The organism is Caballeronia sp. LZ033 (genome assembly GCF_031451265.1).
Classification (GTDB): domain Bacteria; phylum Pseudomonadota; class Gammaproteobacteria; order Burkholderiales; family Burkholderiaceae; genus Caballeronia.
Genome location: NZ_JARUXQ010000004.1, coordinates 687369 through 743493, shown reverse-complemented (window position 1 = coordinate 743493; position 56125 = coordinate 687369). Strand labels below are relative to the sequence as shown.

General features: G+C 62.8%; 56 protein-coding genes, 1 tRNA gene and 1 pseudogene (2 of these 58 only partly in view). 14 read left to right on the top strand and 44 right to left on the bottom strand.

The window, feature by feature from the left end:
* The 5 genes from QCE62_RS30630 to QCE62_RS30610 all read right to left on the bottom strand — a co-directional run.
* Nucleotides 1-1224 carry the 5' portion of an arylsulfatase gene (locus tag QCE62_RS30630; protein ID WP_309926355.1) on the bottom strand. The gene continues 462 nt to the left of window position 1, outside the view, so only the first 1224 of its 1686 coding nucleotides appear in the window; it begins with the start codon at nucleotides 1222-1224; its stop codon lies off the left edge, out of view.
* Between the two features lie 45 nt (nucleotides 1225-1269).
* Entirely contained in the window at nucleotides 1270-1644 is a 375-nt protein-coding gene (locus tag QCE62_RS30625) for a response regulator (RefSeq protein ID WP_309926353.1), read from the bottom strand.
* Between the two features lie 406 nt (nucleotides 1645-2050).
* Nucleotides 2051-4171, bottom strand: a complete 2121-nt coding sequence (locus tag QCE62_RS30620) for an ATP-binding protein (protein WP_309926351.1) — start codon at nucleotides 4169-4171, stop codon at nucleotides 2051-2053.
* A 10-nt stretch (nucleotides 4172-4181) separates the two neighbouring features.
* Nucleotides 4182-4775 carry a response regulator gene (locus tag QCE62_RS30615; protein WP_309926349.1) on the bottom strand — a complete coding sequence of 198 codons (594 nt, stop codon included), beginning with the start codon at nucleotides 4773-4775 and terminating at the stop codon, nucleotides 4182-4184.
* 540 nt (nucleotides 4776-5315) lie between these two features.
* Nucleotides 5316-6221, bottom strand: a complete 906-nt coding sequence (locus QCE62_RS30610; RefSeq protein WP_309927512.1) for a LysR family transcriptional regulator — start codon at nucleotides 6219-6221, stop codon at nucleotides 5316-5318.
* A 138-nt stretch (nucleotides 6222-6359) separates the two neighbouring features.
* Between QCE62_RS30610 and QCE62_RS30605 the strand changes: the two are divergent.
* A pseudogene (locus tag QCE62_RS30605) lies at nucleotides 6360-6512 on the top strand (shikimate dehydrogenase); the annotation flags it as partial.
* A gap of 16 nt (nucleotides 6513-6528) precedes the next feature.
* Here QCE62_RS30605 and QCE62_RS30600 read toward each other — a convergent pair.
* Nucleotides 6529-6675, bottom strand: coding sequence for a hypothetical protein (locus QCE62_RS30600; RefSeq protein WP_309926347.1), 147 nt, complete (start codon nucleotides 6673-6675; stop codon nucleotides 6529-6531).
* A gap of 53 nt (nucleotides 6676-6728) precedes the next feature.
* On the opposite strand from QCE62_RS30600, the gene QCE62_RS30595 reads away from it, so the two are divergent.
* Nucleotides 6729-7010, top strand: a complete 282-nt coding sequence (locus QCE62_RS30595; protein ID WP_309926345.1) for a TIM barrel protein — start codon at nucleotides 6729-6731, stop codon at nucleotides 7008-7010.
* Nucleotides 7011-7036: 26 nt separating this feature from the next.
* On the opposite strand, the gene aroQ is transcribed toward QCE62_RS30595, so the two are convergent.
* Genes aroQ through QCE62_RS30555 form a run of 8 tightly spaced genes read right to left on the bottom strand, consistent with a single transcriptional unit; the run spans nucleotide 7037 to nucleotide 13557 of the window.
* Nucleotides 7037-7474, bottom strand: a complete 438-nt coding sequence (gene aroQ, locus QCE62_RS30590; RefSeq protein ID WP_309926342.1) for a type II 3-dehydroquinate dehydratase — start codon at nucleotides 7472-7474, stop codon at nucleotides 7037-7039.
* Between the two features lie 38 nt (nucleotides 7475-7512).
* Nucleotides 7513-8838 (bottom strand): MFS transporter, encoded by a 1326-nt coding sequence (locus QCE62_RS30585; RefSeq protein ID WP_309926339.1) that lies wholly within the window; start codon nucleotides 8836-8838, stop codon nucleotides 7513-7515.
* A gap of 56 nt (nucleotides 8839-8894) precedes the next feature.
* Nucleotides 8895-9683: an enoyl-CoA hydratase-related protein gene (locus QCE62_RS30580; RefSeq protein ID WP_309926336.1), complete on the bottom strand. Its 789-nt coding sequence runs from the start codon at nucleotides 9681-9683 to the stop codon at nucleotides 8895-8897.
* Nucleotides 9684-9703: 20 nt separating this feature from the next.
* Entirely contained in the window at nucleotides 9704-10537 is an 834-nt protein-coding gene (gene aroE, locus QCE62_RS30575) for a shikimate dehydrogenase (protein WP_309926334.1), read from the bottom strand.
* Nucleotides 10534-11757: a CoA transferase gene (locus tag QCE62_RS30570; protein WP_309926333.1), complete on the bottom strand. Its 1224-nt coding sequence runs from the start codon at nucleotides 11755-11757 to the stop codon at nucleotides 10534-10536. The genes aroE and QCE62_RS30570 overlap by 4 nt, the downstream gene beginning before the upstream one ends.
* Nucleotides 11757-12215, bottom strand: a complete 459-nt coding sequence (locus QCE62_RS30565) for a MaoC family dehydratase (RefSeq protein WP_309926331.1) — start codon at nucleotides 12213-12215, stop codon at nucleotides 11757-11759. The genes QCE62_RS30570 and QCE62_RS30565 overlap by 1 nt, the downstream gene beginning before the upstream one ends.
* Before the next feature lie 2 nt (nucleotides 12216-12217).
* Entirely contained in the window at nucleotides 12218-12610 is a 393-nt protein-coding gene (locus QCE62_RS30560) for a VOC family protein (protein WP_309926329.1), read from the bottom strand.
* Nucleotides 12607-13557: a ketopantoate reductase family protein gene (locus QCE62_RS30555; protein WP_309926328.1), complete on the bottom strand. Its 951-nt coding sequence runs from the start codon at nucleotides 13555-13557 to the stop codon at nucleotides 12607-12609. Before QCE62_RS30555 ends, QCE62_RS30560 begins: the two co-directional genes overlap by 4 nt.
* A 245-nt stretch (nucleotides 13558-13802) precedes the next feature.
* Between QCE62_RS30555 and QCE62_RS30550 the strand changes: the two genes are divergently transcribed.
* Nucleotides 13803-13879, top strand: a tRNA-Val gene (locus QCE62_RS30550).
* Between the two features lie 106 nt (nucleotides 13880-13985).
* Here QCE62_RS30550 and QCE62_RS30545 read toward each other — a convergent pair.
* The 4 genes from QCE62_RS30545 to QCE62_RS30530 form a co-directional block, all read right to left on the bottom strand.
* A complete protein-coding gene (locus tag QCE62_RS30545) occupies nucleotides 13986-14201 on the bottom strand; it encodes a hypothetical protein (RefSeq protein WP_309926327.1) in 216 nt (71 codons plus the stop codon).
* A 90-nt stretch (nucleotides 14202-14291) separates the two neighbouring features.
* Complete coding sequence (locus tag QCE62_RS30540; RefSeq protein WP_309926326.1) at nucleotides 14292-15632, bottom strand: DUF3100 domain-containing protein; 1341 nt, start codon at nucleotides 15630-15632, stop codon at nucleotides 14292-14294.
* Nucleotides 15633-15698: 66 nt separating this feature from the next.
* Nucleotides 15699-17210, bottom strand: coding sequence for an aldehyde dehydrogenase family protein (locus QCE62_RS30535; protein ID WP_309926324.1), 1512 nt, complete (start codon nucleotides 17208-17210; stop codon nucleotides 15699-15701).
* Nucleotides 17211-17225: 15 nt separating this feature from the next.
* A complete protein-coding gene (locus QCE62_RS30530) occupies nucleotides 17226-18203 on the bottom strand; it encodes an NAD(P)-dependent oxidoreductase (protein ID WP_309926323.1) in 978 nt (325 codons plus the stop codon).
* A 75-nt stretch (nucleotides 18204-18278) separates the two neighbouring features.
* On the opposite strand from QCE62_RS30530, the gene QCE62_RS30525 reads away from it, so the two are divergent.
* Both QCE62_RS30525 and QCE62_RS30520 read left to right on the top strand, forming a co-directional pair.
* Nucleotides 18279-19187, top strand: coding sequence for a LysR family transcriptional regulator (locus tag QCE62_RS30525; protein WP_309926321.1), 909 nt, complete (start codon nucleotides 18279-18281; stop codon nucleotides 19185-19187).
* A gap of 32 nt (nucleotides 19188-19219) precedes the next feature.
* The gene (locus QCE62_RS30520; protein ID WP_309926319.1) at nucleotides 19220-19711 is read left to right on the top strand and encodes a nucleoside deaminase; all 492 of its coding nucleotides are present in this window, start codon (nucleotides 19220-19222) and stop codon (nucleotides 19709-19711) included.
* Here QCE62_RS30520 and QCE62_RS30515 read toward each other — a convergent pair.
* The gene (locus QCE62_RS30515; protein ID WP_309926317.1) at nucleotides 19702-20424 is read right to left on the bottom strand and encodes a DUF429 domain-containing protein; all 723 of its coding nucleotides are present in this window, start codon (nucleotides 20422-20424) and stop codon (nucleotides 19702-19704) included. The genes QCE62_RS30520 and QCE62_RS30515 overlap by 10 nt on opposite strands.
* Nucleotides 20425-20537: 113 nt before the next feature.
* On the opposite strand from QCE62_RS30515, the gene hpaC reads away from it, so the two are divergent.
* Nucleotides 20538-21077, top strand: coding sequence for a 4-hydroxyphenylacetate 3-monooxygenase, reductase component (hpaC, locus tag QCE62_RS30510; RefSeq protein WP_309926316.1), 540 nt, complete (start codon nucleotides 20538-20540; stop codon nucleotides 21075-21077).
* A gap of 622 nt (nucleotides 21078-21699) precedes the next feature.
* Nucleotides 21700-22206, top strand: coding sequence for an H-NS family nucleoid-associated regulatory protein (locus QCE62_RS30505; RefSeq protein WP_309926315.1), 507 nt, complete (start codon nucleotides 21700-21702; stop codon nucleotides 22204-22206).
* A 143-nt stretch (nucleotides 22207-22349) separates the two neighbouring features.
* Here the strand turns inward: QCE62_RS30505 and QCE62_RS30500 are convergent, their stop codons facing one another.
* The 6 genes from QCE62_RS30500 to QCE62_RS30475 all read right to left on the bottom strand — a co-directional run bounded on the left by QCE62_RS30500 (nucleotide 22350) and on the right by QCE62_RS30475 (nucleotide 29443).
* Nucleotides 22350-22760 carry a VOC family protein gene (locus QCE62_RS30500; RefSeq protein ID WP_309926313.1) on the bottom strand — a complete coding sequence of 137 codons (411 nt, stop codon included), beginning with the start codon at nucleotides 22758-22760 and terminating at the stop codon, nucleotides 22350-22352.
* 86 nt (nucleotides 22761-22846) lie between these two features.
* On the bottom strand, nucleotides 22847-23272 hold the full coding sequence (locus QCE62_RS30495; protein ID WP_309927511.1) for an organic hydroperoxide resistance protein: 426 nt from the start codon (nucleotides 23270-23272) through the stop codon (nucleotides 22847-22849).
* A 201-nt stretch (nucleotides 23273-23473) separates the two neighbouring features.
* Entirely contained in the window at nucleotides 23474-25330 is a 1857-nt protein-coding gene (locus tag QCE62_RS30490) for an alpha/beta fold hydrolase (RefSeq protein ID WP_309926311.1), read from the bottom strand.
* 607 nt (nucleotides 25331-25937) lie between these two features.
* A complete protein-coding gene (locus QCE62_RS30485) occupies nucleotides 25938-26270 on the bottom strand; it encodes a hypothetical protein (protein ID WP_309926310.1) in 333 nt (110 codons plus the stop codon).
* A gap of 927 nt (nucleotides 26271-27197) precedes the next feature.
* Entirely contained in the window at nucleotides 27198-28715 is a 1518-nt protein-coding gene (locus QCE62_RS30480) for a HAMP domain-containing sensor histidine kinase (protein WP_309926309.1), read from the bottom strand.
* On the bottom strand, nucleotides 28712-29443 hold the full coding sequence (locus QCE62_RS30475; RefSeq protein WP_309926308.1) for a response regulator transcription factor: 732 nt from the start codon (nucleotides 29441-29443) through the stop codon (nucleotides 28712-28714). Before QCE62_RS30475 ends, QCE62_RS30480 begins: the two co-directional genes overlap by 4 nt.
* Before the next feature lie 174 nt (nucleotides 29444-29617).
* Here QCE62_RS30475 and msrB point away from each other — a divergent pair, with 174 nt between their 5' ends.
* The 3 genes from msrB to msrA are packed head-to-tail and all read left to right on the top strand — an operon-like array spanning nucleotide 29618 to nucleotide 32771.
* Nucleotides 29618-30142: a peptide-methionine (R)-S-oxide reductase MsrB gene (msrB, locus tag QCE62_RS30470; RefSeq protein ID WP_309926306.1), complete on the top strand. Its 525-nt coding sequence runs from the start codon at nucleotides 29618-29620 to the stop codon at nucleotides 30140-30142.
* 39 nt (nucleotides 30143-30181) lie between these two features.
* Nucleotides 30182-32017 (top strand): cytochrome c biogenesis protein DipZ, encoded by a 1836-nt coding sequence (locus QCE62_RS30465; protein ID WP_309926304.1) that lies wholly within the window; start codon nucleotides 30182-30184, stop codon nucleotides 32015-32017.
* A gap of 43 nt (nucleotides 32018-32060) precedes the next feature.
* On the top strand, nucleotides 32061-32771 hold the full coding sequence (gene msrA / locus QCE62_RS30460) for a peptide-methionine (S)-S-oxide reductase MsrA (RefSeq protein WP_309926302.1): 711 nt from the start codon (nucleotides 32061-32063) through the stop codon (nucleotides 32769-32771).
* On the opposite strand, the gene QCE62_RS30455 is transcribed toward msrA, so the two are convergent.
* Complete coding sequence (locus tag QCE62_RS30455; protein ID WP_309926299.1) at nucleotides 32735-33862, bottom strand: aminotransferase class I/II-fold pyridoxal phosphate-dependent enzyme; 1128 nt, start codon at nucleotides 33860-33862, stop codon at nucleotides 32735-32737. The genes msrA and QCE62_RS30455 overlap by 37 nt on opposite strands.
* Before the next feature lie 96 nt (nucleotides 33863-33958).
* Here QCE62_RS30455 and QCE62_RS30450 point away from each other — a divergent pair, with 96 nt between their 5' ends.
* The gene (locus tag QCE62_RS30450) at nucleotides 33959-34852 is read left to right on the top strand and encodes a LysR family transcriptional regulator ArgP (protein WP_309926297.1); all 894 of its coding nucleotides are present in this window, start codon (nucleotides 33959-33961) and stop codon (nucleotides 34850-34852) included.
* Nucleotides 34853-34870: 18 nt separating this feature from the next.
* On the opposite strand, the gene QCE62_RS30445 is transcribed toward QCE62_RS30450, so the two are convergent.
* The 3 genes from QCE62_RS30445 to QCE62_RS30435 all read right to left on the bottom strand — a co-directional run bounded on the left by QCE62_RS30445 (nucleotide 34871) and on the right by QCE62_RS30435 (nucleotide 36716).
* Nucleotides 34871-35248 (bottom strand): DUF427 domain-containing protein, encoded by a 378-nt coding sequence (locus tag QCE62_RS30445; protein ID WP_309926296.1) that lies wholly within the window; start codon nucleotides 35246-35248, stop codon nucleotides 34871-34873.
* Between the two features lie 147 nt (nucleotides 35249-35395).
* On the bottom strand, nucleotides 35396-35731 hold the full coding sequence (locus QCE62_RS30440) for a DUF4148 domain-containing protein (protein ID WP_309926294.1): 336 nt from the start codon (nucleotides 35729-35731) through the stop codon (nucleotides 35396-35398).
* 91 nt (nucleotides 35732-35822) lie between these two features.
* Complete coding sequence (locus tag QCE62_RS30435; protein WP_309926291.1) at nucleotides 35823-36716, bottom strand: ketopantoate reductase family protein; 894 nt, start codon at nucleotides 36714-36716, stop codon at nucleotides 35823-35825.
* Nucleotides 36717-37193: 477 nt separating this feature from the next.
* On the opposite strand from QCE62_RS30435, the gene QCE62_RS30430 reads away from it, so the two are divergent.
* Nucleotides 37194-37904, top strand: a complete 711-nt coding sequence (locus QCE62_RS30430; RefSeq protein WP_309926289.1) for an FCD domain-containing protein — start codon at nucleotides 37194-37196, stop codon at nucleotides 37902-37904.
* Nucleotides 37905-38149: 245 nt separating this feature from the next.
* Entirely contained in the window at nucleotides 38150-38623 is a 474-nt protein-coding gene (locus QCE62_RS30425; protein ID WP_309926287.1) for a ferritin-like domain-containing protein, read from the top strand.
* Between the two features lie 90 nt (nucleotides 38624-38713).
* Here the strand turns inward: QCE62_RS30425 and QCE62_RS30420 are convergent, their stop codons facing one another.
* Nucleotides 38714-39370 (bottom strand): peroxiredoxin, encoded by a 657-nt coding sequence (locus tag QCE62_RS30420; RefSeq protein ID WP_309838052.1) that lies wholly within the window; start codon nucleotides 39368-39370, stop codon nucleotides 38714-38716.
* A 424-nt stretch (nucleotides 39371-39794) separates the two neighbouring features.
* Between QCE62_RS30420 and QCE62_RS30415 the strand changes: the two genes are divergently transcribed.
* Nucleotides 39795-41294, top strand: a complete 1500-nt coding sequence (locus tag QCE62_RS30415; protein ID WP_309927509.1) for an amino acid permease — start codon at nucleotides 39795-39797, stop codon at nucleotides 41292-41294.
* Between the two features lie 55 nt (nucleotides 41295-41349).
* Here QCE62_RS30415 and QCE62_RS30410 read toward each other — a convergent pair whose 3' ends face one another.
* The 14 genes from QCE62_RS30410 to QCE62_RS30345 form a co-directional block, all read right to left on the bottom strand.
* Nucleotides 41350-41652 carry a hypothetical protein gene (locus QCE62_RS30410; RefSeq protein ID WP_309926285.1) on the bottom strand — a complete coding sequence of 101 codons (303 nt, stop codon included), beginning with the start codon at nucleotides 41650-41652 and terminating at the stop codon, nucleotides 41350-41352.
* Nucleotides 41645-43477: a carbamoyltransferase gene (locus QCE62_RS30405; protein ID WP_309926283.1), complete on the bottom strand. Its 1833-nt coding sequence runs from the start codon at nucleotides 43475-43477 to the stop codon at nucleotides 41645-41647. The genes QCE62_RS30410 and QCE62_RS30405 overlap by 8 nt, the downstream gene beginning before the upstream one ends.
* A gap of 5 nt (nucleotides 43478-43482) precedes the next feature.
* Entirely contained in the window at nucleotides 43483-44481 is a 999-nt protein-coding gene (locus QCE62_RS30400) for an SGNH/GDSL hydrolase family protein (protein ID WP_309926281.1), read from the bottom strand.
* Between the two features lie 33 nt (nucleotides 44482-44514).
* On the bottom strand, nucleotides 44515-45633 hold the full coding sequence (locus QCE62_RS30395) for a hypothetical protein (protein WP_309926279.1): 1119 nt from the start codon (nucleotides 45631-45633) through the stop codon (nucleotides 44515-44517).
* 441 nt (nucleotides 45634-46074) lie between these two features.
* The gene (locus QCE62_RS30390) at nucleotides 46075-48075 is read right to left on the bottom strand and encodes an acyl CoA:acetate/3-ketoacid CoA transferase (RefSeq protein ID WP_309926277.1); all 2001 of its coding nucleotides are present in this window, start codon (nucleotides 48073-48075) and stop codon (nucleotides 46075-46077) included.
* A 95-nt stretch (nucleotides 48076-48170) separates the two neighbouring features.
* Complete coding sequence (locus QCE62_RS30385; protein WP_309926275.1) at nucleotides 48171-50096, bottom strand: potassium transporter Kup; 1926 nt, start codon at nucleotides 50094-50096, stop codon at nucleotides 48171-48173.
* 148 nt (nucleotides 50097-50244) lie between these two features.
* Complete coding sequence (locus QCE62_RS30380; protein WP_309926272.1) at nucleotides 50245-51081, bottom strand: ThiF family adenylyltransferase; 837 nt, start codon at nucleotides 51079-51081, stop codon at nucleotides 50245-50247.
* Nucleotides 51082-51153: 72 nt separating this feature from the next.
* Nucleotides 51154-51888, bottom strand: a complete 735-nt coding sequence (locus QCE62_RS30375) for an ABC transporter ATP-binding protein (protein ID WP_309838060.1) — start codon at nucleotides 51886-51888, stop codon at nucleotides 51154-51156.
* Nucleotides 51889-52030: 142 nt separating this feature from the next.
* On the bottom strand, nucleotides 52031-52405 hold the full coding sequence (locus QCE62_RS30370; protein WP_309926271.1) for a DUF1493 family protein: 375 nt from the start codon (nucleotides 52403-52405) through the stop codon (nucleotides 52031-52033).
* 10 nt (nucleotides 52406-52415) lie between these two features.
* Nucleotides 52416-52790 (bottom strand): DUF1493 family protein, encoded by a 375-nt coding sequence (locus QCE62_RS30365; RefSeq protein WP_309926270.1) that lies wholly within the window; start codon nucleotides 52788-52790, stop codon nucleotides 52416-52418.
* Nucleotides 52762-53244, bottom strand: a complete 483-nt coding sequence (locus QCE62_RS30360) for an STM2901 family protein (RefSeq protein WP_309926268.1) — start codon at nucleotides 53242-53244, stop codon at nucleotides 52762-52764. Before QCE62_RS30360 ends, QCE62_RS30365 begins: the two co-directional genes overlap by 29 nt.
* A gap of 12 nt (nucleotides 53245-53256) precedes the next feature.
* Entirely contained in the window at nucleotides 53257-53727 is a 471-nt protein-coding gene (locus tag QCE62_RS30355) for a type VI secretion system tube protein Hcp (protein ID WP_309926266.1), read from the bottom strand.
* A 149-nt stretch (nucleotides 53728-53876) separates the two neighbouring features.
* Nucleotides 53877-55820 carry a branched-chain amino acid ABC transporter ATP-binding protein/permease gene (locus QCE62_RS30350; protein ID WP_309926264.1) on the bottom strand — a complete coding sequence of 648 codons (1944 nt, stop codon included), beginning with the start codon at nucleotides 55818-55820 and terminating at the stop codon, nucleotides 53877-53879.
* A 10-nt stretch (nucleotides 55821-55830) separates the two neighbouring features.
* On the bottom strand, nucleotides 55831-56125 hold the 3' portion of the coding sequence (locus QCE62_RS30345) for a branched-chain amino acid ABC transporter permease (RefSeq protein WP_309820144.1). The gene runs 578 nt beyond the window's last position; only the last 295 of its 873 coding nucleotides appear in the window; its start codon lies off the right edge, out of view; it ends in the stop codon at nucleotides 55831-55833.

Below are 56125 nucleotides of genomic sequence, written 5' to 3'. Positions count from 1 at the left end.
GGGCGACATGTCATAGCTATCGAAGATGATCGGCTTGCCATCGCGATCGTTTTTCGGTAGCTCGACGCCCGCAATGGCGGCGAAGGTCGCCATGCAATCGAGGCCTCCCAGGATGTCGTAATTTCGCGAGTGCGGCTTGATCTTGCCCGGCCACCAGGCAATAGCGGGCACGCGAGTCCCGCCTTCACGATCCGTGCCCTTCGTCCCGCGGAACGGCGTGTAGCCCGCATCGGGATAAACGTCCTGCCACGCACCGTTGTCGGTGGTGAAGAAAACGAGCGTGTTCTTGTCCAGCCCCTTCTCGCGGAGTTTGTCCAGGATGTGGCCGACTCGCGCATCGAGTTCGACGAGTGAATCCGCATACTTGGATTTCGAGAGGGATTTGCCGATGTAGTCCGGGTCCGGAAGGTTGGGCTGATGGACCTTCATGAAATTCACGTTGATGAAGAACGGCTGCCCCTTTTGAGCGGCCTCGTCGATATCGTCGAGCGCGGCCTTCTCGATGTACCGATCCACAAACGGGATGCCGACGATCCGTTTGTCAGGTTCATTCTGATATTGGCCGTTGAGCTTGAAATCTTCGTGCGCCTTCTCTCCGGCCTTGGCTGACAGCATCCCGGTTGTCACCTTGGTAAACATGTCGCGGGTAGGCTGGTCCATTTCAGGGAACCACTTCGGATCCGCGTAGGTGTACGCGTTGAGGTGGTAAAGCCCCACGTACTTCATGTCGTCATAGCCTTGTGCGTTGGGGAGCGCGTAATCGGCTTCGCCCAAATGCCACTTGCCGGTGAAATACGTATTGTAGTGAGCGAGCTTCAGCACTGAAGCAAGCGTCCACTCCGCATGCGGCAAGCCGCCGCCCTGTCCCTGGAACGCGACAGTGGTCATGCCGCTGCGGTTGGGGTTGCGCCCCGTCTGAAGGGCTGCACGGCCCGGCGTGCAGCTCGGCTGTCCGTAGAAGTCGAAAAAGGTGATGCCTTCATCAGCCATTCTGTCGAGGTTGGGCGTGGGAATTCCACGCCCTTCCCCGCTGCCATATACCCCCAGATCACCCCATCCCACATCGTCGCCAACAATCAAGACGATGTTCGGACGGGACGACTGTTGGGTATCGGACTGCGCCTGCGCATTGACCGCAAGGCCGAGAAGGCCTGCCGTGGCGAGAACGAATGGGGCTCGCACGACCGGCTTGGCGAGACTCGTGAGTCTTGTGGAAAATCGCATGAAAGATCCCCCAGCGATCATTCGATGGCTAGTCGATATTCAATGTCACGGCCGCTGGCGCATAGCCGTATTGAGCGCCGCCAGCAGGTCCTGTCCTAGAAACGGCTTGATGATCAACGCGTATTGCCCGACTGCAGAGAGCTCCCGCTGCGTGGCGGGTCCGTCAAAAGCCGTGATGAAAATCACGGGCGGTCGTGGTTCCGCAAGCGCCAGATAGAACGAAGGTCCGGACAGTCGTGGCAGTTGTATGTCAAGGATGAGGCATTTGGCGGCCATTGCATGCCGTCGAACGTCTGCATCGTCCGCACACTCGAACGGCTTCGGATCGAAGCTTTTGGACAGCCTCAGCAACCGTTCGATCGCGCGCCGAAGTCCAGCGTCGTCCTCAATGATCACGATAAGCGGTAAGGTCTCATCCATGCGTCGGACACGGTCGTGTGCTGCACATTGTTGTGCAGACCAAGGAACGTGACCATTGGGGTTCGGGGCAAAAATCATTGCCCCTTGGGGCAATGCACGCCGCGCCGGCATTGGGCGGGACCGACGAGGCTCAAGCACCAGGCGAAGCCGCTTGTTCACGATGGGAGTCGTTGTTCAAACGTAGTCCGAGCACTCCTCATCCATGCCGTGACGGGCCGGGCCAACCAGAAATCGGGTGAGACAATGAGCTCGATAAATTCGGCGTTCGCCAGAATCAGGAAGGAGTTCGCCAAGGCTCCGTCGGCGACAATCTCGCTCTTGTCATTCAACCTTGATGAATGCGCTGGTCGCACTCGTCATTCGCTATCTGTAGCGGCTGTACTTCGTGCGCTCGGTCGCGGCAATCTCAAGACGATGATTTTCGGCTGCCATCAGCGGTCCCGCTCGTCATGACTGGACGAATCTGCAATGTCCTGCTCCCGGACGATGCCGTGGAGGCAAAGCGTGGCCGCACCGGGGTTATGCGAGGAAGCCAGATGGAGAAGACCGAGCCACCCCGCCCTCCCGGTGCCGCTGACACGCGTCCCTGATGCGCTTCGACGATGGATCGCACAATCGATAGTCCAAGCCCCATCCCATGCGGCTTGGTGGTATAGAACGGCTCGAAAAGCGTGTCGCTCAAGACGTGACCGAATCCAGAACCTCGATCGGTCACGGTGAACTCCACTCCCTCAGGAAGGAGGACCGTGCTGATGGACAAGATTCGGTGTGCGGACTCCGTGTCGGCCATGGCATCCATGCCGTTCAGACTCAGGTTCAGAAGGACCTGTTGAAGCTGGACTTCATCGGCCAGGACCTCGCCACCGAACGCCTTCAGATCGACGTCGAGGACGATTCCTCGGCGCGTTGCCTCGGGTTTGATCAACGACAAGGTACTCTCGATGACCTCGTCCAAGGTGATCGTATGGAACGACACAGTCTGCTTTTGCAAGAGCATGCGTAACCGTTGAACCACTTCATTGGCACGCAGCGCATCACGCTTCATATCGGACAGGATCTCCTGGAGCTCATTGTGATCCAGGTGAGCCGCCCCGACCAGCAACTCTGCCGCCTCAGCGTTACTCAGAATAGCGCTCAAGGGTTGCCCGACTTCGTGTGCAATGGATGCACTCAGCTCGCCCACGGTCGCGAATCGCGCGGCGCGAGCGAGTTCACCGCGCCGCGCAGTTGCGTCCGCTTCAGCGAGACGTCGGCTGCGACGTTGCGCGAGCAACGCGAGGATCGTGATCGCCTGGATCACCAGAACACTCGACAGGCTCAGGATGGCCGCACGATATTCGCGAAACATCGACCGGGGCGCATTCACCAGAATACAATCGGGCGGCAACGCGGACGTTGACAGCCCGTAGCGTTCGATCTGGCTGACATCCGCGGTGCATCTCGCCGGCAATGGCTGGAACAAGAGCCCGCTCAAATTCCCTCCGTTATGCAGAATCGCGCGTGCCGCATCACCCGTCAGGCGGCCGTTTTCCTCGAGATCGTACATCGCACCCGCCGTGATTCCGGCATTGACGTACGTCGAATACCAGGCGTAGATGGGTGCGCGCGATGCGTGAGCCATGGGCGCAACAAGTTGTACCGGAAAGTAGCGATGCCCAAGACGGTCGCGGTACGTGGTCGTGTAGACGACGGCGGTGTGGCGATCGAGCGCGGAAAGACGGGCTTGCAACTCGCTTGGCGGCAGCCCGATCCAGGCGGCTACGTCGGTCCAGTGTGGACGTGTCGCGGCCGCCTTGACCACTCTGTCGACCATGCTGGTATCGACCTCCGTCACTCCGCCCACCACGATGAGTCGATGCGCATCGGGCTGGAGTCGCTCCGCCACGGCGAGGGTCTGTGCGGCGTCGATGCGAAAAGGCAGATAGGCAAAATCTGTCGGAAGGAGTCGACCCGTGAACCACTCTTGGGGAACACTCGACAGCAAAACGGGTACGCCTGGCCATATGCGGGCATGGTTGGCTAACGCGAAATCTGCCGCGGGTTTTCCCAGAACGATGACGAGATCGATGCGCTGAGCCCGGTATTTCTTTTGCAAAAGCGCAAGAAATTCGGGTGCGATGTTCTCCGCGCCAAAGCGAAATCCATCGATGGCATCGAGGAACACTTCGGCGCCCCGCGGAGAAGACGCTTCCAGCACGGATCGGATCGCCCGGATCTGCACGAGTGCCGCAGGCTGGATCGGATCGGCGCCGGTCAGCAAGACGACGCGCGCGGGCTCGGCACCGGGAGCGGCAATCGGCGCCAGCGCGCAGACGGTCAAGGAAAGCCAGACGACGAGGTTCGGAACGCAACGTGACGATGTCTTGCGCATGGAAATGCGTCGTCGAATGGTGCAGGCGGGGCGCACCTGCACCACATGGGCACAGACGCCCACTGGGTGTAAGCGCGCCTTCATCAGAGCCTGCTCAGGCTGCAGGTTGATTTCGGTGATCTGCAAAGCGGCGACATCGTCGAGTTCACCCTGCAACCGCCGGCCATCAAGCGCCCTCGGCGCGACGGACGAGCTCGACCAAGGACGTCGCGCCGAACTGTCGCATCAGGCTTGCTCGAGAGGACTTGATTGTCCGCTCTGACAACTTGAGCTCTGCAGCAATTTCCTTGTTCCGCTTGCCCTTCAAGATGCCGTTGAGGACAGACTGCTCGCGATCCAGGAGCGCGGGCTTATCGACGCTCGCTGCTTGCGCCGGGACTGTCCCGTGTGTACCAAGCGCAGTTTGAATGGCGTCCAGCAGCGTTTGCCGATCGAATGGCTTGAGGAGAAAGTCAATCGCGCCGGATTTCATCGCCCGAACGGTGCGCGGCACATCGCTGTATGCACTCATGAAGACGATCGGCAATGCATGATGTTGACGCAGGATGGCCTGTTGGACTTCAAGCCCGTCGGGCCCACCGAGTTCGAGGTCAAGCAGGATGCATCCCGCTTTCGAATCGGACGCGCTCACCAGGAATTCACCCGCGGAGCCATAATTTCTGACCACGTAGCCCGAGCACGACAACATGCGTGTAAGCGCTCGACGAAAGGAAATGTCGTCCTCGACCACGTGAATGACCGGTTCCAGAACACTGTCCACGTCGTTCCCCCTTTGAGAGCTGATCTGGATGCTGCTCGGCTCTACCAATACAGCAGTTTTGCGATTTCGGGTTGACAAAGCATTCATACGAATCGGATAGGCCTTTTCTGTCGATTCCTCTGGCGATTGACCAGAACTGCACAGAAACATTGCCTGTCCAACCATCAAGGCGCAGATGGCATTGCCCGCGCATGACACTTCCAACGCGGCTTCGCGCGAGAAGCAAGTGTCCTGACCATTGGTAGGCGTTTTATGGCATCAGAAAGCGAAGCCTTGTCGGGCCGAGGGTGATCCAGCCTGGATGCGCACACAGATCAGTCGCCCTCCGGTTCGTCGAGCCAGAATTGAAGCGTGACTCATTGGTCCCCTGCGACCTGGATCTGAGTGACGCCATGCCGAGAACCGCGAGCATGCAATACAGCGCGCTGGCGCCCAGCATCATGACGATGCCTTCCATCGTCGAATCGAGCGCGACCTCCACCACGCCTGTGCGTTCATGTCGGGGTGCAGCGGGAATTTTTTCAACCCACCGGACGGCGGCTAGCTTCTGCTCAGGAACAGTTCGGCCACGACCGAGCGAAGCCACCGATTGCCCGCCTCATGATGATATTTCGCGTGCCAATGTTGTCGCACCGCGAACTTGTCCACCGGAAAGGGACACGCATGAACCGCGATGTCATTCACTCTCGCGAGTGTCTCGCCGATATTTCGCGGCAACGTAGCGATAAGATCCGTCGACTTGATGATCGATCCCAGTCCGAGCATGCCTGGCAGTTCCAGCACGACATCGCGCTCGATAGCCTCGCGTAACAACGCTTGTTCCAGCAATTGCGCGCCCGTGCCGGCCGCGATGATCACGTGCCCTTCGTTGCAATATTGCTTGAGCGTCAGCCTGGCGCGCACGCGAGGATGGTGCGGATTGGCGAGGCATACCCAATCCTGCATGTACAACTGCTGCTGGTACATGCCGGCTCCAAGCCATGGAACATGCCCTATCGCAAGATCGGCTTCACCGGATTCGAGCGCCCGTTCCGTATTCCCGTCGATCCTTGCCGCTTCCAGCCGAATATCGGGAGCCTGGGCCCGAACATGCGCCAGCAGACGCGGAAGAAGCGTGATGTGACTGGCATCGGTCATGCAGATCCGGAAGCGCCGCTTGGCCGTGGCGGGATCGAAGGAGATTTCCCAGGCGGCAAAGCGGCGCAGCGACTCCAGGATTTCCCTGCACGGTCCGATCAATGCATCCGCCTGAGGCGTCGGCGTCATGCCGCCTGGCGTGCGGACGAACAGCGGATCCTGCAAATGCTCACGCAGACGCCCCAGCCAGATGCTCACCGTGGGCTGGCTCTGGCCGAGTTGTTCCGCCGCCCGTGTGACGCTTCGCACGTCATACAGCAGGTCGAACAATTGCAGCAGTTTCAGGTCAGGGAGTTCGGAAAGGCTCATCACGGTATTGCCTGTCGCAATGCTCTCATTGTAACCATTGCATTGCGCGTGCGGGTTCAAACTCTTATCGTGAGCCCACGCGTTCCCTATCCTCTCCCCATTTGATTCCTTACGCTTCAGCAGCGCCCGGAGGCACGCATGATCACCGGCAATACAGCCATCATCGCCCACATCGAATTTCCAACGCATAGCTTTAAGGCGCCAATGATCTACAACCCGTGGTTCGATCACGCCGGCATCGACGCTGTTGTCGTGCCGATGGGTTGCAGGCCCGAGCCCTTCCCTGCCTTCTGAAGTCTGTCTCGGTTCAGGCACGCGGCTGCCGCTTCCAGATGGGCTCGGACATGCCGAGGACGATTTCCTGCGCGCTGGACTGCTGCGCCGATGGGTTACGAGGCTGCGGCACGGCGCTCGTCATCGAGCCGCTCAACCGGAAGGAGTCGACGCTCGTCAACAGCGTCGCCGGCGCCGCCCGGCTTGTGAACGTGCTGAATCGACCGGAAGTTCGTGCGCTCGCGGATTTCTGTCACATGGACGAAGAGGCGGAACCGCTCGGGCGGGGTTTGCGAACATGGGCCGTCGCTGGCGCATATTCACCTCGCCGATACGGGGCGACTCAATCCGGGAACGGGATCATACGACTATCCGACGTTCTTCGGCCACCTCAAGGCGGCCGGCTATGACGGGCTGCTCAGCAGCGAGTGCGGCATCGAAGGTGATCCGGTCGCATCGATGCGGGACAGCACGGCGTGTCTTCGCCGTGCCTGGACCGACGCGCGATACGCGTGAAGGCCTGACGGTGAGGACCGGCCGTGTCAGCAAGCCGCCGACACGGCCGCGCGAAGCCCAAGCGAATAGCTTTCGATACCGAAGCCGCAAATCTGCCCCTTCACCACTTCGGCGAAAACCGACTTGTGCCTGAATGCTTCGCGCGCGTGGATATTCGACATGTGAATCTCGATCACGGGCACGGTCAGGATGGCAAGCGCATCCCGGATGCCGTAGCTGTAATGCGTCCACGCGCCGGCGTTGATGAGCACGCCATCGACGTGATCGACGAAAGCCTGATGGATGCGTTGGCACATGTCCCCTTCGCTGTTCGTCTGATAACTTTCGACCGCAACGCCCAGCTCCCGGCCGAGCCGGTGCAGTTGAGCATCGATATCCTCGAGCGTCGCCGTTCCGTATTGAACGGGATCCCGCTTGCCGAACATGTTGTGGTTGATGCCATGCAGCATGAGAAAGGTTTTCATCGTTTCATCCAGCTTGATGTTGATATCTTCGAGTCGGATCAGCTGCGCTTCTGCCAGCCTTCCGGGCCCGCGTGAATCGCCCACATGGAAATCAGGTTGAACACGATGCCCACCGCAACGATGGGCCAGGTTGCGCCGCCGGTCTCGGCCTGGATCAAGGTCGCGGCAAACGGCGCACTGCTGCCGATGACCACGGCAAGGTTATAGGCCACGGCCGAACCGCGATAGCGGAACTCGGTCGGGAAGGCCTCGGCGAAATAGGCGGGCTGTACGCCGGCATGAAACTGCGCCGCGCACAAAAGAAACACGATGGCGACGCCCATGAGGACGATGTGTCCGCTCGATATCAGCGGGAAGAAAACGATGAAGGCGGCCAGCATCGAACGCGATCCGACCAGCATGGCGCGACGGCGTCCGAGACGATCGCACAAGACGCCGCCGAGACCCATCGCGAACATCGAGCAAAGATGCGCGACGATCAGAATGGCGAAGGCCGTCTGCTTCGATACACCGAGCTTCGTCGTGGCATACGAAAGGATGAACACGGTCGCAATGAAGTAGGCAATGGAGACGGCTGCCCAGACGAACGTGAGGCGCAGGATCGTTGCTCCGTGCTTTGCAAATCCGCCCGCCGGTTGCGAGTGTCCCGTGCGCTTCCTCTTCATCTCCGCTTCGAACGCGGGCGTCTCGGAGATGCGCATCCGGATGAACAAGCCGATGGCCACCAGCAGGAAGCTGAACAGGAACGGAATGCGCCAGCCGAATTGCAGGAACTGGTCATTCGTGACGAGCGCGGCAACGCCGAACAGCACGGCATTGGCCAGCACCTGTGCGAGCGGCGATCCCATGGCGATGAAGGAACTGTAGAAACCGCGCCGGTCCGTCGGTGCATGTTCCATCGTGAGCAACTGGCTGCCCGTGACCTCGCCGCCGAGTGCGAAGCCCTGCATGAAGCGCAGCGTGACCAGCGCAACCGGCGCGAGCACGCCAATGGATGCATAAGTGGGCAGTATGCCGATCAGGAAGGAGCAAATGCCCATCAGCAGAAACGTGAAGACCAGCATGTTCCTGCGGCCGACTCGATCGCCAAAGTAGCCGCAGGTCAGCCCTCCGAGCGGACGCGCGATGAAGCCCACGGAGAAGGTCGCGAAGGCTGCGAGGGATGCGGTCGTCGGATCGGTCTTCGAGAAGAACAGTTGCGGCAACACGGTGGCGGCAATGGCCCCGTAAGCCGCAAAATCCAGCCATTCCAGCGCGGACCCGGCGATGCTGCTGAGTGCCGCGCGGTTCGCCATCTGCTTTTCGTCGGCGTGCTCCATGGGAACGGCGCGGTCGCCGTTGATTGCGTGTTCTTGCGGTGTCAAGTGCATCTCCTGGAAAGTGGTATCGGCCCGCTTCTCCGAGCGGTTCGATGAAAGCTTCAGTGCCCGGTCCAGTGCGGCGGGCGTTTGTCCGCGAACGCCTTCGGGCCTTCGCGAGCGTCGTCGCTGGCGAGCATGCGCTGCGCGAGCGGATAGTCCTCGTGCATGGTCGAGGCAAGGCTGGCCTGCGCGAGGCTCATCAACATGACCTGCTTCGATGCCTGGATGGCGAGCGGCGCGCACGCGAGAATGTCGTCGGCAAGCGCCCGCGTCCGGGCCATCAACTGCGCTGCGGGCACGACCTCGTTGATCAGCCCGACGCGTCTCGCCTCATCGGCGGAAATGCGTTTGCCGGTCAGCACCAGCGCCATGGCGTCCTTCATGCCGATCTGTCTCGGCAAGCGCTGCAGCAAGCCGCCGCCCAGCGCCGCCAGACCGACGCGTGGTTCCGGCAAGCCGAATTGCGCATGATCGGACGCGACCGCGATATCGCATGCCGCGAGAATCTCCATGCCGCCGCCGAGGCACAGGCCGTTTACGGCGGCAATCAGCGGCTTCCACAAGTCGAAGCGATGCGTGATGCCCGCGAATCCCGTCGACGGCTTCGTGTGGTCTCCCGTTGCATCGAGCGCTTTCAGATCCGTGCCGACACAAAACGCCCGCTCGCCCGCGCCAGTCACGATCGCCACGCGCAAGGCGGGATCCGCGGCGTAGCGGTCGAAGGCATCGGCCAGTTCGCGGTGAGCATCGGGATGCAGCGAGTTGAGGACCTCGGGCCGGTCGAGGGTCAGCGTCAGCAACGGCCCTGCCACTTCATAGCGGCAATAGCAATACGTTTCAGGTTGCATTCGAAGTTTCCTCGCACGCGTCAGTTCAACGGAACGGTCAGCCGGTCGATGACCGCGCGCGTCTCCGGGCGAACGCCTCGCCACCACGTGAAGGCTTCGGCCGCCTGCTCGACCAGCATGCCGACGCCATCCGCGATGCCTTGCACGCCCGCATCGCGCGCGAGCCGCAGGAAGGGCGTGAGACCTTTGCCGTAGGCGAGTTCATAGGCCGTGCCGTGGGGGCTGAAGACGCTCTGAGGAACAGGCGGCAACTGCCCGGTCAGGCTTGCGGATGTGGCATTGACGACAAGATCGAAAGGGCCCATCGACTCCAGTTCCGCATAGCCGCATGCTGTCAACGAATCGCCTGACGCAAGCTGTTCGACGAGTGACGTTGCCTTGTCCAAATGTCGGTTGGCGATAACGAGCTGCGCCGGGCGCGCCGCCATGAATGGCAGCAACGCGCCGCGCACCGCGCCGCCTGCGCCGAGCAGCAGTACGCGCTTGCCTGCCATCGGCTGATGCAGATTGACTTCGATGTCACGCACGAGCCCGACGCCGTCGAAGTTCTCGCCGATGACGCGCCCGTGGTGAAACTTCATCGCGTTGACCGCGCCGGCGAGCGTCGCCCGTTCGCTGCGTTCATCGGCCATGGCGAACGCTTGCAGCTTGAAGGGCGCGGTGACGTTCATGCCCTTGCCACCGGCTGCAATGAAGTTCCTGACGGTCCCGGCGAAAGCCTGCGCTGGTTCGGGCGGCCCCTCGATCGCAACGTAAGTCAGGTCCTGCCCGGTCTCCTGCGCGAAGAGCCCGTGGATCAGCGGAGACTTCGTGTGCCCGATCGGATTGCCGATGACCGCGTAGGAGTCACTCATGACGCGGGTCCTTTGGAGAACAGCACGCCGTCGGTCTGCATCGCGTCGATCTCGGCGGCGCTGAAGCCCAGCGATTGCGCGACTTCCGCATTGTGTTGCCCGAGATCGGGGCCGACTTCGCGAATGGAGGTATCGCAGTCGGAAAAGCGGAAAGGCAGGTTCGGCAGACGCAGCTTGCCCAGGCGCGGATGCTCCTGCTCGATCACCATGCCGCGCGCGACGATCTGCGGATCGGCGACGACTTCATCGATGCGCTGCACCTTCGCGCAGGGCACGTCCACGCTGTCGAGCAGCGCCAGAACCTCCGCGACCGAACGCGCGGCCACCCACTGCTTCACGACCGCAAGCACCGCTTCACGGTTCGCGTTGCGCCCGTTCAGGCTGTGAAACCGGCTATCGGACGCGAAGCCCGCGGGACCGCGGTGCTGCTCGACGATCGCCGCGAAGCGCTTCCATGAATCGTCGACCTGGGCGGCAATGACGAGATCGCCATCGGCCGCGCGGAACACGCCGTACAGCGTGGAAGTCGGCATGTCGTGGCCGGTCTGCTCCGGCACCACGCCCTGCATGGTGTAGCACTGGACCGCGTATTCATGCATGGAGAACAGCGTGTCATACAACGCCATGTCGATATGCTGACCGCGCCCGCTCTTCACGCGGCCCAGCAGCGCGGCGTTGATCGCGGCCACCGCGTGAATGCCGGTGTACATGTCGCCGAGCGAGATGCGCATGAGCGGCGGCGGCTCGCCCGGATTGCCGATCATCTGCATGATGCCGCTCTTCGCTTCCGCAATCAGTCCAAAGCCCGCACGATGCGCGTCCGGTCCGGTGTGTCCGTATGCCGAGATCGAGCAATAGACGAGTCCTGGGTTACGCCCGGACAACGCGGCATAACCCAGACCAAGCTTGTCCAGCGCGCCGGGCCGATAGTTCTCGATGAACACATCCGCCGAATCACAGAGACGCTCCATGAACGCCTTGCCGCGCGGATCCTTCATGTTGACGCTCACGCCGCGCTTGCCCATGTTCAGCTGCAGGAAGTAGGCGCTTTGCTGGTCGTCGAGAATGGTGGCGTGCTGGCGTCCCGCATCACCGCTGCCCGGACGTTCGACCTTGATGACTTCCGCACCGAGTGCCGCGAGACAGCGGCCCACATACGGACCCGCAAGAAAATGGCTGTAATCGACGACGCGAATACCTTCGAGAGGACGGGCTTGCATCAGTTGGCTCCCGGACGACGCGGAATCATCAGGCGATGTTCGCCGCGTTGAACGACATCGCCGTTCTGATTGATGAGCTCGGCCGGCAGGACCACGATGCCCCACTCCGGCTTGCTCTTGCTCGCCCGCATGGAGCCGACGCGGAACTTCACGTGCAGCACGTCGTTGACCTTGATCGGCAGCAGGAAGTCCCAGGTCCAGCCGAGCGACATGCCGGGCAGGAAGCGATAGTCGCTTTGCGTCTTGAGGCCATCGGCAATCGACAATCCGAACAGGCCGTGCGCCACGATCGAACCGAAATGGCTCGCGTTGGCGTAGTCCTCGTCCACATGCACCGGCGTGTGATCGCCCGTGAGGTCGGCATAGGCCAGGATGCGTGCCTTGGTGACGGTGTAGGTCGGGCTCGCGCATTCGTCGCCTTCCTGCGCGTCGTCCCAGTACTTTTCGATGATGCTCATGCTCACGCCTCCACGCGGGGATTGATTGCCAGCGCCTGAGCGACGCACGCAGCAGGTTTCGCCTGAATGAGTTCGACGGCGAGTCCGTCGGGCAGACGCAGCCAGTTGCGTCCTTGCGGCATTTCAGTGACGCCGAACGCCTGTGCGGCGGCAAGCGCCGCCTCCAGGTCTTCGCACATCACGCCGAGATGACCGAGACGGCCTTCAGGTCCTTCGAAGCGCGGCTCGTGGATGAATTGCAAACCGCCCAGGGTCCAGTACTGACGTGGTTCTTCGCGCGTGCCATCGACCTCGCGCATCGTCATGCCGAGGACGTCCTCGAAGAAGCAGATATGCCAGTGAATGTCCTTCACCCAGATGGCAACGTGCTCCAGATATGCTTTCGGAACGCTCATGCCAAGGCTCCTTGTTTCTGACCATCGGTCATCGCGCGCTCGATGCCCTTGATGCAGGCAACGAGCGTCGAGTTCACCGGCGTCGGCACGCCGAGGCGTTCGCCCCAACGCACTACCGCGCCATTGATGAAGTCGATTTCGGTGACCGACGACTTTTCGAGGCTTTGCAGCATCGAGGTCTTGAATTCCGGCGAGAGTCCTTCAGCGGCCATGTTCCAGGCATCTTCGGCTTGCTCGATGGACAGCCTGACGCCGGCGGCCTTGGCGGCGGCCATCGCTTCCTCGATGGCGGCGATGGAAGTCGCCTTCAGCACGGGCTCGTCGTAGAGCTGCCCGTACGTGAGACGGGTAATGCCCGTGATCGCGCCGGTCGCCACGTTGATCAGCAGCTTGTCCCACATCGTGCCGAGAATGTTGTCGCTGACCGTGGTCGTCAGGCCCGCGCTGTTGAATGCTTCCGCGATTGCCTGTGCGCGGCTCGTGATCCGGCCATCCAGTTCGCCGATGATCGTGAGCTTCCCGGTCACGCCCGACTGGATATGCCCTGGCGCCCGCAACACGCCGCCGACATAGGTCTTGCCGGCAAGCACGCGCTCACGGCCGACAATCCCGCTCAGCACGTCTTCGTGACCCAGGCCGTTCTGCAAGGACAGCACGACCGTTTCCGGCCCCACGAGGTCGAGCGCGCCGCGCATCGCGGCGTCGGTGTGAAAGGACTTGACCAGCACGATCACGACATCGACCGGGCCGACTTCCGCCGGATCCATCGTGGCGCGCACCTTGACGCGACGCGTGCCGCGCTCGTCATCCACTTGCAGGCCGTCGCGCGACATGGCCTCGACGTGCGCCGCAAACCGGTCCACCAGCCAGGTCTCGTGGCCGCCTTCCGTCAGCGCCGAGCCGATCGCGCAGCCCAGGGCGCCGGCTCCGAGAAATGCAATCTTCATGAATGTCTCCTTGAATGGAGACGAAGATACGGCCGTGCAGACATGCTGACAATGCAATGGATTTAATACCGATATTGCGTGAGGCAATAATGGGCTGGAAGATCGAACCGCCGCGTTGAAGGCGCCCTCGATCAACGAACGGCTCAAGCGTTCCGTTCCGCAGCCCTGCCGCGCGTTTCTGGAAAATATTTTTGCGCGGCTCTTCCCACAACGCGAAAGCTTCCTCTATAATTCGCGCCTTCTGTAGGCTCGTAGCTCAGTTGGTTAGAGCACCACCTTGACATGGTGGGGGTCGTTGGTTCGAATCCAATCGAGCCTACCAACGACATTCCCGAAAAAAAGCACCGCCGCGATCTTCATCGCGGCGGTGCTTTTTTTCGTTGGCACTCGCGCCAGGCACTTACCGTGCACGCGAGATCCAGCGCTCTTTACTCCCAGCAATTCCGGAACGCGACCGCGACGATGACCGGCACGGTGAGCACTAGCGGAATGGCGAAGTACGGGACTTCGAGATGGACGATCCACGTGTAGATCAGCCACGCCACGCCGAGCGCAAGTGTGGCCAGGCCGACGAGCGCCGTGAGCACGTTGAGCATGCGGTGCGAGATCTTGCTGGAGCTTTCCTTGCCCGAGTGAGTTTCCATGGCAGCAGGCGCTTTGAGGCGCGGTAAGAGACGTCTCAATTTTATACCGCTCTGCCCGCTGCCGTATCCGTTGCTGTCCCGGCTTCCTGCTCAGATATGAAAGAGTTGGGCCACGAGCGCCGCGCCGAGAAACGTTCCCGCATTCGCCACGAACGACACCAGCACGATGCGCCAGCCAAGCCTTCTGAACGCCGGAATGTCCTTGGCAATCGACAGGCCCGCGAAGGTCAGCATGGGCGTGGTCACGCCGAGGAAATCGTTCTGCGCGCTGAGCGTCGCGATCTGCGCGCCCCAGGGGCACCACGGCGAGGTCAGGAACATCGCGACGATCGACACCCAGCACACCGCCGGAATCTTGCGGCCCGTGGCCTGCGCGACGGCGTCGCCGACGATCGTCGCCAGCACCATGATCGCCATGCCCGGCAAGGCTTGCAGCGGTGTCGTGCCGTGCGTGATCCAGTCGGCGACCAGCGCCATCGCCGCGGTCACGCCCCACGCAAGCAGCTTGCCGCCGTAACCGAGTTCGGGCGCGGCGGTCTTCACGTCGCCCAGTCGCGGCGCCGCCGTGACGGCCTCGCTCGCGTCGGAGGCCCGGGTCTTGCGACCAATCAGCGGTTCGAGCACGCGGTAGCCAAAAACCGCCATCGGCAGCGAGATGAAGAGCGTGAAATAGGTGCCGATGGTCGTCGTGATCAGATTGCTGGCTGCCGCGAAGGTCAGCACCGACTTGGCCGTTTCCGGGTCCTGTTGCGCGGCGATCGCGCCGGAGGCGGCCGCCATCATGCTGCCCGACCCGACGCCCGATCCCATGGCGAGCGCGAGCGGATGAAAGATATGCAAGCTTGCGACGAAGCCCGCGAAGATCGCGATGAACACCGCGCCGAACACGGTGCCCGTCAGATATTCGGCGAGCACGCCGCGCCCTTCGGCAGAGTCCATGCCGTATTTCTCGCCGATGATCGCCAGACTCGGTTCCCGTCCCACGGAGAATGTCGCGCCGATTGCCTCGCGCTTGATGCCGAGCAGCAGCGCGAGCGGCAGGCCCAGCAGGATCGTGCCGACGAAGTGCCCGAGTTCCTGGAACGCCAGTGCCCAGCCGGCCGCCGCGAGCTTGGGCAACGCACTGCCCACCATGAGACCGAGCTTCGCGACGAACAACAACAGCGCGGGCTGCAGAATCGCTGCCGCGTAGAACTGGCTGCGCACGTCGAGACGCGCCTCGCTGTTCCAGCGTTCGGAGACGAGTCCGAGCGCAGCGCCGAGGAGCAGCGCCCAGATCATCGGCAGCAGGATGACCTTGCCCGGACCGATCTTGAACGTGAACGAACCAATGAACTCGGCGATCAGCAGAATCACTGCCGCATAGAAAAACAGCTTCGCGGTTCTCAGGCCACTGCCTTGTGCGCTTTCCGCGCTCATTGTGCTTTGCATGCGCTTCTCCCGTGTCGTTGATCGTTCATATTGGCCCGTGCCGCTTGCACGGCGTGGGCGGCAAGGTCACAGATAGCCGAAGGTCGTGGCCGGTTCCCTGGCGGTTTCCACCCACACGCTTTTCGTTTGCGTGTATTCGTACAGCGCCTCGACGCCGCTCGACCGGCCATACCCCGAGAGCCCGTACCCGCCGAACGGCGACGCCACGTTGATGGTCTTGTAGCCGTTGACCCAGAAGGTGCCGGCATCGACCTGTCCCGCCACGCGATGCGCGCGCCCCACATCGGTGGTCCACACTGCGCCCGCAAGGCCGAATTCGGTGTCGTTGGCAATGGCAACGGCTTCCTCTTCCGTATCGAACGGAATGGCCGCGACCACGGGTCCGAAGATCTCCATGCGCGCGACTTCCATGTCGTTCGTCACGCCGGCCAGCACCGTCGGCGGAACGAAGTAGCCCGCATCAGAGCGTTCGACCGTGCCCGCCGCGAGCGTCGCGCCCGCGCTGACGCCCTTGCCGATCATCGACATCACGTGCTCGTACTGCTTGAGGTTGTTGATGGGGCCGACTTCGGTGGCGTCGTCGAGCGGCGCGCCGACCTTGATCTTCTTCGCGCCCGCCGCGACCATCGCGACGAACTCGTCATAGACCGAGCGCTGCACCAGCAGCCGCGAGCCCGCCACGCAGCTCTGCCCCGCGCCCGCAAAAATCGCGGCCTGTGCGGTCAGCGCGGCGCGCTTGAGATCGGCGTCCGCGAAAATGATGTTGGCCGATTTGCCGCCCAGCTCCAGCACGCACGGCAGCACTCGCTTCGCCGCGGCTTCCGCGATGCGCGCGCCCGTCGCCGGCGAACCGACGAACACTACCTTCTTCACCACCTTGTGGGCGATCGCCGCCTGCGCCACCGTGTGACCGAGCCCCGCGAGCACGTTGATGAGCCCCTTCGGCGCACCGCCGCGCTCGGCCAGCAGGCCCACCACGAGCGAGGTGAACGGCGTCAGTTCGGAAGGCTTCAGCAGCACCGCATTGCCCATCGAAATGGCGGGCGCAACCTGCCAGCCGCAGGTGAACACCGGCGCATTCCAGGGCGTGATCTGCAGCACCGTGCCGGCCGGCTCGCGACGCGTGTAGTTGAGATGCGAGGTCGGTACCGGGATGACGTCGCCATAGAACTTGTCGGCCCAGCCGCCGTAGTACTCGAACATCTCGGCGACCTTCGCCACTTCGCCGCGGCAATCGCGGATCGGCTTGCCCGAGCCCAGCGATTCGAGCCGCGCGATCGCCTCGGCTTCCTTCCTGACCTCGCGCGCGATCTCGAACATCACCCGGCCGCGCGCGGCGTGCGTGAGCGCCCACCATTGCTTCTGCGCACGCGCGGCGGCCGTGGCGGCCTGTTCGACCACGGCCGCGCCGCCATCGCGATAAGCGAGGCTCGGCTTGCCGGTGGCCGCGTCGTGAAGCTGGATGAGCTCGCCCGCGCCTTCGATCAGTTCGCCGTCCACATAGGAGCCGATGGTCTTCGCATTCGGGAAGAAATGCGCGAAGGCCGCGAGAAGTTGTTCTGCTGCGTTGTGTTCCATGTCCGTCAAGTCCCCTTACTTCGATTCGATGAACTGCACGATGCGGTTGAAATCCTCGGCGTCGCCAATGCTCGCCTCGCTGGCCGCCCACAGCCGCCCTGCTTCCTTCGCGATGGGCGCGTCCTCACGAACGTTGTCGAGCAGCTCCAGGGCGAGACGCATGTCCTTGCGCATGAGCTTCATCGTGAAGCCGGAATCGAACTTGTCGTTGAAGATCCAGGTGGGATAGTTGGTGAGCGTCGCGCTGTTGCGTCCCGAGCCGCCGTTGAGCGCCTCCACGAGTTTCTCCGGATCGACGCCCGCGCCCTTTGCCGCACGCACGGCTTCGCTGGCGGCGAGCAGATGCACGCCCGTCAGCATGTTGTTGATGATCTTGGTCACGTGTCCCGCGCCCACCGGGCCGACATGCACGCGCTTCGCGCTGATGACGGCGAGGATCGGCTCGACGGCCGCGACGTCCGCGTCCGAGCCGCCGAGCACCATGGTCATCGTTGCGGTCGCGGCGCCTTTCGGGCCGCCGCTGACGGGCGCATCGACGAAACCGATCCGGCATTCCGCGAGCGCCGCCGCCACCTTGCGGGTGCTGTCGGGATCGGCGGTGGTCGTATCCACTACGATCAGGCCGCCCTTGCCGCCCGACGCCACGCCGCCCTTCCCGAGCACGACCTCCTCGACGACCGCGGAGGTCGGCAGCGAGAGAATCAGCACGTCGGCCTCACCCGCGATGGCCGCGATCGAGTCGCGCGCCTCCACGCCATCTTCGGCGAGTGCCGCGGCCACGCCGGGCGCCGCATCGAAACCGAGCACGCGATACCCGCCGCGCGCCGCCGAGCGCGCCATGCCGCGCCCCATGTTGCCGAGTCCGATCACACCTACCGTCTTCATCCGCGAAATCCCCTTCCGATGCGCGGCGCCTGGCGAGGCAGCCCTCTGCCCGCCGCTCCGTGCGTTGTGCGTGGATGCCATGATCCGCCCGGCAAGCCGTATAACCAATCAGCGCCAATATTGGATGTGTTCTAATTTTTAGAACGGCACGTGTCGCGCAATCACGCTGAAGCCCTGGATGCCATGACCGACAATCTCACCGACAGCCGCATCGTCTATTTCTTCGAGTCAGTCCGCTGCGGCACGGTCCGCGCGGCCGCCGACTATCTCAACGTGGCGCCATCGGCAGTGAGTCGCCAGATCGGCCTGCTGGAAAAGGAGCTGGACGCCGCGCTGGTCGAACGCCATGCACGCGGCGTGAAGCCGACCGAGGCCGGCCAGTGCGTGATCGAATATTTCCGGGAACAACTCGCGCACCGCGACGACCTGCTCTCGCGGCTGCAGGAATTGCGCGGGCTACGCACGGGGCATGTGAACATCGTGCTCGGCGAGGGCTTCGTCTCGGACCTGCTGTCAGGGCCGATGCCGCGCTTTTGCAAGCAGCATCCCGGCATCAACGTGAATCTCGATCTCGGCGGCACCAATGACGTGATCCGCAAGATCTCCGAGGACGAGGGCGAGATCGGGCTCGTCTACAATCCGCCGCAGGAACCGAAGCTGGTGTCGCGCGCGATCAAGCGCCAGCCGATGATGGCGATCGTCGGCGCCCGTTTTCCACGGCGCGATCGCAAGTCGCTGAGCGTGCAGGAGCTCGCGCAATTTCCGCTGGCCGTCACGCATGCGTCCTACGGCACGCGGCAGATGCTGCAGGCCATCGAATATGCGGAGAAGCTTCGGCTCGATCCAGTGGTGACGACGAACTCCATTGCCATTCTCAAGCAGTTCGTGAAGTCGGGACTGGGCATTACCGTGTTGCCCGCCTTTGCCGTGACGAGCGAGATGGAAGCGGGCGAACTGTTCGCCATCGACATTCCTCACCCCATTCTCGCCGATGCCGAAGCGCATCTCGTCACGCGTACCGGCAGAAGGCTTTCAGTGGCGTCCAACAAGATGCTGCAACTCATGACCGCCCATATGCGCGCGTTTCGCTAAGCTTGCACGCTTTAATTCAGGGAGAACTTCGCATGATCGACGATACCGACAAGCGCCATTTGCTTCGCTGCATCGACCTCGCGCAGGAAGCGCTCGATGCCGGCGACGAACCGTTCGGCTCGATGCTCGTGGCAGCCGATAGCCGCGTGCTGTTCGAGGACCGCAATCGTGTGAGCGGCGGCGATCACACGCGTCATCCCGAGTTCGCCATTGCCCGCTGGGCTGCGGAGAACCTGCCGGAAGCGCAGCGACGCGGCGCGGTGGTGTACACGTCCGGCGAACATTGCCCGATGTGTTCGGCGGCGCACGCGTGGGTCGGGCTGGGGCGCATCGTCTATGCGGCGTCGGCGGCGCAGTTCACGCGCTGGCGCGCGGAACTCGGTGCGACGCCCGGCCGCGTGCGTCCCCTGGCGATCCAGGATGTGATCGATGACATCGCCGTCGATGGTCCCGTCGAAGCCTTCGCCGAGCGTGTGAAGGCATTGCACGTGGCGAGCTATCGGAGAAGCACGGGTCAGCAGTAGATCGCCATCGGGATGCCGGATGCATCCGTGTCAGGTGGTTCGGGCAAGCACAGCGCCTGTCCCGCCGCGATACGGCGCGCGCTCCACAAGACCGCGAAGGCGTCGAGCACGTCGTCCCGCGATGCCTGCGCGGGACGCCTCGCGGCCAGCGCGGCATCGACGGCGCTGCCGAAGCATTCGACCAGCAAGGCATGACGCTGCGCGAATCCCGCCGCGTGCGCCTTGCTTTCGCGCAAGCCGTGCTCGGGGCCGCCATGCTGCATCGACAGGTGCATGAAGCTCAACTCGGGGTGAACTTCAAAGAGGCGCGAGCGCGCGGCGGCATGGCGATGCAGGAGCGCATCGACTTCACTGATCTTCTTGCCGATATGAAAGGCCTGAATGGAAATGCGCTTGCCGCATTCGGCGAGGTTGATCGCGCAGGCATCTTCGTAAGTACACGCTGCTAGCGCCGCGCGCGTCGGCGGTGCAAATACCGAGCTTGCACGCGGACGTCCGAGCAGGCGGCGCGCATGTCGGTCGCAGGCGCGCACGCCGTCGGCCGACAGACCGACCGGAATATCCATGGCGACGATTGCATGCTCGCGTTCCCAGTCGATAAGAAGGTCGAGGCGATCGATCACATGGGTCGAGATGTCGCCGGTGCCCGCGTGCTGCCGGACGACGAACCATCCCGCCTTGCAACCGTCGATGCCAAAGAGATCGAGTTTCATGCCGTGATCGTAGCAAGCGCGGATCTTCATGCGCATGTGTGCGGCTCAGCGCGGACGCCCCGGATGCCGCTTGCTATACACACAGGCAAGACGAAACGAACAGGAGAGGCGTCATGTCCGCTCAGCCCGGCCGAGCAGCAAGCAATGAAATCGACCCGGTCCGCAAGCAATTCCGCCAGGCCATGGCGCATCTCGGCGCGGCCGTGAACGTCATCACGACAGCAGGCGCACATGGACGCTGCGGCATCACGGCCAGCGCGGTGTGTTCGGTCACCGATGCCCCGCCCACGCTGCTGGTCTGCATCAACCGGTCGAGTTCGATGCACGCGGCCTTTGCGGGAAACCGGCACGTGTGCGTGAATGTATTGCCCGGTCACTTCGAGGAAATGGCCCGGCACTTTGCCGGCCTCACAAGACTTACGATGGAAGAGCGCTTCTCGCTGCCGGTATGGGATGAAGGCGCGCACGGTGTCCCCGTATTGCGCGATGCGCTTGCGAGCCTGCAAGGCACGATCGTGGAAGCCAAGGAAGTGGGCTCCCATTCGGTGATGTTCGTCGAAACGACGGCGATACGCGCGCGTGGCGACGGCGATAGCCTGATTTATTTCGACCGCAATTTCCATCGCGTGCCACGCGGATGCTCTGCACTTTGATTCATTGGCCGCGCTGTGCCTTGCCTTGCCAATTAAATGATTACCGTATTTGCTTTGCGTTCTTCCCGTAGTCTGCTTCCTCAGGTGTTAAACACCGTAACGATGCGTAATGAATTGTGAGGTATTCGGGATGCTCCGGATGTAGCGTAGCGGCACAGGCGGGGCGTGGCTCGCGAATAGTCGTGCAAGCGTAATCGGGTCTGGATTGTTTCTGAATTCCGCAAAGAGAAACAAAGCGCGGTCTGTCCGGTCAGCCATGGCAAGATCTTGGCAACACGGCGCCGGCACCTGGCTTCGATAACTTTCGAGGCGTCAGTCCCGCATGCGGTAAGCCTGATCTGCCAAGCTTTCGTCAAGCACGCGCTTGCTCGTTGAAAGCCGGCGACTCGCGCCTTGTCGCTTCTTATCTTTGCTTCATGCACCTTCGACCCCTCCAGGACCGGATAGCCGCGAAGTACGGAATGCAAAAAAAGATGCAGCGAGTTGGCCTGCCAAAAGCTTTAACAAGTCCGCTTCTTATATCTTTAAATGATTCTTTTCATGCGATCGAAGTCTATTGCCTCTAGCGTATGACGCATGCGCATGGCATAGTTCGAAAATACAAATCGATAGAGGAAAGTCCATGCCAACGCTCGAGAACATTCAGGCACGTATCGAGGCACTGCAGGCGAAAGCCGAATCGCTACTTGCCACGCAATCGGAAAGCGCGCTGCAAAAGATTCATGATCTGATGACGCGCCATAATCTGACAATTTCGGACATCGAGAAATTCGCGGGTTCACGCAAGAAGTCAGGACGTGCCGCTTCATCACGCAAAGCCTCTGTCGTGGCTTATCAAGACCCGAAGACGGGTGCCACGTGGAGCGGACGAGGCCGCGCGCCCGCATGGATTGCCAAGGCGCGGGACCGCAGCAAGTTCGCGGTAGCAGGCGCGGCCTCGGGCGCAAGCAAGGGCAAAAAACGCGCGGCCACGAAGACGAAAGGCAAAGCCACTGGCAAGGGACAACCGCGCGGTCCGCAGCCTGCTCTTTACCGTGACCCGCAAAGCGGCGCCACATGGAGCGGTCGCGGCCGTGCACCGGCATGGCTGGCATCCGCTGAAGACCGTACGCCGTTTCTTATCGGCTGACTTTATTCACTGAAGCGGAATTGCAGCGGCATGGTTTGGGAGACGGCCGAGTTCAATCGCAGAGTTCACTCGATTGTTCGGCCGTCTCTTTTTCGAAGTGGCCCGCTTTCAAGCGGCCAGTCGGTACGTGACTGCTTCAACGTTCATTGAACGCGCGGATCGAAATCGAATTCCACCCGTATGCCGCCGGGCTCATGAATCATCATGTGCCGTTTCGGTCCGGTGCCAAGCAGTTCAGGCGGAAACTCCACGATCACTCCCGGCCACGTCGAGACGCGTTCGAGAATCTCGTTGAATGCGGCTTCATTTGCGGCGCGCAAGGCAATATGGTGAAGTCCGACATTCTTGCGGCGATCAAAGGCTGTCGGCGGTTCTTCCTTGGCTTGCCATAACGTCAGCAGCGCACTGCCGTCCGAGACGAATACCGCCGGGTAATCCGGCTTCTCGCCCACGACCTTCCAGCCAAGACATTCAACGAAGAAATCGCGCGTCGCCTCGAGATGGCGCGCGGTCAGTCCGATGTGATCAATCCCGATTGTCAGCGTCAGCGTCATCGCTTCCTCCGGATGATCGGGGCGAGGCCGGCATCCCGCTCATGAGCGCCTTGCCTCAACGCCCCGAATGGACCTGTGAGTCAACCTCAGGCGAGGGTCAATGTGACATCGATGTTATTGCGCGTCGCATTGGAATAAGGGCACACGATATGCGCCTTGTCGATCAACGCCTGAGCGGCGCCGCGATCCATGCCGGGCAGCGAGATCTTCAGCGCTACTTCAATGCCGAAGCCATTCGGAATCTGACCAATGCCGACGTTTCCGTCGACAGCCAGGTCTTTCGGCAAATCAATCTTGTCGCGCGCGGCAACGAACTTCATCGCGCCGATGAAGCATGCGCTGTAGCCGGCGGCGAACAACTGTTCGGGATTGGTGCCGTCACCGCCGCCTCCGCCGAGTTCCTTCGGCGTGGTCAGGCGCAGATCCAGATTGCTGTCAGGGATGTTGGCGCGTCCATCGCGGCCGCCGGTGACATGGGCATGGGCGCGGTATAAGACCTTTTCGATCGACATCATCAGACTCCTGAGTTGGGAAGCGAAGCGAGCCTCGCGCACGCTGCAAACACGCGAGCTTCGTCGAGAGGGATTTCGATGGAACAGGAACGCCGCCGCATCAGGCGGGTTCTGCTATGGAAGGATACGCAAGACGCGCGAAGCTCGCTGGAGCTTCGCGCGGGGAAGGACGGTGCAGAAGAAGAAAAGAACAGTCAGGAATCAGAGCACGACCGGCTCTCGCCCGGGAAACATCGCATCCGCGACGGTCGCCCTCGTTTCCTTGACGACGCTCTCGCACAGCGCCACCACCTGGCTCGAACCGCTCGGCATGAACAGCGAGTGATCCGCGTCGGAGAACACCGCCATGCGCACGGACGGAAAGCGCGACAGGCGCGCGCCGCCCTTGCCGAAGTTCGCGGCGATCAGGTCCATGCCCGCATCGTAGGCGCCGTAGATGAGCACCGTCTTGACGTGCCGGGCATCCAGCGCACGGATCATCGGGCCAGGCTCGGTCGCGAGTTCGGGCGGCGTTTGCGTCAGGCGGTCGAGCCGCAAGACATCGACGACCCGTGAACGTACGCGCGTCATCATGTAGCCCGACACGAAACGCAGTACCCGCTTCAGATCTTTTTCACCGCGCAGGATCGCTTTCCATTTCTGCGGATCGAGCATCGAGAACGCATAGCCTGCCATCGAATTGCGCGTCGACTGGCGCAAGGCATCGGGCGCGATATCGGCGGGCTTCTTGAAGGTCGGCAGATTCACCGTGACCACGCCGGTGATCGAGTCCTCGATCAACGCGGCCTTCAACGCGTGATAGGCGCCCGAGCACACGCCGAACGAGAAGATCGACTTGTATCCCTGGCGCGAAAGCCAGCGGGCGGCCGTGGCGGTGTCGTCGGTGGCGACGGAGTTATAGATCCGGCCAAACGCCGTATCCGATTGCACGATACCGGAGGCCGCCGGACTATCGCCGCGGCCGCGCGCGTCAAAGCGCAACGAGGCTACCCCGCGGCGCGCGAGTTCACGCGCGATGCGTACGGAGAGCCTGCTGTCGCCCACCCGTGAGCTTGCCGATGTGTTGGCGATCAGGAATACCGAGCCGCGCGACAGGCCAGTGCGCGGTTCACACAGCACCCCGAACAGCCCTTCTTCGCCGATGCAAACCGGCCGCTCGATCGCTTCTGACGTTTCAATCGTCAGGTCGGGCCACGCTTCCTGCTGCATCACGGCTTCAGACGCTGTGCCCTGCTCCTGCGCGGCGTCGCGGGTGATCCATTGCACCGCTTCTTCAAAGGCCGCGCGTGGCAACGCATTGAAGGCCGTTTCCTGGATGAAGCCGAGGAGATCTTCGAATGGCGTCACATCGGCTTCAACGCCGCGTTCCGCGAGCGCATCGCGCAACGGATCCTTGCCGCCCGCCCGCACATTCATGATGAGTGCCCGGCGCGCGGGTACGGCAGCAGCACGCTTCACGCTGGCGACGAGATCGATCTGTTCCAGCGAGCGCTTGAATTCGTCGCTATAGATCTGACCCAGCACGTTGAGCGGCTCGGCGGACTGCTGCATCTCGCGCAACGGCGGCGCAAGCTGATCCAGCCAGGTCTTGCGCACGATGTTCAGCTCGCGCATGTAGATGCGCCCGCTCGACACCGGAGCGAGCAACACCAGATCGTCCACCGGCTTGCGCAAGGCGGCCTCGAGCGCAAATGCCGCGCCGACGCGAAAGCCGCACAAGGTCAGGTGCTCGATACCCGTAGTCTCTTTGAACCAGTCGATGGCCGCTTCGACGTCGTCGACGGACGAAGCGAACTGGTCGGGCGCGCCATCGGCGCCTGCCGAGTCACCCGTTCCCCGATAGTCGAAGCGCAGCACCCACAAGCCGCGCGCGGACAAGGCATCGGCAAGGTGCCGCATGCCGCTGTATGTCCATACGTATTCGTGGCCGTATGTATTGCAGAGCAGCACGCCGCGCGTGCCAGTCCCTGCATGCAGCCATCCGAAGCGATTCCCGAATACAACCGGTCTCATTAGATCTTTTCCTCGTCTCTGGTGGCGCGCAATTCGGCCAGGCATGTCTCCCGCCGGCAAGTCTCGCCTTGACATGTCAGGCCGTCAACGTCCCTGCGCACACAACCGTGGAGGTGTTTGTGCGCAATCGACGTTCCCGGATGCGAAGTTGGCCCGCTGCATGTCGAGCCGGATCACGGGCGATCCAGGAGTGCCATCTCATGGATTCCAGCCGGCTTTACTTGTCGCGGGTTCGCGAGGTATTGAGGCGATTATATGAATCGCTCCCGCTATCACGACATTCGGTCCGCAAATTGTGCCCAAAGAAGCTATCAAATGGCGCTTAACGCGGGGGCTTGTGTTTGGCAGCGCTCATTCACGCATGAAGATCAGTAAGCCTTTCGATGCCTGGCTTTCGAATGGGTTTCATCGTCAGGCAATCCATGGTGAGACGCATGAGGAAACAGCGAGCGCTGTAACGTGGTCCGCTTGGGAAATCATGGTAAACACTGAACCGGATAAGGGTCCGGTATGAGCACGGAGCAGATGGCAGGCCTTCGCAAAACAAGCAAAGCGCTTGGCCGCTCCGATCGCTTGAGCGGAGCAATGCACTACGACGTATGCCCCGCGTCGAGGCAAGACGCAGGGCCCTGTTCGAAGGTCACACGCGAGGTCAAGCCGCTTGTCGCCCCCGCTCCTCGCCGACAAGGCGTGCATGCGCGTACACCCGGTCTCGTTCACCTGCCACGAGCGTGCGTTTGTGCGCGAGCGTCTGCCGGTGATATTTCGGGTCGCCCATCAGCTGTACGTATTCGCTGTGACGATGGCGCAAGTAGCGCTGGAAGAACTCCGCGCCCGGCAGGCCGCTGTCGAGCGCCATCAAAACGCCATAGTCGATCTCGCGCACATCGCCCAGGGTCTTGATGGCCGATTCGAGCGCGGCATAGCGTTGCGCCAGTGGAATGCTTCGCTCGCAGAGTGCATGAAAGCGCTGATAGGGCAGCACGTGTCCGTGCGATGCACAACGCCATAAAGCTTTCGCTAGCCGCTGACTAAGTTCCGTTTCCACGTTTCCTCCCGCTGGTTGAGCGGATCGTATGCGTGCGACAACTCCACCTTCATCCGGATCTGCAATGACGATGACCGATTGCCCTGGAATTCACCTGCAACGTCAGGAGATACGCGCGACATTCCACATCCAAGCGAGCCCTGCTTTGCGCATATCGCCAAGAAGCCGTGCTGATCTGAAGCGTGTCGTGTAATGCCGGCGATGTTTGAACGTAAGCGTCGCCCTATTGTGACTTCGTGACTTTCGCGACTCGTGCGGCTTGTGATGCACCGATAGATAACCACCCGTTTCCCGAGCTGGAACAATGCAAGCAATAGTTCCAGCAAGTAATCGACGATGCGAAACAGCTTTACGCAGAAGAGCCCTGCGCGCTGAAGCCCAGCCTGGCATGGAAAACGTCTAGGGACGCTGTTGTTTGACCGCTGTTGTTTGACATCAGGGCCGCGGTCCGAGGCCTGCAACTCGCTTACATGCTAGCAAACATACATCGGGAATCCAAGGAGAGTTTTCCGTAAGGAGACGTGCCTTGCACTTATTGCTTTCGCGCTTAAGGCCGCGATTTCACTTCGATTGCCGTGCAGGACGGTCCTCTACAGCACCGCCGTTAAAAGCGTAAGCCGAAAAATGCAATGCACCGTCCATGCATTCCTTAAGACTGGTTTAAGGCGAAGAGACTAAAACGTTTCTTGTGGCGCGAGCAAGCAATCGTCTCAATGCATCGGGAGGAGCGAACCGCGCGACGCTTCAGATCCGCACGTCCACGCGGATGGTCTGACCGGGCACCGCTTCATGCGCATCCCAACGGCGCTACAGGCGAGGTGATGACCATCCCATTCAGCCCGGCAGTCACATGCCGGGCTTTTTTTATGCCGGCCGCGCCGGCGCCGGGTCTTCCCGCATGCGCGCGCTGGCCGCCGGCAGATCGAAGCGAAACGTGGTGCCGTGCGGGCCGGTGTCGATCAGCCTGATCTGGCTGCCATTGAGTTGCAGCATGCGCTGCACGATGAGCAGGCCCAGACCGCCGCGATGTGTTCCGCCAGACGTGAATGGCCGCTGGAACAGCGCATCCTGCATGTCGGGAGGAATGCCGGGTCCGGTGTCGCTGACCGTGATGCAGACCCGTCCGCCCTCTTCGTCCACGTTGCCGAGCGTGACGTTCACGGCGCCCTGCGGCGGCGTATGACGGATCGCGTTGTCGAGCAGATTGGTGAGCACTCGTTCGATCATGCCGAGATCGCCCGTGACGCTGGGCAGCCGCGGCGCGAGGTGTGCATTCAGCTGCACGCTACGCGACTGGGCGGGCAACTCGAACTTTTCGAACACGTCCTGAAGAAGATCCGGCAGTGAAAAGACTTCACGCTCGAGCGCGACCATGCCATGTTCGAGCCGAGCCAGTTCGAACAGCGACTGCGCGAGATGACCGACCTTGGTGCTCTGCGCCAGCGCGATGGACAGATAGCGGCGGCGCTCGGCGGCGGCAAGGGACTCCGACTTGAGCGTCAGCGTTTCCAGATAACCATGCAGCGACGCGAGCGGCGTGCGCAGGTCATGCGAGATATTGGCGACCATCTCGCGGCGTTCGCGATCCTGCCGTCCCAACTCGCGCCATTGCTCGCCGATACGCGCCGCCATTTGCGCGAACGCGCTTTCCAGCACGACAATCTCGTCGCGTTCGTCTGCCACTACAGCCGCCGGCAACGCGGCAAGCGGCGGCTCGCCGGGCGCGGCGCTCGCATCGAAGCGGCGCATCGCTTCGGTCAGGCGCCGCAACGGCCGGGTCACGAGCCCGAACGCCACCACGCCGGCGACGAGCCCGAGCAGCGTGACGAGTCCCATCGACGCAAGCGTGGTACGCAGCACCGCACTCGCCGACGCCTTCGCCGCCAGCGCATCGTGCTGTTCGCCGAGCAGCACCACATACACATAACCGAACGGCGGCTGGCCCGCCACGCCCAGCGGCGCCGCGCTGAAGACCTTGCGCTTGTCCGCGCTGCGCGGATCGTCGCCGAGAATGGGCAACGCGTCGCCCTTCAGGAAACGTTCGATGGGCGCGAGATCGACACGTTCGCGTTTCAGATGGCCCGGCGGCGCATCGTCGGCGCGGATACGGCCCGTGTTGTCCAGCAGATAGACCTCGACGCTCGGGTTCACCACCATCAACTGGCTGAAGAGACGGCGCACCGCGGGCGCGTCGATATCCTTCGCGTCCGCCAGCGCGCCGTCGTGCGCAACATGCGTGGCGAGACTGCGCGACAGGCTCTGGATGACTTCCTTCTCGCGCAGGTCGCTCGCCCGGATCTGCAGCCACGCCGATGCGCCGCAGCACGCCAGAAGCAGTCCGCAGAACACTGCAAAGAGCCGTTGCGACAACGTGAGCTTCACGATGCGGCTCCCGGCTCGCCGGCGTTCTGTGCCGCAAGCTTGTAACCGTGTCCCCACACGGTGAGGATGCGATGAGGATCGGCCGCATCGCGCTCCACTTTTGCGCGCAGCCGGTTGATATGCGTGTTGACGGTGTGCTCATAACCTTCATGCCGATAACCCCACACGGCATTGAGCAGATCCATGCGCGAAAAGACCTTGCCCGGATGGCGCACGAAATGATGCAGCAGGTCGAATTCGCGCGGCGTGAGCTCGATGCGCGCACCATCGACCCAGGCTTCGCGCGCGAGCGGATCCATCGCGATGCCGGCGGCCTCGATGCGTCCCGCTTCGAGGCGCGAATCCTTCGCGACCGCATCGACGCGGCGCAGCAGCGCTTTCACGCGCGCCACGAGTTCCAGCACGGAAAAAGGCTTGGCGAGATAGTCGTCCGCGCCGAGTTCGAGGCCCAGGATGCGATGCACTTCGCTCGACCGCGCGCTGGTGATGATGATCGGCGTATAGCGCGTCATGGCGCGCGCGCGCCGGCAGATTTCGAGGCCGTCGACGCCCGGCAGCATCAGGTCGAGAATCAGCGCGTCCCAGCCGCCTTGTTCGAGCAGGCGCAGGCCTTCGGCGCCATCGGCGGAATGCACGACTTCATAGCGTTCGTCGCGCAGGTTGAGACTCAGCACGTCGGCGATATGCATGTCGTCTTCGACGATCAGAATGCGTTTCGGTTGGTCCATGGGAAGGTGCGTGGCGGATTGGCGCGAAACCGCATGACGATGAGGCGCGCCCTGCCGTCATTGTGCAGAAAAGCGCGCGGCCAAGTATCACATTTAATTTAACTTTCGGTGAGGACTCGGAGATGCGCGCGCGATTAGCATGAGGCCATTCCAGTCCACGACCAGGATCACGCCATGCCGACTCGCCGCCGCTTTCTCCTGACCGGCACCGCGGCCGCCGCCTCAGTTTTCGCGCTGTCGGGCCGCTTCCGCGCCCTCGCCGGCACGCCGCCGCAGGGTGCAGTGCAGGCTGCCGCGCCGGAGCGCTTCGAGATCGTCCACAGCGACGACGAATGGCGCCGCCTGCTGAACCCCGCGCAATTCGACGTGCTGCGCCGCGAAGGCACCGAGCGCCCCTATACCAGCCCGCTGAACGACGAACATCGCGCCGGCACCTTCAGCTGCGCGGGATGCCGGCTCGCGGTGTTTTCGTCGCAGACCAAGTTCGAGAGCCACACCGGCTGGCCGAGCTTCTGGGCGCCGCTCGATCACGCGGTCGCTACACGTCAGGACGGTTCGTTCGGCGTGTTGCGCACGGAAGTCCATTGCCGGCGCTGCGGCGGCCATCTCGGCCACGTGTTCGACGACGGCCCGAAGCCCACCGGACTGCGCTACTGCATGAACGGCGTGGCGATGACGTTCAATCCCGGCGCGGCCTGACGCGCTGTTACCCAAGAAACCTTTCTACGCGAGCTCATCATGTTGCTGATCGTGTTGGCCTATCTCGGCGGCGCGCTGACGATTCTCAGCCCGTGCATCCTGCCGGTCCTTCCTTTCGTGTTTGCGCGCGCGGATCAGTCGTTCGTGCGTAGCGGCCTGCCCCTGCTCGCTGGCATGGGCCTGACGTTCGCCGGCGTCGCGACGCTCGCCGCCGTGGGCGGCGGCTGGGTGACACAGGCGAACCAGTATGGCCGCTGGGCCGCCATCGCGCTGCTCGCCGTGTTCGGCCTGACGCTTTTGCTGCCGCGCTTCGCCGACCGCGTGATGCATCCGCTGGTCACGCTGGGCAACCGTCTGACGGCCTACGCGCAGCATGGCGACGGCAAGCCGGGCATCGGCGGCTCGGTGGTGCTCGGCATCGCGACGGGCCTGCTGTGGGCGCCCTGTGCCGGCCCGATCCTCGGCCTCGTGCTGACCGGCGCGGCGCTGCATGGCGCGAGCGTCGGCACGACCCTGCTGCTGCTCGCCTATGCGGCCGGCGCGGCGACTTCGCTGGCGGTGGCGCTGCTGATCGGCGGACGGGTGTTCGCGGCGATGAAGCGCTCGCTCGGCGCCGGCGAATGGGTGCGGCGCGGGCTCGGCGCGGCCATGCTGCTGGGCGTGGTCGCGATCGCACTCGGTCTCGATACGGGCGCACTCGCCCGCGTCTCGACCGTGGCCACCGCGGGCATCGAACAGCAGCTCGTCGACAAGTTCTCGAAGGGCAATGGCGCCATGATGATGTCGGCGCAGAAGCCTGCGCCTGTGCAGAAGCAGGACGCCGGCGAAGCACCGCAAGCGATGATGCGCGCCAGCACTGGCATGCAAAAAACCGCCGCGTCCGGCCTGCCTGTGGAAGGCGTGCTGCCGCCGCTGGATGGCGCGGTGCAGTGGCTCAATTCGCCGCCGCTCACCCGTGAAGCACTGCGGGGCAAGGTGGTGCTGGTCGATGTCTGGACGTACTCGTGCATCAACTGCCTGCGCACGCTTCCGTATGTGAAGACGTGGGCGCAGAAGTATCGCGATCAGGGCCTGGTCGTGATCGGCGTGCATGCGCCGGAGTTCGCCTTTGAGCGCAATATCGACAACGTGAAGAAGGCGACGCACGATCTCGGCATCGACTATCCGGTGGCCATCGACAACAACTACGCGATCTGGCGTGCGCTCGAGAATCAGTATTGGCCGGCCCATTACTTCGTCGATGCCAACGGCAACATCCGTTATCACCATTTCGGCGAAGGCGAATATGCGGAGTCCGAGCGCGTCATTCAGGAGCTGCTTGCCGAAGCGGGACATGGCGCGCCGCCGTCGGCTGCCATGACGGCCGCCCCGCAGCACGACGCCGCCGCCGGCCAGGGCGCGATGATGCAGGCCGACAACGCGGACATGCGCTCGCCGGAAACCTATGTCGGTTACGAACGGGCATCGCAGTTCATGTCGCCCGGCGGACAGACGCCCGATCGCCTGCACGATTACGCCGCGCCCAAGGCGCTCGATACCAACGACTGGGGCCTCGCCGGCGCCTGGAAGGTGGGCGCGGAGCATGCCACGCTGGAAGGCGCGTCGGGGCGCATCGTCTACCGCTTTCATGCGCGTGACCTGCATCTCGTGCTCGGGCCGTCCAAGGACGGCAAGCCGGTGCGGTTTCGCGTGAGCATCGACGGCGCGGCGCCCGGCGCATCGCACGGCAGCGACATTCAGGCCGACGGCAGTGGTACCGTGAAGGAACAGCGCCTGTATCAGCTCGTGCGGCAGACCGGTCCGGTTGCGGATCGCACGTTCACCATCGAATTTCTCGATCCCGGCGTCGAAGCCTACGCGTTCACGTTCGGTTGATTCCCGCATCAGCGGATACAGCGTGTGTCACCAGGAGCAGTCCATGTTGAAAACCAGCAAGTCTTTCAAGGTCGCGAGCGTGGCGGTGCTGTTCGCGGGCGCCTTTGCGTTGCAGCGTGTCGCGCATTCGAGCGAGGAAGCGGTAAAGATTCCGCCGCCCGCGCACGACGAGACCGCCGGCTCGGTGCATAGCGAAACCGCCGTGTTCGCCGGCGGTTGTTTCTGGGGCGTTCAGGGCGTGTTCCAGCACGTCCGCGGCGTCAAGGAAGTGATGTCCGGTTATGCGGGCGGCGCGGCGAACACAGCGCAATACGAGCGTGTCAGCGAAGGCGATACGGGTCATGCGGAATCCGTGCGTATCACCTACGACCCGGCGCAGGTCAGCTACGGCAAACTGCTGCAGATCTTCTTCTCGGTCGCGCACAATCCAACCGAACTCGACTATCAAGGCCCCGACCACGGCACGCAATATCGCTCGGCCGTGTTCCCGACGAATGCGGCGCAGCGCGAGATTGCCACCGGGTATATCGCGCAGCTCGACCGCGCGCATGCTTATGGCGGCAAGATCGTCACGCGGGTCGAGGACTACAAGGGCTTCTATCCCGCCGAAGGCTATCACCAGAACTATTTGACGGAGCACCCGGAAAGCCCGTATATCGCGATCAACGATCTGCCCAAGGTGGGCAACCTCAAGCAGATGTTCCCGGGTGTCTGGCGTCAGGACGCGGTGCTGGTGACGGTCGCGTCCAAGTAGGCGTCGAGCATGGCGAGCGCCTCGGGCAGGTTGCGGCGGCCGAAGCCGAGACGCACGTGCGCATCGCCATGATCGATCAGCGTGGAAGGCAACAGCAGTACGCCGGTCCGTTCGAGCAGTTCTGAACAGAAACGCGTGGCAGCGCCCTGCTTCAGGCGCACGAAGCCGATCGTCCCCGCGCGCGGGCGCTGCCATTCGACACGTTGCGCGTGACGCAGGAAGAAGTCGTCGAGCAGCCGGAGGTTGGCGCGCACGATCTCGAGGTTGCGCGCCAGCAGCGCGCCGCTATGCCGCACGGCAAGCGTTGCCAGATATTCGCTCGGCGCGCTGTTGCTGATGGTGAGATAGTCCTTGAACGTGCTCATGCGTTCGAGCACCTCGGCGCTGTGCGTCGCCACCCAGCCGAGCCGCAGGCCGGCCAGTCCGTGCGTCTTCGAAAGCGCACCTAGCGATACGGCGCGTTCATACACGTCGCAGGCGGCCGGCAGGCGATCGGCGGGATCGTGCTCCAGCCCGCGGTACACCTCGTCGCTGAACAGCCATAACTGATGCCGCCGGGCGAAATCGACGATCTGTTCGAACGCTTCGCGCGATGGCAAATATCCGGTCGGGTTGTGCGGCGCGCAGATCACGAGCGCGCGCGTGGCGGGCGTCACGAGTGTTTCCAGTGCGTCGATGTCAGGCGCCCAGCCATGCGTCTCGCGCGCCATCCACGCCGACACCCGCACGCCCGATGCCTCCGCCACCGAATAATGCGACTGGTAGCCGGGCATCTGGACGATCACGTGGTCGCCCGGCGCGAGCATCGACCTCATGAACGAATAGATGGCTTCCTGCGCGCCGGTATGCACGATGATCTGGTCCGCGCTCACGCTGTCATACAGCGACGCCAGTTCACGGCGCAATGCGGGCGCGCCGGGATACTCGGTATAGCTGAGCCAGGTGTCGCGGAGTCCGTCGAGCGCGTCCGGTTCGAATTCGAGCAGTTCGCCGACCGACATCGATTCCGGATCTGAACTGCACAGCAGATGGCGCGCGGTGAACTCGTGTTGCGCGAAGTAGCGTTCCAGCTTGAATGGCGTCGGTTGCATGATGCGTGGCTTGATCGGGTTCGAAGAAAGCCGTAGTCTGCGCGTTCGACAGGCCTTAACAAAGCTCATTTTGCTAATCCCGATCAAGGAACGCTAATGCTGGACTATGCCCTTTTGAACGCGCTGCTGGCCGTGGTCCGCACCGGCTCGTTCGAGCGTGCCGCGCGCGAACTCAGCATCACGCCATCGGCGGTATCGCAGCGGGTTAAGCTTCTGGAAGAGCGCGTCGGCAGTCTGCTCGTGCGGCGCGGTCAGCCCTGCGAGGCCACGGCGTCCGGTGCGCTGCTGTGTCGTCACACGGAACGCGTCCAGTTGCTCGAAGCGGAACTCGGCGGCCGCATGCCGGCCCTGCCCGGTACTTCAGGCGAACGGCGCGCGCGGCTGCGCATCGCCGTGAACGACGACAGCATGAGCACCTGGTTTCTCGCGGCGGCAGCGGAGTTTTGTGTCGAGCGGGAGGTGCTGCTGGATCTCGTCGTCGATGATCAGGATCACACGGCGCAGCGCATCCGCGATGGCGACGTGCAAGGTGCAGTGACGACGCTGGCCGAGCCCGTGCCCGGCTGGCGTTCCATGAAGCTCGGACGCATGCGTTATGGCGCAGTGTGCGCGCCTGCTTATTTCGCGCGGCATTTCGAGCGCGGTCTCACACGCGATGCCTTCCGTCAGGCGCCGTGCGTGAACTTCAACGACAAGGACGAGCTGCAGCGGCGTTTCATCCGGCGCGTGACGCGCGCGGACATCCATCCGCCCGCTCACGTGGTGCCGCACGGCGCGGGCTTCGTGAGCGCGTGTACCGCGGGCATGGCTCGGGGCATGTGCCCGCGGCGCCTGGTCGCGCGCGAACTGGAAAGCGGCGAATTGGTGGAGATGTCGCCGGGCGTGCGCTTCGATGTCGATCTGCACTGGCAAAGCTGGCGCCTGGCGGTGGGCTGGCTGGACGACTTCAGCGCGGTGCTGAAGCGTCATGCCAGGCTGTTACTCGACTGAGATTCGCCTGCGCGAGTTTCAGCGCTCGAGCGTTTCGAACGAGTCCACGCGATCCTTGTAGAACGCGAGATGGTCCTTGATCGCCGCGACCGCTTCATACGGCGTCTCGTAGGTCCACACCGCGTTGGCCGACTTCTGTCCACCCGCAGGAATGCTGTAATAGCTGCACTCGCCCTTGTAAGGGCAATAGGTGCTGTGTGGTGTGCGTTCGAGTTGCGCCATGTCCACATCCTTGCGCGGCACATAGAGCACTTCCGGATACGTACTCTCGCGAAGTCCGAGCGCTTCCGTCGTGTCCGCGATCACGCGGCCGCCTGCCTTGACGACGACGCGCAAGGGACTGCGTTCGATGGTGACCGGATGATCCGGTCCGGGAATCTTTACGGCTTTGTCCATGAGTTTCAGCCTCGCAGGGCGCGCCCAACGCGCGTGATCGAAATGATGGTAGCGCCCTCGCGTGATCCCTGCTCAAACGACTAAGGCGCAGCCGCGTTTCCGCGACTGCGCCTCGCCTGGCAGCCCCGCTGCCGGGGCAATGACGGATCAATGGCCGAAATAGACCGGCTTGGTGCCGTCGTTGTCCATCGGGCGCATCGAGCGCATGCCGGACGCCGACGTGCCGGCCCGCGTTCCGCCGTACGCATTCATATCGGCGTTATACCCATTGCCGTTCTGACGCTGCACACGGCCCTCCGCGGCCTGGATATCCTGCGGGTACGAAGTCTGATCCGACTGCGACGGGTCATAGCCCGCTGCTTCCACTTGCCGCAGATCCTGCTTCACCTGGGCGCGCGTCACGGTCGAATCGGATTGCGCGAATGAGAGGGCCGGCGCCACCACAACGGCGGCAATGGCCACGGCCTTGATCAAGGATTTCATGGTGATCCTCCGGTATGTAGACATCGCGCAGAGATTTTTCTGCGCGTGCTTCATACTCAGCATCGAGCGTGCCAGACCGCTAGGGAAATCCCTATGACGCCTTGCTCTCAACCAGCCTGACGAGCGTATGCAGTACGCGATTCGCCGGCGTCGGCACACCCAGCGCCTCGCCGCGCCGTACGATCAGACCATTCAGGTGATCGATCTCGCTGAGCTTGCCGCGCGCAAGATCCTGCGCCGTGGAGGAGAACTGGCTCGGCATGGTTTCCGCGATACGGCTCACTGCGGCATCCACGTCGCCGGGAATGGTCACGCCTTCGGCCTTTGCGACGGCCAGGCACTCATCTACCACGTCGCGCATCGTGCGCGTGACGCCCTCGCCCTGAACCAGCTTTCCATACGGCAATTGCGTGATCGCCGAGAGTGCGTTGTAAGCGCAATTCAGCACGAGCTTGGCCCAGAGCGCGCCGCGTACATTGTCTGATATCTCGGTGGGCACACCCGCCTCGATGAACGCGCGTGCCACTTCCTCGCTTCGTGTCGATGGCTCGATCACGAGTTCGCCGCGGCCGTGATGCCGGATATGTCCGGGACCGGCCATTTCGGACGCGACGTACACGACGGCGGCCGCCGCTTCCTGCGGCAGCATCTCACGCAGACGCGCCGCATTCTCGACGCCGTTCTGCAGCGAGAGCAACAACGCGTCGCGTTCGAGATGCGGCTCGAGTTCGCGAGCGGCGCTCTCGGTATCGGTGGACTTCACGCAGAAGAGCACGAGTTGCGCGCCCTGCACCGCGTTCGCGTGCGTGCTGGCCGCGACGTGCACGCGCTCGTCGAACTGTTGCGTGTCGAGCCGCAGTCCTTCACGTTCGATCGCCTCGACATGTTGCGGCCGCGCGATCAGCACGACCTCGTGACCCGTGCGCGCCAGCATGCCGCCGTAATAACAACCGACCGCGCCCGCGCCCATCACCGCGACTTTCATCTCGCCTTCTCCTCATTGCATGGCGTTGCATTGGCTCGCCACGGTAACACAGCGAAGCGGCCGGTCCACGCGCAACGCTAGCGAAGATGCGCAAACGCTTGCGCTTGTCGAAGCAAATCGCGTGATGTTGGCTATCGTCGCAACTTTGTGTGCGGACGCACCATAGTCAGTCGAATTCGCGGTGAACCATATTGTTAAATCAGGCCATACGGATATACGCTTCTTTCAGTGGATTGACGATGCCGTCCGCAGGGGAGCCGAGCGCCAGAATCTGGCCGCATTCGGAAGCGCATCGTCGACAGTGATCCCGGGGATCAATACACGGCAGGCCGCAGGGCAGGCACGTCGCGGGCGCATGGAAGCGCAGGGAAGGGCGCGGGGTGCACGCTGCCGGAATTCGAAAAGGCGCGGATCAACCGTTCGGGGATGAGCGGCCGGAAGCCTTGAAGCGTGGGCGATTTCACGAGAACAAAAAACATGAATCATGGTTATGAAGCATCGCTCGTCAAGCGCGTGGTGAATCAACTCGTCGCAAGCATCGTGAACGGTGAATACCAGGACCATGTCCTGCCGCCGCAAGTGCTGCTTTCGAAGAAGCACGGCGTGAGCCGCACCATCATGCGCGAAGCGCTGAGCGTGCTGATCTCGCGACGCATGCTCGACGTGCGGCCCAAGACCGGCACGCGCATCAAGCCGGTCAGCGAATGGCTCGTGATGGATGCCGAGGTTGCCGAATGGCGTCTGCGCGTCCAGCCCGATACGGACTTCGTGCGCCGCCTCATGGAGTTCCGCACACTGGTCGATCCGCCCGCCGCCGCGCTGGCTGCGACCCGCGCGAACCGCCATCAACGCATTGCCATCAACGCGGCGTTCCAGAAGCTGCTGCACACGAGCCCGACCGAAGCGCTGCAATCCACGGCGGAGGATGCCTTGCAGGCCGCCATCGTCGATGCCAGCGGCGACGAGTTGCTGCGGCAGATGGGTTGCGTCGTGCGCATCGGCATCAAGACGATGAAGGCGGCGCTGCGCACGCAGCCGCATGCGCTGCCACGCGTGCCGGAGAGCCAGCTCGGCGAATATGGCCGGCTCGTGCGCGCGATCGAACTCAATGACAGCGAGGCCGCCCGCGAGGCCATGACGCAAGTGCTCGCGCGCAGTGCTTCGCTGTGGACCGAAGAGCTCGTCTGACACGTTCTCGTCTGACACCCGCTAGCAAGCTGTTCTTCCCGCACTGCCGCAAAGACGCTCCTGCAAGCCGGGAGCGCATCTTGCGCGACTCTACGAGCCCTGGGTCAGCGCTTTCGCCTCGCATGCGCCGTTCGCGTGACTAAAATGAGTGAAGCCCCGGGTGAAGCTTCGCGTGCGAGGACGCATGCGCGTCCGCCCTGCGGTGCGCTCGTGCGCTGACGTACGTTCAAGACACGGAGGCAGGAATGGCAGAACTCGACAAGGAACAGGTCGTCGGCGTCCTGAACCGGATTCTCGAATCCGAACTCGCAGGCGTCGTGCGCTATACCCACTACTCGTTTCTGGTGTTCGGCTTCGGCCGTATTCCCATCGTGTCGTGGTTGCGCGCACAAGCCGACGAGTCGCTGATGCATGCGCATCAGGCCGGCGAATGGATCACCACGCTCGGCGCGTATCCGTCGCTGACCATCGGACCGCTGCTCGATACCCACACGTTCGACATCTCCACCATCCTTCGCGAATCGCTACAGTCCGAGCAGGTTGCGCTCGGTCACTATCGCGAATTGCTGCGGATTGTGGAAGACCGGTCGGTCGCGCTGGAGGAATATGCGCGGCAGATGATCCAGGTCGAAGAGCTGCATGCGGGCGAAGTCGACAAGATGCTGCGCAGGCCCGGTGAAGTGGATACCACGCCCGAGCGCCGCACGGGCCGCCACTGAGCAATGCCTTTCTGAAAACACAAGCTGAAACAACAAGCGCCGGCGCCGCTTGCAGCGGCCGGCGCTTTCAGGATGCCAGGTGAACGACGCTTACTTCGGCTGCGCGACCGTGCGCAGATAAGGCTTCAGTGTCTTGAAGCCGTCCGGGTATTTCTTCTTCGCATCGTCGTCCGACACCGAAGTGGGGATGATCACGTCATCGCCCGGCTTCCAGTTCACCGGCGTGGCCACCGTATGCTTGGCGTTGAGTTGCAATGCATCGAGCAGACGCAGCACTTCGTCGAAGTTGCGGCCCGCGCTCATCGGATACGTGAAGGTCGCCTTCACCTTCTTGTCCGGACCGATCAGGAACACGGCGCGAATCGTTGCATTGTCGTTGGCGGTGCGCGGGCTGCCGCCGCTCGCGTTCGGATGGATCATGTCGTAGAGCTTCGCGACATTCAGATCCGCGTCGCCGATCATCGGATAGTTGACCGCGCTGCCCTGCGTCTCTTCGATATCCTTCGCCCATTGCGCGTGATTCGTGACGGGGTCGATGGAAAGACCGATAACCTTGGTATTGCGCTTGTCGAATTCGGGCTTGAGCTTCGCCATGTAGCCAAGCTCGGTGGTGCAGACCGGTGTGAAGTCCTTCGGATGCGAGAACAGGATCGCCCAGTGGTCGCCAATCCACTCGTGAAAGCGGATCGTGCCTTCGGTCGTTTCTGCCGTGAAATCGGGCGCTTCATCACCAATGCGAATAGCCATATCAAATCTCCACATATAGAAAGAACCGGTGAACATTCTGCATGCGGCAAGAATGGTTTCCGGGTTGAAACACTGAAAATGCCACAGTCACGCCGATTATAGTGCGCGACGCCGGGCCCGCGCTCCCGGCTCCCAAAGCCCTTGCGCTTCGTGTGGCCTTGTGTCACTGCGCTTCAATGTGAACGCCCGTGTCGTCGCGGCACATTTCCTGCTGCCCCGGTGCTGTTTTGCAGACCTTCCGACGAAGCGTCGCTCGAAATCGACGGTGAAATCTGCTATTACGGAACGACGCCAATCGCTGAAGCGTGGGTTGGCGGGAAGTAGCAGGACCGCGCAAGATCCCGCATTCGAACAGGCGGACAGCCTTCGCCGTGCCAACGGGCGCGGCCGCCCTGCCGCCGCACAGGAGGCGATCGTGACTGTCATGCAAAGAAAATCCATCGCTACGCTGCAGGACGAAGCGGACGCGACCGACGACGCCATGCAGGAACACGGCGGCCATGCGCTGAAACGCTCGCTCAGCTCGCTGGATGTCGTGATGCTGGGCATAGGCTGCATCATCGGCGCGGGCATCTTCGTGCTGACGGGCCATGCCGCCGCCACCAACGCCGGCCCGGCGATCATTCTGTCCTTCGTGCTCGGCGCCATCGTATGTGCGCTGGCGGGACTCTGTTATGCCGAGATGGCCTCCACGGTGCCGGTATCCGGCAGCGCCTATACCTACGCCTACGCCACGATGGGCGAATTGATCGCCTGGCTCATCGGCTGGGATCTGATCCTCGAATATGCAGTGGGCGCGACAACCGTTGCGATCGGATGGTCGGGTTATGTCGTGAGCTTCCTGCATTCACTCGGCATCGACATACCCGCGCAGTTCGCGGGTGCGCCCTTCTCGTACGAACCCGGACACGGCTGGAGCCATGCGGGCGCGGTGCTCAACATTCCCGCGATGCTGATCGTCGGACTGATCACGATCCTGCTCGTGATCGGCATACGCGAGTCGGCGCGCGTGAACAGCTTCATCGTCATCATCAAGGTGCTGATCGTGCTGGCCTTCATCGGCGCGGGCATCGCCTATGTCGACACGGGCCACTGGGTCACCGCGAAGAATCCGACCGGTGCGTTCATTCCGCCCAACACCGGCGAATCCGGCGTGTTCGGCATGAGCGGCGTGCTGCGGGGCGCGGCCGTGGTGTTCTTTGCCTATATCGGCTTCGATTCGGTATCGTGCGTCGCGCAGGAGACCAAGAATCCGAAACGCGACATGCCGATCGGCCTGCTCGGCTCGCTCACCATCTGCACGATTCTTTATGTGCTCGTGTCCTACGTGCTCACGGGCATCGTGCCCTATGACAAGCTCAACGTCTCGGACCCGATCGCGGTGGGCGTCGATGCCATCGGCATGCGCTGGCTCTCGCCCATCGTCAAGCTCGGGGCGATCTTCGGCCTGACCTCGGTGATCCTCGTGCTGCTGCTGTCCCAGCCGCGCATCTTCTATTCGATGGCGAGAGACGGCCTGCTGCCGCCGTTCGCGTCGAAGATTCATTCGCGCTTCCACACGCCCTACATCACGACCATCATCACGGGCGTCATCGTGATGGTTCTCGCGGGGCTGCTGCCTATCGGGCTGGTCGGCGAACTCGTGAGTATCGGCACGCTGTTCGCCTTCATGGTGGTCTGCATTGGCGTGCTGGTGCTGCGCATCACGCAGCCCGAGCTGAAACGCTCGTTCAAGACGCCGGCCGTGTATGTGGTCGCGCCGCTGGGCGCGTTGTCGTCGCTGTTCCTGATGTCGGGACTGCCGGCCGATACCTGGATCCGGCTCGTGGTGTGGATGGCGATCGGCGTCGTCATCTATTTCGTCTACGGCATCCGTCACAGCAGACTGCGCGATCAGCGCGGCGCGCAGCCGGCGCGTCATTGACACAGCAAAGAGCCGCCCTTGCAGGCGGCTCGATTGTTTCGCGCATCGAAAGCGCTCAATACATCGCGTAGATGAAATTCGACACCTGTTGCGTCGCCTCATCGGTGGCGCGCAGTTCTGCGGCCATGCTGCGCCATTCCGGTTCGAGCGCCGCGAGCGAATCGAGCCCCTGGCGCCTCCAGATGTCCACGAGCGAGGCGATCATGTCGTCCTCGCTCACGATGGGCTCAGGCTCGAAGACATCCTGCAGATAGGACGCGCAGTCGGCGTCGAAGGCCGTGGGAATAAAGCCTTCGACTTCCGGCTTCAAGGCCGCGAGCCGTGCGGCGAAGAACTGGTTCAGGTCGGCATCAGTCAAGTTCATACTCCTTCTTCCAGGATTCATCCATCTCGACAGCAGCCTGCTCGTCGCGATAGAGGATGTAGTTGCCCAGCACGAGCGCGTCGATCTCGGTGCGCATGAAACAGCGGTAAGCGTCCTCGGGCGTGCAGACGATAGGCTCGCCGCGCACGTTGAACGACGTGTTCACGAGCACCGGGCAGCCGGTGAGTTCATCGAACGCGCGCAGCACGGAGAACATGCGCGGATTGACGTCCTGCGTCACCGTCTGGATGCGCGCGCTGTAATCGACGTGCGTGATTGCGGGCACGTCGCTGCGCACCGCGTTGACGATCTCCAGCATGTCCTCCGGATCAGCGGCGTCCTTCGGCGTGATACGGCGCGCCTCTTTCACGGGCGCGACGAGCAGCATGTAGGGACTGTCGGCGTCGAGGTCGAACCAGTCGCCCGCGCGCTCCTTCAGCACGATGGGCGCGAACGGGCGGAACGATTCGCGGAACTTGATCTTCAGGTTCATGCGCGACTGGGTATCGGCGGCGCGCGGATCGCCGAGGATGGACCGTGCGCCCAGCGAACGCGGGCCGAATTCCATGCGCCCCGAGAACATGCCGACGATCTTCTCCTGCGCCAGCAGCGACGCCACCTGCCGCGCGCCCTCTTCAGCCTCCGGCAGCGCATGGAACACGGCGCCTTGACGCTGCATGAAGGAGAGGACTTCATCGTCGCGATACGCCGGGCCGATGAAACTGCCGCTTTGCGCATCGCCCTGCGGCGCGAGTACAGGACGGGTTCCGCCGAGCACGTTGAAGTCCGCGAGACAGGCCGCGCCGATGGCGCCGCCCGCATCTCCGGCGGCGGGCTGGATCCAGATTTCGTCGAAGATGCCCTCGCGCAGGATCTTGCCGTTGGCGACGCAATTAAGCGCCACGCCGCCCGCCAGGCACAGCTTGCTCGCGCCGGTGAGTTGCCTGATCCCGTAACACAGCTTCACCATGACTTCCTCGGTGACGGCCTGGATCGATGCCGCGAGGTCCATCTCGCGCCGCGTGATGCGCGATTCGGGCGTGCGCGGCGGACCGCCGAACAGCTCATGGAAGCGTGCGTTGGTCAGCGCGAGGCCGCGATGGTAGTCGAAGTAGTCGAGGTCGAGACGGAACGAACCATCCGCCTTGATATCGATCAGATGCTGGCGGATCTTGTCGGCATAGACCGGCTTGCCATAGGGCGCGAGGCCCATCAGCTTGTATTCGCCGCTGTTGACCTTGAAGCCGCAATAGAACGTAAAGGCGCTATAGAGCAGCCCGAGCGAATGCGGATAGCGGATTTCCTTGAGGATATCGAGCTTCGAACCGCTGCCGAAGCCGAGGCTCGTCGTGGACCATTCGCCGACTCCGTCCACGCACAGCACCGCCGCGTCCTGGAATGGCGAGGGAAAGAACGCCGAGGCTGCATGCGAGTAATGATGCCGTGAGAAGTAGATCGGCACGTCGTCGCACGCGAGCATCGCGCGGATCTGTTCCTTGAAGTACGGCTTGACGCCGAAGAACGATTTGACGGCCTTCGTGAAGAACGCCTGCGACTCGGGCGCGAAGGCAATCGACGAGCGGATGATGCGGTCGGCAGTCAGCGCAGGATCGTCATAGAACGCGATAGCCGAGAGATCCGTGCCGTCGATCTCCGCCTCTTCGAGACAGTAGTTGATCGCGCCCGCCGGAAAGCCCGGATCGTGGCGCTTGCGCGTGAAGCGCTCTTCCTGCGCCGCCGCGACGATCTCGCCGTCCTTGAGGATTGCCGCCGCCGAGTCGTGATAGAAGGCCGAAATGCCGAGTACGTAGCGTGCCATTGTCATTATCCGATGATGTTTCGAAGCTGATTGGCCAAGGCTTCCCCGACCGCCCGGTGCGCGAGCGGTGTCATGTGCACGTCGCCGCGAAAACGGAAGCCGCGGCGCGTTTCGTCGTCGAACTTCCACAGGTCGTCCACGACGTGATGCACCGGCACGCCGCACTCGGCCGCCAGTTCGTCGAAACGCTTGCGCACGCCCGCATAACTCGCGGTCTTCTCGACGTACTGATACACCGGCAGCACGGCGATCAGCACCGGTACCTTCACTTCGGCGCTCCAGTGCAGCAGGATCGCGCGCAGCAGCTTCCACGCGTGACTGTCGGGCGAGTCGTATTCGGGCAAGGGCTGGAAGCGCGTGAGCTTCTGCACCTTGTCCTTGAACTCCGGTCCCATGCCGTTCACCATCTGGCGCGCCTTGGAGAACAGGCCGCCGCCCGGCGCGGGCGACTGATCGGCCTCGCAATGAAACGGCTGCGGCACGGGCACGCCCTGCAGGTCGATCGCGCCGCACTCCGACAGCTCGAACCACGGCTTCGGCACATAGAGCGGCGCGCCTTCGCGATCCGACCATTCGCGATGCTTCATCACGTTGCGCTGGATGTTCTCCACCAGCACGCTGATGACCACGGCATCGAAGTCGATCTTCTTCGCGAACTCGCGATACACCAGGTATTGCTGATCGGTACCGCTGCCGGACAGTCCGAAGTTGAGCACTTCCGTATCGGGCAGGTTGTCTTCCAGCACGTCGGAATAGCGCTTGCCGTTGCTGACGCCGTCGCCTGCCGTGAAGGAATCGCCGAACACGAGTACACGGCGCGCGCGATTCTTCTGCGGTGTCGCTTCGTGATTGCAGCGAAAGCCCGCGCCGTTCGTCTTGACGAGATAGCCGCCGCCCTCATGCGGTATCCGCAGCTTCAGACCCGGCACGAAGCGATATCCCAGCATCTCGTCGTACTGCATCAGCTGCCGGTGCAAGGGCGGCGCTTCTGCGCGTGCATTCATCGGTCTCTCCCGTTCGCCCGTGGGCGTCGTTGCTTATCCCGCGACGGCAAGCTCGCCCGCGCGCGCACCGTTGATGACTTCCGCGACGCCGTCGACATACACGTGACGCGGACTCGATGTCGCGAGCAGATGCGCGAAGCCCGCACTGCCCTCGCCGCCTTGCCATGCATGCGGCCGGTCGTACAGGCACAGGTCGGCGCGCATGCCCACGGCGAGCGAACCCAGATCGCGAAGGCCGACTGCGCGCGCCGCGCCGTGCGTCAGCGAATCGATCCATGCGTCGCACGCGGCGTCCGGACAGGCGCTCATCTCCGCCGCGCCCTGCGCGAGCCGGTGCAGCGCGCCGGCATCGACCGAGCAGGCCAGCGCGCGTGCGTTGAGCCAATGAGCCCAGAGCCGATGCTCGATCAGCGAAGCCCGCACGAGCGGCGCGCCGCATACGAGATTCACATCCGTTTCCGCGATGAACGCCGCGTCCTGACGCGAAATGTCGGCGGGACCGAACAGCGTGGTCTCGCAGCTCAGGATCGACAGATAGGACAGCAGCCCGACCTCGGTGAAGTAGCGCGTCTGCCGATACTCGCGCTCGTCGTCATGCGAAGGACACAGCTTGACGCACAGGCGCTTGCGCAGACGTTCCGCTGCCGATGCCACGCCAAGCAGCGACGCAGCCGACCAGATCCGCGCGGGCACCACGGCGGGCAGGAGCATGCAGCGCGGATCGGGTGTGTCGAACAACGCGTGCAGGTCGGCTTCCGGCGGTTCGTCGAGTTCGATGTAGATCAACCGGCGCACGCCATTGCCGCCCGCGAATGCGCAGGCATCGGGAAAGCCGCGCTGGAACGAGCCGGCGGTGGTGATGCCGTGAGTGAGCAGCAGGTTCGAGTGTTCGCGCCATGAGTCGGGCGCGATGCCGGCGTCAGCATCGATGAGGCCGGGGACGCAGACGAGATCGGCGGCATCGAGGCGATCCGTGCGCACGGACTCGCGCGGAGCCAGAATCCGTGCGATGCGGTCGCCGTCTATTTCCAGATCGCCGCGCACGAAACGATGCGTGAGCGAATCGAAATACCACGCATCGGACAGCACCCACTGATTCGCATGACACGCAAGCTGATCCAGCGCATTCATCTCGGCCCCCGTGTGCGTCATGCCGAGTCCCGGATGCGACTGTCCAGGCATGAATCGGCACGCACGACGACTGTCCTCGCGCGGCGCAAACGCGCCTGACCGCGATGGCTTCGGTTCAGAATATAGAAGTGCTATCCGGCGTGCGCCGCGGGTCTTGCGCAGCGCTTTCCTCGCGTACTGCGGCGGGTTTTGCGTTTGCGAACCCGCGCAGCTTTCCGGAGTGAAAACATTTTCTTCAGCGCGTTGACAGGCCGATGTTCGGAAGGCCACACAGCCACAGGCGGCCCGAGGCGCGCCACTTCGACCGGTGCGATGCGCCATGATCGTGCGGAACGCCTTCTGGCGGGGCTTTCGGGCGCTTTTGCGGTGCCTTTTCAGCGCCGTTTTTGTGCATTGCGCCAGGCGGCCATGGCCGATAGGCGCTATGCAATGGCCGCTGTGCGCACCGCGTGGGCGGCCGCTTCACTCTGCGGCGCGCCTCGACTCGTGTTCGCGCGCCTCTTCAGGGCTTTCGTAGATATACGGCGCAAGCCCCCGACGCTTCAGCGCATCGCCCAGCTTGAGGCGCAGGAAACTGCTGGTGGTGTAGCGCGTCACGCGCTCGTACAGCGTGTTGACCAGACGCGTGACCATCTCCGAATAGGCGTCGAGCATGTCGGGACGGATCGAGAAGTTGTCGTAGTTCACGATGGCATGCGGCCGCGCCTTCGCCCCGCTCAGTTGCTTTTCGACTTCGCGCTGGATCGCCTCGACGTCGCTTGCATTCTGGACCTCGTGTCCTTCGAAATTGATGAAGAACAGATTCTTCTCCGCGTCGTAGCTGAAGCGCTCCGACAGATCCAGCCGCAGCAACAGCGTTCGCAGCCCCATCGGCGCATCGCGGAAGATGCGTTCGTCCATCAGGCGCGGCGGCGGCTCCATCAGCGGTGTGAACCCCATCCTGGCGACGATGTCCCGCTTGATGTCCACGCCCGGCGCCACCTCAGTCAGCCGCAGCCCGTGCTGCGTGAGTTCGAACACGCAGCGTTCGGTGATATAGAGCACGGTCTGGCCGCGCTCGGCCGCGTACCGGCCGCTGAAGGTTCGATGCTCCACCGCGTCCACGAACTTGACGCACTCCCCGTCACGACGGATGCGCAACTGGCCGTCTTCTATCGCGAGGTCCAGCTTGCCCGCATTGAAGGTGCCGACGAACACCACTTTCTTCGCGGCCTGGCTGATGTTGATGAAGCCGCCCGCGCCCGCCAGCTTGGGGCCGAACTTGCTGACGTTCAGATTGCCCTCACGATCGGCCTGTGCCAGACCGAGGAACGCGATGTCGAGACCGCCGCCGTCATAGAAATCGAACTGATACGGCTGGTCGATGATCGCCTGCGTGTTGGTCGCCGCGCCGAAGTTGAGGCCGCCCGCCGGAATGCCGCCGATGACGCCCGGCTCCGTGGTCATCGTGAAGAGGTCGATGACCTGCTCCTCGTTCGCGACGCTCGCAATGCCCTCCGGCATGCCGATGCCGAGATTGACGACGCTGTTGGCCATCAGCTCGAAGGCGGCACGGCGGGCGATGATCTTGCGTTCGGTGAGCGGCATCGGCGGCACCGAGCTCGCGGCCACGCGCAGTTCGCTCGAGAATGCCGCGCTGTAGGGCTCGCCGAAGGTCTGCCAGTGATTGTCCGGCCGCGCGAGCACGACGCAATCCACCATCACGCCCGGGATCTTCACCTGCCGCGAATTGAGTGTGTTGGATTCCGCCAGCCGCTCGACCTGCGCGATCACGATACCGCCCGAATTGCGCGCGGCCATCGCGATGGACAGCGCTTCCAGCGTCAGCGCTTCCTTTTCCATCGTCACGTTGCCGTTGAGGTCGGCGGTGGTGCCGCGCACGATGGCGACATCGATCGGGAAGGTCTGGTAGTACAGATACTCGGTGCCGTCGATCGGCATGAGCCGCACGATATCCTCGGTGGTGCGCGCGTTCAGCTTGCCGCCGCCGTGACGCGGATCGACGAAGGTGCCGAGACCCACGCGCGACAATTGCCCCGGACGATGCGCGGCGATGTCGCGGAACAGCTGCGAGATCACACCTTGCGGCAGGTTGTACGCTTCGATCCGGTTGGCGATGGCGAGCTTCTGCAATCCCGGCACAAGCCCCCAGTGCCCGCCGATCACGCGTTTCACCAGCCCTTCGTGCGCCAGATGATTGAGGCCCTTGCCCCGGCCGTCGCCCTGGCCTGCCGCATACACGAGCGTCAGGTCCGCGAGGGGCTCAGTGCCTTCGCGAAAGCGTTCTTCCAGCGCCATCGCCACTTCCTCGGCAAAGCCGATGCCGACGAAGCCGCTCGTCGCGAGGGTATCGCCGGAACGGATCAGCCGCACGGCCTCGTGAGCCGACACGATCTTGCCGCGCTCGACGAGCCGGGCGGTGGACGGAAACGGCTGGCGGGTCGGCGGACTGCTGGCGGTCATGGCGTCTCCTGGATGATGTGATCTTGTTTTCACCCGCTTGCATCGATTTGCACCGGGTATATGTCTCGTGAAGTCTGATCAGCCGATTTCCGCCGTCATATCTCGACGCGCGCGCCCAGTTCGATCACGCGATCGGCGGGCAGGCGCAGGTAGGCCGCCACATTGCCGACGTTGTGCAGCATGATCGCGAAGAGCCGCTCGCGCCATAACGCCATGCCGTGGCCCGGAGTCGGCACTACGCTTGCGCGGGACAGGAAATAGGAGATCGTCGCCCGATCGAACTTGAGCCCCGACGAACGACACGTCTCCAGCGCGGCGGGCAGGTCCACTTCGTCCTTGAAGCCATAGTTCACGGTCAACTGGAAACAGCCGTCGCCGAGCTGCTGCAACGAGACGCGGCGCCCTTCCTCGACCCACGGCACCGGCTCGGTCGCGACCGTCAGGAAGACCGTGTGTTCGTGCAGCACGCGGTTGTGCATCAGATTGTTGAGCAGCGAATGCGGCACGCCGTTCGGATCGTTCGACATGAAGATCGCCGTGCCCTCCACCCGCGCCGGCGCCTTGGCATGCAGGTTCGACAGGAACTGCCGCAGCGGCATCGTGCCCGCGCGCACGCGCGCTTCCTGCACCATCAGTTGGGCGCCGCGTCCCCAGGTGGCCATGATGGTGAACATCAGGAGGCCGATCGCCAGCGGAAACCAGCCGCCTTCCCTGATCTTGAGCAGGTTCGCCGAGAAGAACATCGCGTCGATCACGAAGAAGAACGCGGTCGCGAACAGGCACAGCGCCCAGTTCAGATGCCATGCATAGCGGATCACGAAGAAGGTCAGCACGGTCGTGATGAGCATCGTGCCCGTCACGGCGATGCCGTATGCGGAGCCGAGCGCCGTCGACGACCCGAAGCCCAGCACGGCGGCGACCACCGCCAGCAGCAAGGTCCAGTTGATGCCCGGCACGTAGATCTGCCCGATCTCCCGTGCCGACGTGTAGACGACGCTCATGCGCGGCAGAAAGCCGAGCTGCATGGCCTGCTTGGTCATCGAATACGTGCCGGAGATGACCGCCTGCGAGGCGATGACGGTCGCGATGGTCGAGAGCACCACCATCGGATAGAGCATCCACGACGGGAACAGCCGGTAGAACGGATTCTGCAGCGCGGCGGGATCCGCGATAAGCAGCGCGCCCTGCCCGAGATAATTGAGCGCGAGCGCCGGAAAGACCACCGCGAACCAGGTGAGGCGGATCGGCAGCGCGCCGAAGTGACCCATGTCGGCATAGAGCGCTTCGGCGCCGGTCAGCGACAGCACCACGGCGCCGAGCGCGACGAACGCGAGCCAGCGATGATGCGCGCAGAACGCGAGTCCTTCGAGCGGATCGAGCGCGGCGAGAATTTTTGGCATGGCCACGATGTTCACGACGCCCGATACGGCCAGTATCACGAACCACACCACCATGACCGGCCCGAAGACCGCGCCGATGCCCGACGTGCCGTACTTCTGCATCAGGAACAGCGCCACCAGCGCGACGAGCGTCACGGGCACGACATAGGGCTGCAGGCCGGGCGCGGCGACTTCGAGCCCTTCCACTGCGCTGAGCACCGAGATCGCCGGCGTGATGACGCCGTCGCCGTAGAACAGCGCGGCGCCCATCACGCCGATCAGCAACAGCGTCTGCTTGAGGCACTTCTTCGATTCGACCGAGGACGCCGCGAGCGCGAGCAGCGCCATGATGCCGCCTTCGCCGTGGTTATTGGCGCGCAGGATCAGCGTGACGTATTTGAGCGAGACGATCAGCGTGAGCGACCAGAAGATCAGCGAGACGATGCCGATCACATTGGCCGGCTGCAGCGCGAGACCACCGGCGGGATCGAAGACGGTTTTCAGCGTGTAAAGCGGGCTTGTGCCGATGTCGCCGTACACGACGCCGAGCGCCGCCAGCGAGAGCCCCGCCCACGCCGTTCGGCCGTGCGGTCCGGGCGCGTGCTGGTCGCCGGCCGGCATGCCAGTTGCAGTCGATCCCATGATTCCTCCCTGCGTTATGGAGCCGCTGCGTATGCCGCGGCCGATTTGTCAGAGGATGAGCGTCTGCCTGATTGTCTCGATAGCAGTATAGGAACGGTTGCGGGCTTGTGTTCGGGTTCGTGTTCGGCTTGTGTTCTTGCAGCACGTTTCACGCGTAGCGGATCTGCGCCACGGCGCGCAGGTCGTCGGCGCTTGCCGTCCCGTAGCCGAAGAACTCGAGATAGGCGGGAATCATTTCGAACAGCATGTCGATGCCGACTTGCACCTTGCAGCCTTTGTCCATCGCCGCGCGCAGCAACGGCGTGTATTCCGACTTCATCACTACTTCGCCGACGAACGTGGCAGGCGCGATGCGGTCGATATCGAACGGCATGGGATCGCCCTCTTTCATGCCGAGCGGTGTGGCGTTGACGATGACGTCGAAACCGGCGGGATCTTTCGTGTCGGTGCGCACGGTCAACTGCGGATAGTGCTCGCGCAGACGTGCTGCAAGTCCTTCCACAGACGCCGTGTTCATGTCGAAGATCGCCAGTTCGGCGACACCGGCGGCGGCCAGCGACGCGGCAATCGGCGAACCGACGCCGCCGCTGCCCAGCACCAGCACGCGCGCCCCGTCGAGCTTGCAACCCTTACGCTCGACGCCGCGCACGAAGCCTGCGCCGTCGAACTGATCGCCCAGCAGCGTGCCGTCCGGTCGCTTCAGGATGGCATTGCACGCGCCGGCGATGCGCGCGGTCGGACTGACTTCATCCATCAGGCCGAGGGTCGTGATCTTGTGCGGCATCGTGACGAGCGCGCCGCGGATGTTGGTGAGATTGAACAACTGCGGCAGGAAGGCGACGAAATCGTCCGGTTTCACGCCCATCGGCACGACGACGGCATCGATGCCTTGCTGGTCGAACCACGGGTTGTAGATCATCGGCGCCTTGAAGGCTTCGGTCGGGTAGCCGAGATGGGCGATGAGGGTGGTCTTGCCGCTGATCATGGCCGCTCCTTGTGCAAGGTCAGGCAGCGCGGAAAGCGCGTGCCTTCACCATGATAGTGCGGTTCGCGCGAGTCAGTGGCTTGCGCCGAGGTAGGCCGCCTTGACCGAGGGATCGTTGCGCAACTGCTCCGCCGGGCCATGCGTGGCGACCCGGCCGTTTTCGAGCACGTAGCCGTAGTCGGCGACGTTGAGCGCGGCCGCCGCGAACTGTTCGACCAGCAGCATCGTGACGCCGTCCGCCTTCAGGCGCTCGATGATGCGGAATACTTCGTCGACGAGAATGGGCGCAAGACCCATCGACGGTTCGTCGAGCAGCACGAGATCCGGGTTCAGCATGATCGCGCGCGCCATGGCGAGCATCTGCTGTTCGCCGCCCGAGAGCGTGCCGGCCAGTTGATGACGGCGTTCCTTCAGGCGCGGAAACAGTTCGATTGCGCGTTCGAGATCGGCGTCCACGTCGCCCTTCGGACGCGACCAGGTGAGGCGCGGGAACGCGCCGAGCAGGAGGTTGTCGGTGACGGACATCGTCGCGAAGACGCGGCGGCCTTCGGGAGAATGCGCAAGACCCAGCCGCGCGATACGGTGCGAGTCCAGCGAGTCGATACGCCGGGTGTTGCTGCCGACGCCCATGGTGATCTCGCCGTCAGTGGCCTTGATCATGCCGGAGATGGCGCGCATGGTGGTGGTCTTGCCCGCGCCGTTCGAGCCGATCAGGGTGACGACCTTGGCCTTCGGCACGTGAAGCGAGATGCCGTGCAGCACCTTGACTTTGCCGTAGCCGGCGTGGAGGTTGTTGATGGTCAGCATCGTGAGCGGGCTCTCTTCGTCTTCGGCGCGGGTTGTGCGGTGGGTGCTTTTTCGGAGTTGTTCTTTCTGATTAGATACCTGTGGTGCACGCTGGTCTATTAGCAACGGCCCTCGCTTGGGACGGATTTTCGTGGCTGCGGGATCAGGTGCTTTGGTCGTGGATGTGGCGCAGCGCGGCGGTGTCCCATCTGCCCATGTCGATAGCGTGCTGGAGCATTCCGAGGGTCAGGGGTTCTGCTACCCGGTAATCAATCAGTCCCCGCCTCTTGAACAGCCACTTCGTCAGAAATGGAATCCGAATTCCACGGAATGGATAGTAGCGGTTGAACGCGAAGTCGCCCAAATCGATAGGAAAGCGTTCGAAATATTCAGCGAGCAGATCCTCTATGTCCTCAGGCGCCATCTGGATATCTTCTTCCAGCCGATCACTCAATTTGAACGGCCGACGTTTTGGGTTGAAGCCATACGTTTGAACCAGCTCCTCGATATCAGCCGAGAGCGCCAACGGATGCGTCATTGTGTTTTAGTCAAAATTTTTGATCCCCTATGCGCCGAAGCTCGTCAGTGTCCCACCTGCCCATAGCGATTGCGTGCTGAAGCATTGCGAGAGTCAGCGGTTCCGCAACCCGGTAATCGACAATGCCCCATCTTTTGAACAGCCACTTGGTCAGGAACGGAATTCGGACTCCCCGAAATGGGAAGTAGCGATGAAAAGCGAAGTCGCCTGGATCGATAGAGAATTTTTCGAAATATTCCACAAAAAAATCCTCCAAGGCTTCGGGAGACATTTGAAGATCTTCTTCCAGGCGGTGATTCGGCTTGAATGGTGAACAATTTGGATTGTGTCCATGCTTGCGAATCAGCTTCTCCAGTTCAACCGAGAGTGCCAACGGTTGCGTCATTGATTCTGTCCCCTGAACGAACAAGCGCGTTGTAGCGCAATATGGTCTTCACCTGAATCGAAACGATGTCATACGCTGCGACCGGTATAGGAAACCACGGCAACCACCTTCCGACAACAGCGCCAAGGTGAGCCGTATAGCTGACGCGTATCGAGGGGAAGCCCACTAATGTGGGAAGGCTCCTCTTGAGTCGGATGTCGAGCAACGCCCGGCAAATGACAGAAGCGATCGATGTTCCAGGCGATGCCCCTTTCGGCTTCTGGCGCGTCTTCAACATGGGCCTGCCCAACACAACCGCAAACACGGCAGCAACTTCAACGACGTCGAAGTGCTCGCAAATGATCTCCACCAGCACGCAGAGATAAAGCTCCTCCTTGGTGAGATCATGCAGGTCACCATAGCTATACAGGGTGACTGACAACTCCCCATCGCTGACAAGCGCTTCGTAGCTCACGTCCCGCCGCCGTTATCGAAACTGCCGCAGATCGATCACTGCCGTCACCGCGCCCATCGTGCCGCCGGTGATGCTTTGCGGAAAGTATTCCTGCTTCATGGTAGTGAAGGAGAGACTGACCGTCTCGATTGCCATGCTGCCTCCACCTGCCGGAGACACGTGCGTGATGACTACATCGCCAAGCGTTATTCGAAAGTATTCGAACGGCACCCCACCCGCTTTCCGCAAGGTGAGCTTGACCTGCCTGATGCGCGTCCCATTGAAGCAATACACCGCGAGATTGGGCGAGGCGCGGTCAATCTGATGTATGAATGTCAGGTCGCCCACGGTAGCTTTGGATGCCCCGCCACCCGAGCCTGACGTGTTGGCAGCGTTCTGCCGGATATCCCAGTTCCATGAACTGGCCTGAATGGCACGAGGGTGCATTGCGTCCGGAGACTCACCGTCGATACCGTCGATGTCTACAAAAATATCGCCAGACATGGATCTCCACGCTCGGCCGAGGAAGCCGCTCCTCAGCGGCTGAATATCCTGAATGACTGTAGAGCATCAGAAAATCAGGATAAGTCGAGGTGACGGCAGCTTATCGCCAGAACGAAAACCTGATAACCCCGAAAGATCCGAAATCGCCCTCAAGCCGCCTCAGCCGCCTGCCCACCCAGATAAGCCTCGATAACCTTCTCGTTGGCCTGAATCTCCGCCGGCTTTCCTTCCGCAATCTTCTGCCCGAAATCCAGCACCGAAACGATATCGCACACGCTCATCACCACATCCATGTGATGCTCGATCAGCACGACCGTAATCCCGTGATGCCTCACCTTGCGAATGATCGCCACCAGCTCGCGGATATCCGGCGCAGTCAGTCCGGCCGCCGGTTCATCGAGCAGCAGCAGTTGCGGATCGAGCGCCAGCGCCCGCGCGATTTCGAGCAGACGCTGCTTGCCATAAGGAAGATTGCGCGCCTCCTCGCCGGCTGCATGCTCCAGTCCCACGAAGCGCAGCATATTGAACGCCCGCTCCCGTGCCGCAAGTTCTTCGCGCCGGTAACGCGGACTCATCACGCCGACATCCGCCAGGTTCGACCTGAACGTGTGATGCAGTCCGACGAGCACGTTCTCCAGCGCCGTCATCTCCCCGAACAACTGCACGTTCTGAAACGTCCGCGCAATGCCCGAAAGCGCGATGCTCGACGACGTGCGTCCCGCGAGCGACTGCCCTTCGTAGTCGATGGCGCCCGCCGTCGGCACATAGATTCCTGTCAGCACGTTCATCATCGTGCTCTTGCCCGAGCCGTTCGGTCCGATCAGCCCGTGGATCGTGCCGCGCCTGACCGTCAGGTTCACGTCGTTCAGCGCCTTCAGTCCGCTGAACTGCATCAGGACGCCGCGCACGTCGAGGATCGCATCCATGCCCGCAGCCTCGACCGCCGATACCGCATCGTCCTCGCGCGTCTGGTTCGCGAGTTCCTCGGTATCCACCTTGGTCACGCGCACGCGGCCGAGATTCAGCGTCTTGCGCACGAAGCCGACAATGCCGTCCTGCAAGTAATACACGACGAGCAGGATCATCAGCCCGAAGATGGTCAGACGCCAATCGGTGAGCGCCTCGATCCAGAACGAGAACACGGCGAGCCCCGCCGTGCCGATCACCGGCACCGCCACGCGCTGCAAGGTCGTGGTCTTGCGGGCCAGCGCCAGCGCGGCGCCCAGCACGACGATAACCGCCAGCGCCGTGGCAACCACGCGGAAGTTGGAGATATCGTCGAGCAGTTTCGGCAGCAGGACGATCACCGTCGAGCCGATGATCGCGCCCGTCCGCGTCTTGCGTCCGCCCATGATGATGGCGAGCAGGAACAGGATGGTCAGTTCGAAGTTATAGGTATTCGGCGAGATGTACTGCTCCGAATACGAATACAGACAACCGGCGAGCCCCGCGAAACCCGCGCTGATCACGAACGCATAGACCTTGTAGCGATACACCGACACACCCATGCAATCGGACGCGATCGGGCTGTCGCGCAAGGCTTCGAACGCGCGGCCCAGATGCGACTTCAGCACCCGGTGCACGACGATCAGCGACACCACCAGCAGCGCCGCGACGAGCCAGTAGTACTGCACCTCGTCGAGCCGATGCCCGGCAAAGGACGGCTTCGGGATCTTGAGTCCCATCGGGCCGTTGGTGAGGAAGTCCATCTCGTTGATGAGGATCTGGATGATCGTGCCGAACGCGAGCGTGACCATCGCGAGATACGGACCGGACACGCGCAGCGCGGGCAACGCGAGGATCGCGCCGAAGCCGGCCGTGACGAGGATCGAAAGCGGCGCGGTCACGTAGAACGGCATGCCGAGCTTGATGAACAGCACGCCCGCCGTGTACGCGCCCACGCCGAACAGCCCTGCATGACCCAGCGAGACCTGACCGGTATAACCCACCACGATATCGAGCCCGAACAGCAGGATCGCGTAGATCATGATGGTTTCGACGAGATGGATGTAATACGGATTGCCCGACGCCAGCGGAAACACCACCAGCGCGGCCAGGCCGACGAGCGCTGCGATCCAGTTCTTTGCATTCATCGTGGCCGCCTCAGACTTTCTTGATCGCCGTCTTGCCGAACAGGCCGGCGGGCTTCACGGCCAGCACGATCAGCAGCAGCACGAGTCCCGGCACGTCCTTGTAGCCGGTGGAGATATAGAAGCCGGTCGTCGTCTCCGCGATGCCCAGGATCATCCCGCCGACGATGATCCCCATGCCGCTCGACAGCCCGCCGATGATCGCCACCGCGAACGCCTTGAGGCCCAGCACTGCACCCATCGTCGCACCCGTCAGCGTGAGCGGCGCGATCAGCACGCCGGCGAACGCGGCCGTCAGCGAGGACAGC

What these genes read in the sequence shown, in the direction of transcription:
- QCE62_RS30625 (WP_309926353.1), bottom strand. Translation starts at nt 1,644, where the DNA reads ATGGATGAGACCTTACCGCTTATCGTGATCATTGAGGACGACGCTGGA.
- QCE62_RS30610 (WP_309927512.1), bottom strand. Translation starts at nt 6,221, where the DNA reads ATGAGCCTTTCCGAACTCCCTGACCTGAAACTGCTGCAATTGTTCGAC.
- aroQ (WP_309926342.1), bottom strand. Translation starts at nt 7,474, where the DNA reads ATGAAAACCTTTCTCATGCTGCATGGCATCAACCACAACATGTTCGGC.
- QCE62_RS30580 (WP_309926336.1), bottom strand. Translation starts at nt 9,683, where the DNA reads ATGCAACCTGAAACGTATTGCTATTGCCGCTATGAAGTGGCAGGGCCG.
- aroE (WP_309926334.1), bottom strand. Translation starts at nt 10,537, where the DNA reads ATGAGTGACTCCTACGCGGTCATCGGCAATCCGATCGGGCACACGAAG.
- QCE62_RS30570 (WP_309926333.1), bottom strand. Translation starts at nt 11,757, where the DNA reads ATGCAAGCCCGTCCTCTCGAAGGTATTCGCGTCGTCGATTACAGCCAT.
- QCE62_RS30565 (WP_309926331.1), bottom strand. Translation starts at nt 12,215, where the DNA reads ATGAGCATCATCGAAAAGTACTGGGACGACGCGCAGGAAGGCGACGAA.
- QCE62_RS30560 (WP_309926329.1), bottom strand. Translation starts at nt 12,610, where the DNA reads ATGAGCGTTCCGAAAGCATATCTGGAGCACGTTGCCATCTGGGTGAAG.
- QCE62_RS30555 (WP_309926328.1), bottom strand. Translation starts at nt 13,557, where the DNA reads ATGAAGATTGCATTTCTCGGAGCCGGCGCCCTGGGCTGCGCGATCGGC.
- QCE62_RS30545 (WP_309926327.1), bottom strand. Translation starts at nt 14,201, where the DNA reads ATGGAAACTCACTCGGGCAAGGAAAGCTCCAGCAAGATCTCGCACCGC.
- QCE62_RS30540 (WP_309926326.1), bottom strand. Translation starts at nt 15,632, where the DNA reads ATGCAAAGCACAATGAGCGCGGAAAGCGCACAAGGCAGTGGCCTGAGA.
- QCE62_RS30535 (WP_309926324.1), bottom strand. Translation starts at nt 17,210, where the DNA reads ATGGAACACAACGCAGCAGAACAACTTCTCGCGGCCTTCGCGCATTTC.
- QCE62_RS30525 (WP_309926321.1), top strand. Translation starts at nt 18,279, where the DNA reads ATGACCGACAATCTCACCGACAGCCGCATCGTCTATTTCTTCGAGTCA.
- QCE62_RS30520 (WP_309926319.1), top strand. Translation starts at nt 19,220, where the DNA reads ATGATCGACGATACCGACAAGCGCCATTTGCTTCGCTGCATCGACCTC.
- QCE62_RS30515 (WP_309926317.1), bottom strand. Translation starts at nt 20,424, where the DNA reads ATGAAACTCGATCTCTTTGGCATCGACGGTTGCAAGGCGGGATGGTTC.
- hpaC (WP_309926316.1), top strand. Translation starts at nt 20,538, where the DNA reads ATGTCCGCTCAGCCCGGCCGAGCAGCAAGCAATGAAATCGACCCGGTC.
- QCE62_RS30505 (WP_309926315.1), top strand. Translation starts at nt 21,700, where the DNA reads ATGCCAACGCTCGAGAACATTCAGGCACGTATCGAGGCACTGCAGGCG.
- QCE62_RS30500 (WP_309926313.1), bottom strand. Translation starts at nt 22,760, where the DNA reads ATGACGCTGACGCTGACAATCGGGATTGATCACATCGGACTGACCGCG.
- QCE62_RS30495 (WP_309927511.1), bottom strand. Translation starts at nt 23,272, where the DNA reads ATGTCGATCGAAAAGGTCTTATACCGCGCCCATGCCCATGTCACCGGC.
- QCE62_RS30490 (WP_309926311.1), bottom strand. Translation starts at nt 25,330, where the DNA reads ATGCCTGGCCGAATTGCGCGCCACCAGAGACGAGGAAAAGATCTAATG.
- QCE62_RS30475 (WP_309926308.1), bottom strand. Translation starts at nt 29,443, where the DNA reads ATGGACCAACCGAAACGCATTCTGATCGTCGAAGACGACATGCATATC.
- msrB (WP_309926306.1), top strand. Translation starts at nt 29,618, where the DNA reads ATGCCGACTCGCCGCCGCTTTCTCCTGACCGGCACCGCGGCCGCCGCC.
- QCE62_RS30465 (WP_309926304.1), top strand. Translation starts at nt 30,182, where the DNA reads ATGTTGCTGATCGTGTTGGCCTATCTCGGCGGCGCGCTGACGATTCTC.
- msrA (WP_309926302.1), top strand. Translation starts at nt 32,061, where the DNA reads ATGTTGAAAACCAGCAAGTCTTTCAAGGTCGCGAGCGTGGCGGTGCTG.
- QCE62_RS30455 (WP_309926299.1), bottom strand. Translation starts at nt 33,862, where the DNA reads ATGCAACCGACGCCATTCAAGCTGGAACGCTACTTCGCGCAACACGAG.
- QCE62_RS30450 (WP_309926297.1), top strand. Translation starts at nt 33,959, where the DNA reads ATGCTGGACTATGCCCTTTTGAACGCGCTGCTGGCCGTGGTCCGCACC.
- QCE62_RS30445 (WP_309926296.1), bottom strand. Translation starts at nt 35,248, where the DNA reads ATGGACAAAGCCGTAAAGATTCCCGGACCGGATCATCCGGTCACCATC.
- QCE62_RS30440 (WP_309926294.1), bottom strand. Translation starts at nt 35,731, where the DNA reads ATGAAATCCTTGATCAAGGCCGTGGCCATTGCCGCCGTTGTGGTGGCG.
- QCE62_RS30435 (WP_309926291.1), bottom strand. Translation starts at nt 36,716, where the DNA reads ATGAAAGTCGCGGTGATGGGCGCGGGCGCGGTCGGTTGTTATTACGGC.
- QCE62_RS30430 (WP_309926289.1), top strand. Translation starts at nt 37,194, where the DNA reads ATGAATCATGGTTATGAAGCATCGCTCGTCAAGCGCGTGGTGAATCAA.
- QCE62_RS30425 (WP_309926287.1), top strand. Translation starts at nt 38,150, where the DNA reads ATGGCAGAACTCGACAAGGAACAGGTCGTCGGCGTCCTGAACCGGATT.
- QCE62_RS30420 (WP_309838052.1), bottom strand. Translation starts at nt 39,370, where the DNA reads ATGGCTATTCGCATTGGTGATGAAGCGCCCGATTTCACGGCAGAAACG.
- QCE62_RS30415 (WP_309927509.1), top strand. Translation starts at nt 39,795, where the DNA reads ATGCAAAGAAAATCCATCGCTACGCTGCAGGACGAAGCGGACGCGACC.
- QCE62_RS30405 (WP_309926283.1), bottom strand. Translation starts at nt 43,477, where the DNA reads ATGGCACGCTACGTACTCGGCATTTCGGCCTTCTATCACGACTCGGCG.
- QCE62_RS30400 (WP_309926281.1), bottom strand. Translation starts at nt 44,481, where the DNA reads ATGAATGCACGCGCAGAAGCGCCGCCCTTGCACCGGCAGCTGATGCAG.
- QCE62_RS30395 (WP_309926279.1), bottom strand. Translation starts at nt 45,633, where the DNA reads ATGACGCACACGGGGGCCGAGATGAATGCGCTGGATCAGCTTGCGTGT.
- QCE62_RS30390 (WP_309926277.1), bottom strand. Translation starts at nt 48,075, where the DNA reads ATGACCGCCAGCAGTCCGCCGACCCGCCAGCCGTTTCCGTCCACCGCC.
- QCE62_RS30385 (WP_309926275.1), bottom strand. Translation starts at nt 50,096, where the DNA reads ATGGGATCGACTGCAACTGGCATGCCGGCCGGCGACCAGCACGCGCCC.
- QCE62_RS30380 (WP_309926272.1), bottom strand. Translation starts at nt 51,081, where the DNA reads ATGATCAGCGGCAAGACCACCCTCATCGCCCATCTCGGCTACCCGACC.
- QCE62_RS30375 (WP_309838060.1), bottom strand. Translation starts at nt 51,888, where the DNA reads ATGCTGACCATCAACAACCTCCACGCCGGCTACGGCAAAGTCAAGGTG.
- QCE62_RS30370 (WP_309926271.1), bottom strand. Translation starts at nt 52,405, where the DNA reads ATGACGCATCCGTTGGCGCTCTCGGCTGATATCGAGGAGCTGGTTCAA.
- QCE62_RS30365 (WP_309926270.1), bottom strand. Translation starts at nt 52,790, where the DNA reads ATGACGCAACCGTTGGCACTCTCGGTTGAACTGGAGAAGCTGATTCGC.
- QCE62_RS30355 (WP_309926266.1), bottom strand. Translation starts at nt 53,727, where the DNA reads ATGTCTGGCGATATTTTTGTAGACATCGACGGTATCGACGGTGAGTCT.
- QCE62_RS30350 (WP_309926264.1), bottom strand. Translation starts at nt 55,820, where the DNA reads ATGAATGCAAAGAACTGGATCGCAGCGCTCGTCGGCCTGGCCGCGCTG.